The sequence below is a fragment of the Peptostreptococcus anaerobius VPI 4330 = DSM 2949 genome (assembly GCF_000381525.1).
GTDB classification, from domain to species: Bacteria; Bacillota; Clostridia; order Peptostreptococcales; family Peptostreptococcaceae; genus Peptostreptococcus; species Peptostreptococcus anaerobius.
Map to the genome: position 1 here is coordinate 1 of NZ_KB906612.1, position 57671 is coordinate 57671.

At 35.7% G+C, this 57671-nt stretch carries 55 protein-coding genes and 1 pseudogene (1 of these 56 running past the window's edge); 51 read left to right on the forward strand and 5 right to left on the reverse strand.

The features are described 5' to 3' along the window. Positions 1-272 (reverse strand): annotated as a pseudogene (locus F823_RS0103755) (helix-turn-helix domain-containing protein); the annotation flags it as partial. Between the two features lie 195 nt (positions 273-467). Between F823_RS0103755 and F823_RS0103760 the strand changes: the two are divergent. From F823_RS0103760 to dnaJ, 5 genes are all read left to right on the forward strand, one after another. Further along, a complete protein-coding gene (locus tag F823_RS0103760) occupies positions 468-1343 on the forward strand; it encodes a YitT family protein (protein WP_002844508.1) in 876 nt (291 codons plus the stop codon). 291 nt (positions 1344-1634) lie between these two features. Beyond that, on the forward strand, positions 1635-2651 hold the full coding sequence (hrcA, locus tag F823_RS0103765) for a heat-inducible transcriptional repressor HrcA (RefSeq protein WP_002845531.1): 1017 nt from the start codon (positions 1635-1637) through the stop codon (positions 2649-2651). A 22-nt stretch (positions 2652-2673) separates the two neighbouring features. Next, on the forward strand, positions 2674-3309 hold the full coding sequence (gene grpE / locus F823_RS0103770) for a nucleotide exchange factor GrpE (RefSeq protein ID WP_002845530.1): 636 nt from the start codon (positions 2674-2676) through the stop codon (positions 3307-3309). A gap of 77 nt (positions 3310-3386) precedes the next feature. Next, complete coding sequence (gene dnaK / locus F823_RS0103775; RefSeq protein ID WP_002844504.1) at positions 3387-5225, forward strand: molecular chaperone DnaK; 1839 nt, start codon at positions 3387-3389, stop codon at positions 5223-5225. 164 nt (positions 5226-5389) lie between these two features. Further along, positions 5390-6544, forward strand: a complete 1155-nt coding sequence (gene dnaJ, locus F823_RS0103780; RefSeq protein ID WP_002845529.1) for a molecular chaperone DnaJ — start codon at positions 5390-5392, stop codon at positions 6542-6544. A gap of 98 nt (positions 6545-6642) precedes the next feature. Here dnaJ and F823_RS0103785 read toward each other — a convergent pair whose 3' ends face one another. Continuing rightward, positions 6643-7800, reverse strand: coding sequence for an acyltransferase (locus tag F823_RS0103785; RefSeq protein WP_019595396.1), 1158 nt, complete (start codon positions 7798-7800; stop codon positions 6643-6645). Positions 7801-8044: 244 nt separating this feature from the next. Here F823_RS0103785 and F823_RS0103790 point away from each other — a divergent pair, with 244 nt between their 5' ends. From F823_RS0103790 to F823_RS0103830, 9 genes are all read left to right on the forward strand, one after another. After that, positions 8045-8872, forward strand: coding sequence for an exodeoxyribonuclease III (locus tag F823_RS0103790; protein WP_002845526.1), 828 nt, complete (start codon positions 8045-8047; stop codon positions 8870-8872). 10 nt (positions 8873-8882) lie between these two features. Next, positions 8883-9827, forward strand: coding sequence for a 50S ribosomal protein L11 methyltransferase (gene prmA, locus F823_RS0103795; protein ID WP_002845525.1), 945 nt, complete (start codon positions 8883-8885; stop codon positions 9825-9827). A 41-nt stretch (positions 9828-9868) separates the two neighbouring features. Further along, positions 9869-10645, forward strand: a complete 777-nt coding sequence (locus F823_RS0103800) for an RsmE family RNA methyltransferase (protein ID WP_002845524.1) — start codon at positions 9869-9871, stop codon at positions 10643-10645. Positions 10646-10647: 2 nt separating this feature from the next. Next, on the forward strand, positions 10648-11976 hold the full coding sequence (gene mtaB, locus F823_RS0103805; RefSeq protein WP_002845523.1) for a tRNA (N(6)-L-threonylcarbamoyladenosine(37)-C(2))-methylthiotransferase MtaB: 1329 nt from the start codon (positions 10648-10650) through the stop codon (positions 11974-11976). Positions 11977-12060: 84 nt separating this feature from the next. Beyond that, complete coding sequence (locus F823_RS0103810; protein WP_002845522.1) at positions 12061-13239, forward strand: RNA-guided endonuclease InsQ/TnpB family protein; 1179 nt, start codon at positions 12061-12063, stop codon at positions 13237-13239. Between the two features lie 176 nt (positions 13240-13415). Then, entirely contained in the window at positions 13416-13736 is a 321-nt protein-coding gene (locus F823_RS0103815; RefSeq protein WP_002844513.1) for a putative heavy metal-binding protein, read from the forward strand. 32 nt (positions 13737-13768) lie between these two features. After that, positions 13769-14113, forward strand: coding sequence for a histidine triad nucleotide-binding protein (locus tag F823_RS0103820; RefSeq protein WP_002844485.1), 345 nt, complete (start codon positions 13769-13771; stop codon positions 14111-14113). 122 nt (positions 14114-14235) lie between these two features. Then, positions 14236-14415: a 30S ribosomal protein S21 gene (gene rpsU / locus F823_RS0103825; protein WP_002844447.1), complete on the forward strand. Its 180-nt coding sequence runs from the start codon at positions 14236-14238 to the stop codon at positions 14413-14415. Between the two features lie 23 nt (positions 14416-14438). Next, on the forward strand, positions 14439-14879 hold the full coding sequence (locus F823_RS0103830; protein WP_002845519.1) for a GatB/YqeY domain-containing protein: 441 nt from the start codon (positions 14439-14441) through the stop codon (positions 14877-14879). A gap of 120 nt (positions 14880-14999) precedes the next feature. Here F823_RS0103830 and F823_RS0103835 read toward each other — a convergent pair whose 3' ends face one another. Together F823_RS0103835 and F823_RS11145 are read right to left on the reverse strand one after the other, a co-directional pair. Next, complete coding sequence (locus F823_RS0103835) at positions 15000-15395, reverse strand: type II toxin-antitoxin system death-on-curing family toxin (RefSeq protein ID WP_002844417.1); 396 nt, start codon at positions 15393-15395, stop codon at positions 15000-15002. A gap of 1 nt (position 15396) precedes the next feature. After that, positions 15397-15543 carry a hypothetical protein gene (locus tag F823_RS11145; RefSeq protein WP_002844434.1) on the reverse strand — a complete coding sequence of 49 codons (147 nt, stop codon included), beginning with the start codon at positions 15541-15543 and terminating at the stop codon, positions 15397-15399. A 573-nt stretch (positions 15544-16116) separates the two neighbouring features. On the opposite strand from F823_RS11145, the gene F823_RS0103850 reads away from it, so the two are divergent. The 34 genes from F823_RS0103850 to F823_RS0104015 all read left to right on the forward strand — a co-directional run bounded on the left by F823_RS0103850 (position 16117) and on the right by F823_RS0104015 (position 52669). Beyond that, complete coding sequence (locus tag F823_RS0103850) at positions 16117-16410, forward strand: hypothetical protein (RefSeq protein ID WP_002844459.1); 294 nt, start codon at positions 16117-16119, stop codon at positions 16408-16410. Then, complete coding sequence (locus F823_RS0103855; RefSeq protein ID WP_002845515.1) at positions 16410-16646, forward strand: hypothetical protein; 237 nt, start codon at positions 16410-16412, stop codon at positions 16644-16646. The genes F823_RS0103850 and F823_RS0103855 overlap by 1 nt, the downstream gene beginning before the upstream one ends. Positions 16647-16874: 228 nt before the next feature. Further along, complete coding sequence (locus F823_RS0103860) at positions 16875-17159, forward strand: hypothetical protein (protein ID WP_002845514.1); 285 nt, start codon at positions 16875-16877, stop codon at positions 17157-17159. 158 nt (positions 17160-17317) lie between these two features. Beyond that, positions 17318-17881 carry a TetR/AcrR family transcriptional regulator gene (locus F823_RS0103865; protein ID WP_002844552.1) on the forward strand — a complete coding sequence of 188 codons (564 nt, stop codon included), beginning with the start codon at positions 17318-17320 and terminating at the stop codon, positions 17879-17881. Continuing rightward, the gene (locus F823_RS0103870) at positions 17878-18957 is read left to right on the forward strand and encodes a DUF2871 domain-containing protein (RefSeq protein ID WP_019595397.1); all 1080 of its coding nucleotides are present in this window, start codon (positions 17878-17880) and stop codon (positions 18955-18957) included. The genes F823_RS0103865 and F823_RS0103870 overlap by 4 nt, the downstream gene beginning before the upstream one ends. Positions 18958-19181: 224 nt before the next feature. Beyond that, positions 19182-19610, forward strand: a complete 429-nt coding sequence (locus F823_RS0103875; RefSeq protein WP_002844408.1) for a GntR family transcriptional regulator — start codon at positions 19182-19184, stop codon at positions 19608-19610. A gap of 37 nt (positions 19611-19647) precedes the next feature. Continuing rightward, positions 19648-20367, forward strand: coding sequence for an ABC transporter ATP-binding protein (locus F823_RS0103880; RefSeq protein ID WP_002845512.1), 720 nt, complete (start codon positions 19648-19650; stop codon positions 20365-20367). Continuing rightward, positions 20360-21163 carry a hypothetical protein gene (locus F823_RS0103885; protein ID WP_019595398.1) on the forward strand — a complete coding sequence of 268 codons (804 nt, stop codon included), beginning with the start codon at positions 20360-20362 and terminating at the stop codon, positions 21161-21163. The genes F823_RS0103880 and F823_RS0103885 overlap by 8 nt, the downstream gene beginning before the upstream one ends. 12 nt (positions 21164-21175) lie before the next feature. Beyond that, on the forward strand, positions 21176-22063 hold the full coding sequence (locus F823_RS0103890) for a hypothetical protein (protein WP_002845509.1): 888 nt from the start codon (positions 21176-21178) through the stop codon (positions 22061-22063). Beyond that, on the forward strand, positions 22056-23420 hold the full coding sequence (locus F823_RS0103895) for a hypothetical protein (RefSeq protein WP_002845508.1): 1365 nt from the start codon (positions 22056-22058) through the stop codon (positions 23418-23420). Before F823_RS0103890 ends, F823_RS0103895 begins: the two co-directional genes overlap by 8 nt. Before the next feature lie 153 nt (positions 23421-23573). Further along, positions 23574-24719 (forward strand): SLAC1 family transporter, encoded by a 1146-nt coding sequence (locus F823_RS0103900; protein WP_002845507.1) that lies wholly within the window; start codon positions 23574-23576, stop codon positions 24717-24719. A 123-nt stretch (positions 24720-24842) separates the two neighbouring features. Then, positions 24843-25394 carry a ribosome hibernation-promoting factor, HPF/YfiA family gene (hpf, locus tag F823_RS0103905; protein WP_002845506.1) on the forward strand — a complete coding sequence of 184 codons (552 nt, stop codon included), beginning with the start codon at positions 24843-24845 and terminating at the stop codon, positions 25392-25394. Between the two features lie 149 nt (positions 25395-25543). Then, positions 25544-26554, forward strand: a complete 1011-nt coding sequence (locus F823_RS0103910; RefSeq protein WP_002844410.1) for a PhoH family protein — start codon at positions 25544-25546, stop codon at positions 26552-26554. Positions 26555-26560: 6 nt separating this feature from the next. Further along, a complete protein-coding gene (ybeY, locus tag F823_RS0103915) occupies positions 26561-27037 on the forward strand; it encodes an rRNA maturation RNase YbeY (protein ID WP_002844469.1) in 477 nt (158 codons plus the stop codon). Beyond that, complete coding sequence (locus F823_RS0103920) at positions 27027-27776, forward strand: diacylglycerol kinase (RefSeq protein ID WP_019595399.1); 750 nt, start codon at positions 27027-27029, stop codon at positions 27774-27776. The genes ybeY and F823_RS0103920 overlap by 11 nt, the downstream gene beginning before the upstream one ends. Positions 27777-27890: 114 nt before the next feature. Beyond that, complete coding sequence (gene era, locus F823_RS0103925; protein ID WP_002845501.1) at positions 27891-28790, forward strand: GTPase Era; 900 nt, start codon at positions 27891-27893, stop codon at positions 28788-28790. 28 nt (positions 28791-28818) lie between these two features. Continuing rightward, positions 28819-30198 carry a magnesium transporter gene (gene mgtE, locus F823_RS0103930; protein WP_002844495.1) on the forward strand — a complete coding sequence of 460 codons (1380 nt, stop codon included), beginning with the start codon at positions 28819-28821 and terminating at the stop codon, positions 30196-30198. Between the two features lie 101 nt (positions 30199-30299). Beyond that, complete coding sequence (gene recO / locus F823_RS0103935) at positions 30300-31046, forward strand: DNA repair protein RecO (RefSeq protein ID WP_002844451.1); 747 nt, start codon at positions 30300-30302, stop codon at positions 31044-31046. A gap of 11 nt (positions 31047-31057) precedes the next feature. Further along, the gene (locus F823_RS0103940; protein WP_019595400.1) at positions 31058-31663 is read left to right on the forward strand and encodes a DUF4342 domain-containing protein; all 606 of its coding nucleotides are present in this window, start codon (positions 31058-31060) and stop codon (positions 31661-31663) included. A gap of 103 nt (positions 31664-31766) precedes the next feature. Continuing rightward, a complete protein-coding gene (gene glyQ, locus F823_RS0103945) occupies positions 31767-32651 on the forward strand; it encodes a glycine--tRNA ligase subunit alpha (RefSeq protein ID WP_002844456.1) in 885 nt (294 codons plus the stop codon). Continuing rightward, positions 32644-34707 carry a glycine--tRNA ligase subunit beta gene (gene glyS, locus F823_RS0103950; protein WP_019595401.1) on the forward strand — a complete coding sequence of 688 codons (2064 nt, stop codon included), beginning with the start codon at positions 32644-32646 and terminating at the stop codon, positions 34705-34707. The genes glyQ and glyS overlap by 8 nt, the downstream gene beginning before the upstream one ends. Positions 34708-34995: 288 nt before the next feature. Next, a complete protein-coding gene (gene ccpN / locus F823_RS0103955) occupies positions 34996-35628 on the forward strand; it encodes a transcriptional regulator CcpN (RefSeq protein ID WP_002845494.1) in 633 nt (210 codons plus the stop codon). 13 nt (positions 35629-35641) lie between these two features. Next, positions 35642-36481: a pyruvate, water dikinase regulatory protein gene (locus F823_RS0103960; protein WP_002844464.1), complete on the forward strand. Its 840-nt coding sequence runs from the start codon at positions 35642-35644 to the stop codon at positions 36479-36481. Positions 36482-36498: 17 nt separating this feature from the next. Beyond that, positions 36499-39144, forward strand: coding sequence for a pyruvate, phosphate dikinase (gene ppdK, locus F823_RS0103965; protein ID WP_002845493.1), 2646 nt, complete (start codon positions 36499-36501; stop codon positions 39142-39144). Between the two features lie 322 nt (positions 39145-39466). Beyond that, entirely contained in the window at positions 39467-39946 is a 480-nt protein-coding gene (locus F823_RS0103970; protein WP_002845492.1) for a GtrA family protein, read from the forward strand. 140 nt (positions 39947-40086) lie between these two features. Then, positions 40087-40557, forward strand: a complete 471-nt coding sequence (locus F823_RS0103975) for a COG2426 family protein (protein WP_019595402.1) — start codon at positions 40087-40089, stop codon at positions 40555-40557. 94 nt (positions 40558-40651) lie between these two features. Further along, positions 40652-41575, forward strand: a complete 924-nt coding sequence (locus F823_RS0103980) for a nucleotidyltransferase family protein (protein WP_019595403.1) — start codon at positions 40652-40654, stop codon at positions 41573-41575. 231 nt (positions 41576-41806) lie between these two features. Continuing rightward, a complete protein-coding gene (locus tag F823_RS0103985; protein WP_002845489.1) occupies positions 41807-43060 on the forward strand; it encodes a M16 family metallopeptidase in 1254 nt (417 codons plus the stop codon). Beyond that, positions 43060-45489: an FtsK/SpoIIIE family DNA translocase gene (locus tag F823_RS0103990; RefSeq protein ID WP_002845488.1), complete on the forward strand. Its 2430-nt coding sequence runs from the start codon at positions 43060-43062 to the stop codon at positions 45487-45489. The genes F823_RS0103985 and F823_RS0103990 overlap by 1 nt, the downstream gene beginning before the upstream one ends. A 39-nt stretch (positions 45490-45528) precedes the next feature. Next, positions 45529-46878, forward strand: a complete 1350-nt coding sequence (gene rimO, locus F823_RS0103995; RefSeq protein WP_019595404.1) for a 30S ribosomal protein S12 methylthiotransferase RimO — start codon at positions 45529-45531, stop codon at positions 46876-46878. A 12-nt stretch (positions 46879-46890) separates the two neighbouring features. Beyond that, a complete protein-coding gene (gene pgsA / locus F823_RS0104000; RefSeq protein ID WP_019595405.1) occupies positions 46891-47430 on the forward strand; it encodes a CDP-diacylglycerol--glycerol-3-phosphate 3-phosphatidyltransferase in 540 nt (179 codons plus the stop codon). Positions 47431-47720: 290 nt separating this feature from the next. Then, positions 47721-48776 carry a recombinase RecA gene (gene recA, locus F823_RS0104005; protein WP_019595406.1) on the forward strand — a complete coding sequence of 352 codons (1056 nt, stop codon included), beginning with the start codon at positions 47721-47723 and terminating at the stop codon, positions 48774-48776. 356 nt (positions 48777-49132) lie between these two features. Then, positions 49133-50680, forward strand: a complete 1548-nt coding sequence (gene rny, locus F823_RS0104010) for a ribonuclease Y (RefSeq protein WP_002845482.1) — start codon at positions 49133-49135, stop codon at positions 50678-50680. Between the two features lie 207 nt (positions 50681-50887). Then, positions 50888-52669 (forward strand): UvrD-helicase domain-containing protein, encoded by a 1782-nt coding sequence (locus F823_RS0104015; RefSeq protein ID WP_002844440.1) that lies wholly within the window; start codon positions 50888-50890, stop codon positions 52667-52669. A gap of 134 nt (positions 52670-52803) precedes the next feature. Here F823_RS0104015 and F823_RS0104020 read toward each other — a convergent pair whose 3' ends face one another. Further along, positions 52804-54651 carry a DUF4091 domain-containing protein gene (locus F823_RS0104020; protein WP_002845481.1) on the reverse strand — a complete coding sequence of 616 codons (1848 nt, stop codon included), beginning with the start codon at positions 54649-54651 and terminating at the stop codon, positions 52804-52806. Between the two features lie 218 nt (positions 54652-54869). Here F823_RS0104020 and F823_RS0104025 point away from each other — a divergent pair, with 218 nt between their 5' ends. The 3 genes from F823_RS0104025 to F823_RS0104035 all read left to right on the forward strand — a co-directional run. Then, entirely contained in the window at positions 54870-56099 is a 1230-nt protein-coding gene (locus F823_RS0104025; RefSeq protein ID WP_019595407.1) for an ABC transporter substrate-binding protein, read from the forward strand. Positions 56100-56182: 83 nt separating this feature from the next. Next, positions 56183-57067, forward strand: coding sequence for a carbohydrate ABC transporter permease (locus F823_RS0104030; RefSeq protein WP_002844413.1), 885 nt, complete (start codon positions 56183-56185; stop codon positions 57065-57067). Next, a protein-coding gene (locus tag F823_RS0104035; RefSeq protein ID WP_002844502.1) for a carbohydrate ABC transporter permease crosses the window boundary here: on the forward strand, positions 57068-57671 show its 5' portion. It continues 311 nt past the right edge of the window; only the first 604 of its 915 coding nucleotides appear in the window; the start codon lies at positions 57068-57070; the stop codon falls past the right edge of the window.

The window sequence follows — 57671 nt, forward strand, 5'->3', positions numbered from 1 at the left end:
ATATTTGTATTTATTCCAGATTTAAGTGCTGTTTCTTCGTAAGAATTTCCTGCTAATACTTTTGATACAAGCTTAAACTTTTCTTCTGCACTCCACTTTTTATTCTGTTCATTGTGTTTAAGGATTTCTTCTCCATGAAAATCTACAAGTTTGCTCCAATATCTAATTTTGTCTCTAAACGTACGAGGTTTAACACCTTCTGGTGTTTCCATCCACTTTCCTTGTTTGTATAGTTCTACGCATTCTTTTTTGAATTCATAACTATATCGCATAAAAATACCCTCCTTACTGGTTTGTCCAGTAAAGAGGGTACATATCAGAAATCCCGAGTTCTTTTTTCATGTTGTATATATTGTTCTAAATAGAATGCTCTAAAATAGGAGATATATAAAAAATAAGGAGGCGTATTTAAATAGCTCTTATAAATATGATATAATAATATAGAGATTCAGAAAAGGGGAATGCTTATGGATAAGATTGATTTAAAAAACTTTATATATTTAACTATAGCCGGTATTGTAAATGCCTTTGGGGTGACTATATTTTTGGCACCAGTAAAATTATACGACAGTGGTATATCAGGAACATCTATGCTCTTGTCACAGATGACACCACCCTATATGAGTCTGTCATTTTTCCTGATTCTGCTAAATATACCCCTATTCATGTTCGGTCTTAAAAAACAGGGTAGGGAATTTACAGTTTATGCAGTATATGCTGTCATGGTCTACTCTATAGCAGCCTGGTATATAACGGAGGTGTCACCTATTGATGTGAGTGTAGTATCTCCTCTAGCCGGTTCAGACCTATTATTATGCGCCTTGTTTGGAGGTATGATATCTGGTACCGGTAGCGGTATTGCCCTCAGGTATGGTGGAGCTATGGATGGCATCGAAGTAATGGCTGTTATATTTTCCAAGAAGTTAGGAGTTACGGTAGGTATTTTTGTTATGGTATACAATGTGATACTCTATGTAGTATGTGGTCTTATACTGAGTAGTTGGGTACTTCCATTATACTCAATAGTTACCTATATGGCAGCCCTAAAGACCATAGACTTTATAGTTGACGGTATAGATAGGTCAAAGTCACTTATGATAGTAACTCAAAAGGCCGACGTAATCTGTGAACAATTGTCTTTGGAATTTGAAGAGGGGATTACTATTATGGATGGTAAGGGCTACTACTCAGATGCAAGAAAATCCATAATATACATTGTACTAAACAGGTTCCAGATTATAAAAGCAAAAAACATTGTACACAATCTTGATCCCAATGCATTTATAACAATCAGTGAGATAGCGGATGTTTTTACAAATAACCATGCTAGCTTGGATAATTAAATACCAGCAATATATAATACAATTAAATTTGGACTAGTCAATAGGCTAGTTCATTTTTTTGTATAGTTGTTTATTTATTTTGATCTTATTTTCAGATGGGCTAGTCGAAAAATAAAAACTTTTTTCAAAAAAGGTATTTACAAATTGACTCAAACATGATATAACATAGTTAAGAAGTTTTTAGCACTCTTCGATAGTGAGTGATAATAACAAGAAAAAACATCATGTAAGTTAAGATAGGGACGGGCTAAATTTTTGAACCGTCGTTAATATAGTAAATGGGGTGGTAGTATGGATCTAAGCGACAGACAATTAAATATTTTAAAAGCCATAGTGAAAGACTACATCGAGACAGCAGAAGCTGTTGGTTCGAGGACTATATCTAAAAAATATAGTTTGGGTGTATCGGCAGCGACTATCAGAAATGAGATGTCAGACCTAGAAGATATGGGATATCTAGTTCAGCCTCATACTTCTTCTGGTAGGATACCTACTCAGAAGGGATATATGTTGTATGTTGATTCTTTGATGGGGTCAACTGAGCTGGAGGACCATGAAAAAGAAATTCTAAGAGGATGTATTCAAGGCAACTTTAAGAATATGGACAGCCTGCTTGGTGAATTGTCCAAGATCCTTTCTAGGTTGACGAATTATACAACTATAGCAGTGTATGATGATGAGAGACTAAAACATACTATAAAGTACATACAGTTAGTTAATTTGTCTCCTGAGAAGATACTTCTTATAGTAGTAGCAGATGATGGTGAGATAAAATCCCAAGAGTTTAATACCTTGGTTGATCTACCTCAATCAAAATTGAATGTAATATCCAATAGCCTTTCTAATAAATTGGAAGGTAAGAGAATTACAGAACTAGATGACGATATGATATCCTATATAAAATATGAGATAGGTGAGTACTCAGAGATAGTAGATGATTTAATCAATCTTCTTAATTCTAGTATGGATAACAGGGGATACAAGATTAAGTTAAATGGTACAACAAACATATTTAACTATCCTGAGTTCAATGATATGGTCAGGGCCAAGTCATTCCTTAATATGTTGGAAGAAAAAGATGAGGTCGCTAGAATAATTGATACTAAGGGTATCCAAAAGGATAATCTTAATATAGTAATAGGCAATTCACAAGATGATATGAGTAAGGATTTGAGTATTATTACAGCAACTTATAATGTACAGGACAACCTGCAGGGCAAGATATCTTTTATCGGTCCTACTAGGATGGACTATTCAAAAATATACTCTATATTAAATTATATGAGTTTGTTGCTGGATGGTAATTGATAAAACTTAGAGGGGTGTAGATGTGGAAAACAAGAACAAGGAAGAATTGAAGAACAAAGAAGAATTGAAAAATAAAGAAGAAATGAGTCAAGAAGAAAGTATTGAAACTGAAGAAACAGTGACAGTAGATAGTGATCAAATAAGTGTGGAAGAAGGTGCTCAAGACCAGGAAGAGGAAAATCTTGAAGAAGAACAAGATGACATGGAACCTGCTTTTAAGATTAAATCACTAGAGAACAAATTGGCTGAAAAGGAGGATGCCCTAAAGAGATTAAATGCAGAATATGCAAATTTTAGGAGAAGGACATCTGAAGAAAAGGACACAATTGCCTTATATGCCAATGAAAAAGTAATGAATGAACTATTGCCAGTTCTAGACAACTTTGAAAGAGCTCTTAATGCTGTTGAAGATAAGGAAGACAGCCTATATAAGGGAGTAGATATGATAAGGCTTCAGATAGTTGAAGCTCTAAAAAAATCTGGTCTTGAAAAGATAGATGCTCAGGTTGGTGTAGATTTTGACCCGAATTTACATATGGCAGTTATGCAGGAAGAAAGTCCTGACCATGAGGCGGGCAAGATTTTGATGGAATTACAGCCGGGTTACAAGCTAGGCAAAAAAGTCATCAGGGCTAGCATGGTAAAGGTTTCATGCTAGGATAAAGTAGACAAAAATAATAAAAATAAAAAACAATATTTAAAAGGTAAAATAAGATAATATTTGGAGGTAATAAAATGAGTAAAGTAATAGGAATAGATTTAGGTACAACAAATTCATGTGTTGCAGTATTAGAGGGTGGAGAACCTACAATAATACCAAACAACGAAGGTATGAGAACAACTCCATCAGTTGTAGCTTTCACTAAGGATGGAGAAAGAATAGTTGGTGAACCAGCAAAGAGACAGGCTGTAACAAATGCAGACAGAACTATATCATCAATAAAGACTCACATGGGTACTGACTACAAGGTTAATATAGATTCAAAGAGCTACACTCCACAGGAAATATCAGCTGTAATCCTACAGAAGTTAAAGGCAGATGCAGAGAGCTACCTAGGTGAAAAGGTAACTGAAGCTGTAATTACAGTTCCAGCCTACTTTACAGATGCCCAGAGACAGGCTACAAAGGATGCTGGTAAGATAGCTGGTCTTGATGTTAAGAGAATTATAAATGAGCCAACAGCAGCATCACTAGCTTACGGTCTTGACAAGATTGAAGAGGAAAAGAAGATACTTGTATTCGACTTAGGTGGTGGTACATTCGACGTATCTATCCTTGAAATAGGTGATGGTACATTTGAAGTACTTGCAACTGCTGGTAACAACAGACTAGGTGGAGACGACTTTGACCAGATTATAGTTGACTACCTAGCAGAAGAATTCAAGAAGGCTGAAGGAGTAGACCTAAGAAATGACAATATGGCCCTTCAGAGATTAAAAGAAGCTGCAGAAAAGGCTAAGAAGGAACTATCTTCTACAATGTCTTCTAACATCAACCTACCATTCATAACTGCTACAGCAGAGGGTCCAAAGCATATGAACCTTGACCTTACAAGAGCAAAGTTCAACGAACTTACAGCTAAGTTAGTTGCTGATACTATGGGACCAACTGAACAGGCTATCAAGGATGCTGGTATATCAGTTTCTGAAATAGACGATGTCCTACTAGTTGGTGGTTCAACAAGAATACCAGCAGTACAGGAAGCAGTACAGAAGTTCATAGGCAAGGAACCACACAAGGGTATCAACCCAGACGAGTGTGTTGCTGCAGGTGCAGCAGTACAGGCAGGTGTCCTAACAGGTGAAGTTAACGACATACTTCTACTAGACGTAACTCCACTTTCACTAGGTATTGAAACTCTAGGTAATGTATTTACAAAGATTATAGAAAGAAATACTACAATACCAACTAAGAAGTCACAGGTATTCTCTACAGCAGCTGACAACCAGACAGCAGTTGACATCCATGTACTACAGGGTGAAAGAGCTATGTCATATGACAACACTACTCTTGGTAGATTCCAGCTTACAAATATACCACCAGCAAAGAGAGGAGTACCTCAGATAGAAGTAACTTTCGATATAGATGCCAACGGTATAGTAAACGTAACAGCTAAGGACCTAGGAACTGGTAAGGAACAGAAGATAACAATAACTTCTAACACTAATATGTCAGAAGAAGAAATAGAAAAGAAGGTAAGAGAAGCAGAAGCAAACGCAGAAGCAGATAAGAAAAAGAAGGAAAAGATAGAAGCTGTAAACCACGCTGAATCTTTAGCATATCAGACAGAGCAGACTCTTGCTGAACTTGGTGAAAATATCAAGGCTGACGAAAAATCAGAAATAGAATCTCTAGTAGCCAAGGTAAGAGAAGTTAAGGATAAGGAAGAATCTACAGTTGAAGAAATAAATGCAGCAGTTGAAGAGTTGTTGGCTAAGTTCCAGAAGATATCTCAGGACCTATATGCACAGGCTCAGGCAGCACAGCAGGCAGGTGCAGACCAGCAGGCAGGTGATCAGCCAAAGGACGATAATGTTGTAGATGCTGACTTTACAGAAGTTGATGACAAATAATTAGTAGGATAGTGTAAGTGTCTAATAACTAGTAGACTTTATAAAAAATATATCCTATAATTGTATAGGTAGAAATAAGACAATGGCTTGTGGATAACCGCAAGCTATTGTTGTTAAATAAGGGGAGGCAGGTGTAAGTTTTGGCAAATAAAGATTATTATGAGATGCTTGGGGTGTCTAAAACTGCTGATGAGAAAGAAATCAAAAAAGCATATAGAAAACTTGCGATGAAGTACCATCCTGATAAGAATCCAGGTGATAAAGAGGCCGAAGAGAAATTTAAAGAAATAAATGAAGCCTACGAAGTACTTTCAGATGCAGACAAGAGAAAGATATACGACCAATACGGAGCAGATGCAGTAAATGGCCAAGGTGGCTTTGGAGGCGCTGGTGGCTTTGGCGGATTCGGTGGAGGTGCCGGTGGCTTTGAAGATATTTTCGATATGTTCGGAGATGTTTTTGGAGGATCAGGTGGCTTTGGTGGATTCGGTGGCGGATATACTAGACGTGGTCCGCTAAGAGGAGCCGACATCAGACAGAATATTACAATTGATTTTATGGAAGCTGCATTTGGAAAGAAAATATCTGTAAAAATAAATAGAAATGAAGAGTGTGACGAGTGTCATGGTAGTGGATGTAAACCAGGAACTTCTAAGAAGACTTGTCCGACTTGTGGTGGATCAGGTACTATAAGAGATATCAAACAGACTATGTTTGGTAATATAGCTACTCAAAGAGAGTGTCCAGACTGCCATGGTACAGGAGAGAAAATAGAAACTCCATGTTCTAAGTGTAAGGGCAAGGGCTACACAAGAAAGACTAAGACGATAGAAGTTGATATACCTGCAGGTATAGATGATGGTCAGATTATAAGAGTATCTGGTCAAGGTGAATATGGTGAAAAGGGAGCTCCAAGGGGTGACCTACTTGTAGTAATAAATGTCAGACCACATGATGTATTTATAAGAGATGGTTATGATGTTTATATTACTATACCAGTATCAATTGTACAGGCTACACTTGGTGATGATATACAGGTACCAACAGTTGATGGAGATGTCAAGTATACAGTTCCAGCAGGTACTCAGCCAGGTACAGTCTTTAGGCTAAAATCTAAGGGTATACAGCACGTAAATTCATCAAGAAGGGGTGACCAGTACGTCAAGGTCGATGTACAGATACCAAAGAAGGTAACAGACAAGCAAGCAGATTTATTGAGACAGTTTGCTGGTGATTCTAAGGATGGGGTTGCAATCAATAATCCAAAGGGAAATAAGAAGACATTTGGACAAAAGGTTGAAGACTTCTTCACTAAATAAAAGCATAAATATAATCCTAACAAATATCCTCTTATAGCTAGAAAGTTTAACTCTAGCCTATATCTTTGAGGATAGGTGTTAGGATTTTTCTTGTAATATTAAAAACCGACTAGTTTTTTTAGTAGGGGTATCTTGCTGAGGATAAAGGTAATAATCCAACTTACTATCATCAATACATAAACATAAACCAATACGGCCATAAGTTTATCTAGTCCAAGAGATATCATATAGTTTAAAAAGTCCGTGAATATTTCCTGGTCCTTTACTATCATATGAAGTAGGTAGATTCCAAAAGTGCATGAACCCAAAGACCTTATATACTTAGACAAGAGTCTAGGTATTTTTCTATTTTCTAATAAAAGTTTGCCAGTGATATATACACATATCATATTTATAACCAAGAAAGAATAGTGGTAGGCCTCTATATCAAATGTTTTTGTATCCATTGCCCTCAAGTATGTTACATATGAGGCTATTGAAATACAGCCTATATTGACAATCCAAAGTATAATAGGAGTCAATAACCTATGTTTAATTTCAAGTTTCTTGTGTATATAATAGCCTAGGCAAGGGTAGATCACTACGTTTGTACAAATCCAACCTATACTGAAGTCACTGCTTAGTCTAAAGGCCTCATTATTTACAAAAAACTGTGTAATAGGTACAAGAGCATTCATAAGCAAGCAAATAGCAACCATATAGTAGTAGTGTTTGTCTTCTAGGTGTTTGACAAGCGACTGCAGAAATGGCAGACCTATCAGGTAGGCTATAAATGCATACATATACCACAAGTGTGTACGGACATCACCCGAATAAAGTTTCAAAATGAAGTCATTTATCCAACCCTTTTCCAGGATTAGCTTGTTGCCATTTGCCTTGTAGATAAGTTCTAGGTAATATATCAATGATATAATTATAAGTATAAGTGAAAATTTGAGGATTTTTTTTCTCCATAATCTTCCAAGGGGCTCCGGATCTTTTCCAAGTGCCAGGGCACCCGAGATAGCAAAGAATACAGGAACTGAAAACTTACAGAAAATGGCAACACCAAGGCTTATCCAGAACTGTAAGGATGCTGGTTGGTATGTTGAAAATAAGTTAAATCCATTTGTGCCTGTGTGGTTGAAGATAACGAAGAAAATAGCAAACCCTCTCAAAAACTCCAAATACAAAATCTTATTTTTGCTGTATTTTTTATCTTGTTTCCTAAGGATACTCTGAGTTGACTTTTGTGAGTCTGTTGAAATATTATGCATTTCTAAATCCTTTCTAATTAATTTGTTGAATTAAATATATTCTACTTTATATTATAGCATTTTAATTAGTAAATAAAAGAGTAATTGTCAAAAAAATTGAAAATTCTAATAGAAAGCATCTATTTAAAAGGAATTTATAAGAGACTTAGATATATTAAAGTTGAAAATCTTGGGTATAAAATATATAATTGACTTAGGATATACTGTTGAATAATAAAACGTAAATGGAGGTTGTAATAAACAAATGAGATTAATTTCTTGGAACATAGATTCATTAAATGCTGCACTTACAAGTGATTCAGCTAGGGCACTCTTATCTAGAGAGGTGCTAAAGACTATAATAGACCTAGATCCGGACATAATAGGTCTTCAGGAGACTAAGTTATCTGTTAAGGGGCTTACAAAAAAGCATATAGAGATTATTGAGGAGATGCTACCAGACTATGAGTACGTCTACAGGTCTTCAGTAGAACCGGCTAGAAAGGGATATGCTGGTACTATGTTCCTGTATAAGAAGGGGATGAATGTCAAGGTGAGTTATCCTGAAATAGGGGCACCTACAACTATGGACTTTGAAGGAAGGATAATAACGCTTGAACTTGATGATTGTTATGTGACTCAGGTATATACACCTAATGCTGGAGATGGACTTAGGAGACTTGAGGAAAGACAGGTTTGGGACTGTAAATATATGGTATACCTAAAGACACTGGATGAAGATAAGCCAGTTCTTGCTTGTGGTGACTACAATGTTGCCCACAATGAGATAGACCTTGCCAATCCAGCCAGCAACCATATGTCACCTGGATTTACAGATGAAGAAAGGGCTGGATTTACCAACCTGCTTGGGGCCGGATTTGTAGATACATTCCGTCATAAGAATGGAATGGTAGAAGGGGCCTATTCTTGGTGGGCTCAGAGGGTCAAGACTAGCAAGATAAACAATACAGGCTGGAGAATTGACTACTGGCTAGTGAGTGAAAGAGTGGCAGACAGGGTTGAATCATCAATAATGGTGGACTCTGGACCTAGACAGGACCATACTCCAATTCTTATGGATATCAATTTATAGGAGGTAAGATATGAGCGATATTTGGATAGAGGTAACAATTAGTACTACTACTGAGGCTGTTGAGGCTATTACAAACATACTGTTTGAAAATGGTGCCCAGGGTGCTATGATAGATGACCCTAAGGACTTTTACCAGCAAAAGGCCCATGACTATGATTGGGACTATGCTGAAAGGGAGCTTTTCAGGGAAGATGAAGATGTAGTGTACATCAAGACATATATATCAGATGAAAAAAATGTCCTTAAATTTATAGAAGACACAAGGCTGAGAATTCAGGAGCTAGGCGACTGCGGTCTGGATGTTGGTGAGGGAACTGTAACTACTGGTCAAGTCAAGGAAGAGGACTGGGCTAATAATTGGAAGAAATATTACAAGCCTACCCTTATTGGAGACAGGATAGTTATAAAGCCTGAATGGGAAGATTATGAAGTCAAAAATCAGGAAATAGTCGTTGAACTAAACCCAGGTATGGCATTTGGTACAGGCAACCATGAAACAACAAGTATGTGTATAGAAAATCTTGAAAAATATGTCAAGGAAGACTCAGTCGTATTCGATATAGGTTGTGGAAGTGGTATTCTTGGTATATGTGCGGCCAAACTAGGAGCAAAGGAAGTAATCGGCATAGACATAGATGAGGTTGCTGTAAAGGTAGCTAAAGAGAATATCGACAAAAACTATGTAGGATCAAATATGACAGCTATCAAGGGCAACCTAGCTGATGATATAGACCCATCAAAAAAGGCTGATGTCGTTGTTGCTAATATAATGGCTGATATAGTGATGTTCCTTACAAAGGATGTCAGGTCATTCCTTAAGGATAGTGGTAAGTTTATATCTTCTGGAATCATACTTGACAAGGTTGACGAGGTTGTTGCTTGTCTAGAAGAAAATGGATTTAAGGATATTCAGGTAAATAAAAAGGGCGAATGGTCTTGTATAGTAGCTAGCTAATTTGAGATGGTAGATAATAAACTTTTCAGTTAGGAGATAGTATGGATAGGTTTTTTGTAGATAGGGAAAATATTGACACACAAGCTAGGAACCTAGTCATATTGGGTGATGATGTAAAGCATATATCCAAGGTGCTAAGGTATAGTGTTGGCGATGAACTAGAAGTGTGTGATGGTCAAAACAAGGAGTATATCTGTAGGATTGATTCTATGGATAAGACTGAGATAGGATTGTCGATAATTGAAGAAAAAGATGTAGATAGGGAGAGCCCTATAAGGATCAAGTTATACCAAGGCCTTCCAAAGTCTACAAAAATGGAGATAATACTACAGAAATTGACTGAGTGTGGTGTAGCTGAAATTATACTTGTAAATACTGCTAGGTCTGTTGTGAATATAGATGATAAAAAATCAGAAAAGAAGCTGGACAGGTGGCAGAGGATAGTATACGAAGCAGCCAAACAGTCAAAGAGGGGTATAATACCAGACTTAAAGGGTATATATTCATTTAAAGAGGCCCTTGGGGATATGGAGATCAACGACATAAATATAATGCCCTATGAAGAGGAAGGTTCTTTGGGTATCAAAGAGCTGTTAAGGTCTGAGGGCATACAGCAAATAATAAAAGAAAACAAGTCAGCAACTATAGGTATTTTTATAGGGCCAGAGGGTGGATTTACTGAAGATGAAAATGCCAAGGTAAAAGAAGCAGGAGGATACTCAGTAAAGATGGGGCCTAGGATATTTAGGACAGAGACAGCCTCAATAGTTGCGACTAGTATATGCCTATATGAATTAGGCGATATAGGAGGAATGTAAGTTTGAAAAAAGTAGCATTTTATACATTGGGATGCAAGGTCAACCAGTATGAAACTGAGGCCATGCTTGAGATGTTTGAAAAAAAGGGCTATACCAATGTAGGAAGTGAAGAGTATGCAGATGTATACGTAATAAATACTTGTACAGTAACGCATATGTCTGATAGAAAGTCTAGACAGTATATAAGAAGGGTCAAAAAGAAGAACCCAAAATCAATAATAGCGGTTGTTGGATGCTACTCACAGGTATCTCCAGAAGAGATACTTGAGATTGAAGATGTAAATCTTGTCATGGGTACAAACGACAGGCGTACCATAGTCGATAGGATAGAAGAGTTGGATTCAAACTCTAAGCTTAGTACAGTTGATGATATCATGAAGGTTAGAGAGTTCGAGTCTATTGAAATAAGCCAGAACAACGGCAAGACAAGGGCCTTTATCAAGATTCAGGATGGGTGTGATAGGTACTGTACCTACTGTATCATACCATATGCAAGGGGTAGGATAAGGTCAAGAAATATAGATGATATCAGAGAAGAGATCACTACACTTGCCAAGAATGGATATAAGGAAGTTGTATTGACAGGTATACACGTTGCATCCTATGGTAAGGACCTAAAGGAAGATATAGGTATACTAGACGTGATAAAGGCTGTAAATGATATCGACGGAATTGAGAGGATTAGACTAAGTTCAGTCGAGCCGGTATTATTTACTGATGAATTTATAGATGAGATATGCAAGATAGACAAGTTGGTACCTCATTTTCACCTTTCTCTTCAGAGTGGGACAGATTCAACCTTAAAGAGGATGAACAGGAGGTATACAGCAGCAGAATACAAGCGCACAGTAGACACTCTAAGAGACAGAATTAAAGATGTGATGCTGACTACTGATGTTATTGTAGGATTCCCTGGAGAGACTAATGAGGACTTCTCAGAGACCCTAAGGTTCCTTAAGGAGATCAAGCTGATGCATATGCACGTATTTAAGTACTCACCTAGAAAGGGAACACCAGCAGCTAGCATGAAAGACCAGGTTGACCCACAGGCCAAGCAGTTTAGAAGTGATGCCTTACTCAACCTATCTAAGAAGAATTTCAAGGAAAATACTGAGAAATATATAGGCAGACCTCTTAATGTATTATTTGAGGAAGTAGACAAGGAAGGTTACTATGAGGGCCTATCAGACAACTATATCAGGATCAAGGTTAAATCTGATAAGGATATAAGGGGTCAAATACTAGAGGCCAAGATAGTCGATATAAGGGATGATTATTGTATAGGTGAATATTATAATAGGAGGTATGTAACTGTTAAGAATAAATTATAAAAAATTATAAAGTATATATCGACTTTTATAGCTTTTAATGATAGAAGAAAGCATAAACACTATAAGGAGGTTTAATTATGAGTAATGATAAAGTCAATAAAAGTAAGATTGAATCTAAATAATAAACAACGCACTAAGTTGTTCCAGTATGCTGGATGTGCAAGATTTGCTTACAATTGGGCTATTGCAAGAGAACAAGATAACTATAATCAAGGAAATAAATTCTTGTCGGATAGTGAATTACGAAAAGAATTTACACAGTTAAAGAAACTACAAGAATATAAATGGCTAAATGAAGTAAGCAATAATGTAACAAAACAAGCAATTAAAGATGCCTGTAATACCTACAAGAGATTTTTCAAAGGACAATGCAAATATCCTAAGTTTAAGAGTAAGAAACACTCTACCCCATCTTTTTATCAAGATAATATTAAGATTCAGTTTACGGATACTCATGTAAAGGTTGAAAAGTTTTCAATGAGTAAAAAACAGAATAAGCAAAAATTGAATTGGATTAAACTTTGTGAAAAGGGAAGAATACCAACTGATTGTAAATATGTGAATCCACGTTTTACCTATGACGGGCTATATTGGTATGTGTCAGTTGGAATTGAAGTGGAAGATGCTACTACTATTCCATTAAATGATGGTATCGGAATTGATTTAGGTATCAAAGATTTAGCAGTTTGTTCTGATAAAAATACTTATAAAAATATAAATAAAACACAAAGAGTAAAGAAGTTAGAAAAAAGAAAACGCAGGTTACAGCGTTGTATATCTAGAAGATATGAGAAAAATAAGAAAGGAGTAAGTTACTGCAAAACAAGTAACATTATAAAAAGAGAAAAAGAACTTTTAAAGGTAGCAAAACGATTAACAAATATTCGTCAAAACCACATACATCAAGCAACATCTGAAATCGTAAAGCGAAAACCAAGTTTTATCTGTATGGAAGATTTGAATGTAAGTGGAATGATGAAGAACAAATATTTATCCAAAGCAGTTTGGCAACAAGGGCTTTATGAATTTAGAAGACAGATTAAATATAAGTCTGAACTTAATAACATACCAGTAATTATTGCTGATAGGCTTTTTCCAAGTTCTAAATTATGTAGTTGTTGTGGAAATATTAAAAAAGATTTAAAACTGTCAGATAGAATCTATAAATGCCAATGTGGAAACATCATAGATAGAGATTTTCAAGCAAGTTTAAATCTAAAAATATATGGAGAAAATGTTTTAAAGCAACAATCTGTATCATAACACCTTCAAGTTATTACAGATATGTACCGAGCGTTAATCGGGAATTTACGTCTATGGAGAGTACAAGAACTTGTGAGTAGTATCTGGATTTGTTCAGTATGAAAGCATGCTCGATGAAGTAGGAATGAAACATAAAAGTTTATAACTTTTTATAAGTTTTCAGTAACGGTAATGATATGATAGTTACTACGACAGGAAATATAGAAGGCAGAGAAATTGACCAGTATAAGGGCATTGTATTTGGAGAAGTGATATCAGGTGTTAACTTTTTGCTAGATATAGGAGCAGGCCTTAGAAATATCTTTGGAGGACGCAGCCAGGGCTATGAGGGCAAGCTAAAAGAAGCTAGGGAAGAAGCCATAGCAGAGATGGAGCAAAGGGCGGCAAGTATAGGTGCTCACGCTGTAATCGGTATGAAGATGGACTATGAAATACTAGGTGCAGACAATGGTATGTTGATGGTGACATGTTCAGGTACTGCAGTTACACTTAGATAGTAATTAATAATAAATATATGGAGATGATAAATATGGATTGTATTTTTTGTAAACTAGCTAATGGAGAAATACCTACAAACATGGTATATGAAGATGATAGGGTGGCGGCTTTTAGGGATATGGCACCAGTTACACCACAGCATATATTAGTGGTACCAAAGGCCCACTATGCCAGTCTTGAAGACATTCCAATGGATGAGATGGATATAATTGCAGATATTCATAGGGCGATAAGAAAGATTGCAGACCAAGAAGGATTTGCCAAGGATGGTTATAGGATAATAAATAACTGTGGCAAGGATGGCGGCCAGGAAGTGCCTCATATCCACTACCACCTACTAGCAGGCAAGCCACTTACAAGACTAGTGACAGATTAATTAAGAGATTTAATTAATAAATATACTCAAAAAGTCTTGAAAAAATAAAGGCTTTAGATTATAATATTATGGTGCAAGTCTATATGACATGCAAATCGCTAAATTGTAGGGAGGTGAAACAGATGTCAGAAGTAAGAGTAAGAGAAAATGAATCATTAGATAGTGCGCTTAGAAGATTTAAGAGACAGTGTGCTATGTCTGGCATAATGTCAGAAGTAAGAAAAAGAGAACACTATGACAAGCCAAGTGTTAAGCGTAAGAAAAAAGCAGAAGCTGCTAGAAGAAAAAACGCTAAAAGATAGTTTTTAAGAAGAGGTGAAGGGGGATGTCCCTTAAAGAAAAGTTACAAGAAGACCTAAAGTCTTCAATGAAAAACAAGGACACAATCAGAAAGTCAGTTATAACATTAGTTAGAGCTGCGATCAAGCAAATCGAAGTCGACCAGAGAGTAGAATTGGATGACGTTGCTGTTATGGATATTATATCCAAGCAATTGAAGCAGAGAAATGATTCTCTAGCAGAATTTGAAAAGGCTGGAAGAGAAGATTTGATTGAAGAAACAAAATCTGAAATACAAGTTTTGAAAGAATACCTACCTCAACAATTAAGCGAAGAAGAACTTGAAAAAATTGTAATCGAGACTATAGCTGAAGTTGGTGCTACATCAATGAAGGATATGGGCAAGATTATGGCTATCATAAAGCCTAAAACTGCCGGACGTGCAGATGGAAGAAAAATAAACGAACTTGTTAAGAAGAATTTGTAAAATAGGATACCCTAAGAGTGTTGAATACCAATGCTCTTAGGGTATTTTTGTGTCAATCCAATGATTTCTCCAAACTTTTAATCATAGTAAATTACCTACCTTAAAATATATAAAATTTAATTATAGGATAACTTTTTTAGATACTATATCTCTCAATATAACTCTTAAACCACCTTTACTTATGCTTCCTTCTGCAATAGATACAACAACGTCTTCCATAGCCACTATGAAGTCATCAACTACTGAATCGTAACCATTAATATTAAGGAATAAGACTCCACAGGCTATAGAGCTTCTTTTGTTGGCGTCATTGAAGGCATGATTCATAACCAGACTAAAAACTATATGTGTCAACTTGTCTATCATAGTAGGGTAGTAGTCGTCATTCTTAACATGTTCAACAATGCTACTTATTAACCCAGCATTGTTTATACCTGAAAACCCACCTGTTTTTTGTAAGATGATGTCATGCGTAGTCATAATATCATCAAATGTAAGATATTTTATTTCATTCATTTTACTTATCCTTTAGTCTCTTAAATACTTCTATATGCTTGTCAATTTGGTTCTCTAGTTTTTTGTAATTTTCTTGCTTGTCATATGTGGTTTGTTTCGCATTGTTTTCTGATGCGTTTATTTTGATATTTCTATTTGTGTATTCCATAATTTACCTCCTAAACATTACCATTTATGTTGTCATATTCTGTCTTTACTAGGATTATATCACCATCTTTATACATTGACTACATACTGTCACCAGTAACTAGGGTAGCCATGTCATGCGGGTGTAGGTCAATCCTATCTGTATAATATATGCAACTGGGAAAAAAATCAATATATATTTATGAAAAACAAAAATAAATGGGGAAAAAATTCAATATGGGGGCTTTTAATGGAATTTAATTCCATTAAAAGAACAAACAACCCAGCGAGTTAAGAGAAAGAGAGGTTTATATAAAATCAGATATGGAGTTAACACAACTTTTCAAATAAAGCAGTAAAGTTCCCGGAAAGCTTGAGGACTTTCAGAATATAAAGTATAATGAACCTAGAAGTAAGAGGGTATTTTCTAGATGATTTCAAGTAGGTGATACAATGGATAATCAAAAATAGTGTATAAGATACTGGCTGGCATTGAAGCATCTATGGATAGTCATGTATTTGATGCAGGGCATAAAACAAACATAAAGATTATAGTGGCTAATAGAAATAAACCGAGAAAGGATTGGAACGAAATATGATCAATCAACTCATAAATTTTATAGAAAAGTATTTAAATAATGAACCTGTAGATACTCCAGAAGGCTATGAAGATATTCACGTAGATAAAGAACAGACCGAGGGAAACTATTACTTTTATTATTTCTTAGAGGATTTTATAGGTTCTGAAAAAGGCGAATTAACCACAGAAGTTGATGACATTGTAGAACATATATTTGATATAGCCATAGAAATGGAACCAATGTTGGATACTACAGATATGGATATTAGGCTTAGTATGTACTATGAAAGATTAAAAGAGATGGTATAATGGATAACCTTAAAATAGTGTACAAGATACAGGTTGGAATTGAAGCATCTATGGATAGTCCTGTATTTGATGGTACATTCCTAGAAGCTTTAAAAATCAGTGAAGAAAGAAGAAATAGGATACTTCAATCAATGATTGATAATATGAACGCAAAATCCTTTTTCTACAAGAAAGGAGTAACTGATATTGATGCAGTTTATGTTGACTCAGATATAGAATTGACACAGTTTTTTTAAAAAAGCACTTTAACAGAGGTTTGGGGGCTTTTTTAGTCCAGTAGAAAAAGCTTGGAAAAATAGACACAGCGATAAGAGAAAGTTTGAAAAGTACAAAAACGCAGGTGTACAAGTACCAAAATCATTTGATAAGTATCAGAAAATGAAGCATAATGATGACAATGGATATTGGAGAGTAAACAACCAGTATAGGAGTTTTAATACTATTTAAGAAAGGATGGATTGAATATGATTAAAGAGCTAATGAATTTAATAAAATCATATCTTGATGGTGATACAGTTACAATTCCTGAAGGGTATCAAAATATCACAAGAGAGTACAACTTCTATCACTTCTTAGAAGATTACTTGTTTGATAATTGGGAAGATATTGCTACAGATGAGACATATGATATAGTTGATGAACTTCCCGAGTTATGTGCAGAAACTGAGCCGTATACTGATACTACAGATATGGATATTAGGCTTAGAGAATACTATGACAGATTAAAAGAAATAACACCATTTATATAAGCACTTAAACAGAGGTTGGGGTGCTTTTTTAGTGCAGAAATTGACCTAGACAAGTCGTTAAAAGGTCTATTTTTAATGCTAAATTCGACCTATTGACAAAAATGACACTATGTCATATACTATAGTGACACGATGTCACTTTTGAAAGGGGGATATTTATGCCAAAGGAGACTTTTTATAATCTCAACGAAGACAAGAAGACTTTAATAGAGAAAGCTCTGATTAAGGAGTTTGAATCTAATCCTCTTTGTGAGGCTACTGTAAAAAATATAGTTGAAGACTTAAATATATCCAGAGGTAGTTTCTACCAGTATTTCTACAGTCTAGAGGAGAGTTATTTTTATATATTGGACAAGTTTACTGGAGAGGTTCATTCCTTATTTTTAAACTTGTTAGAAAAAAACAAGGGCAACATAAATAAGACTCTTGAAGACTATGGAAGAGAGCTTGCTGATGAGATATTTAAGGGTGAATACTATTATATATACAGGAATAAGTTTTTGTATTGGAATATGAGTCTCGACAGGGATTGGAAGCAGTATGTAGCTAGCAACTCTAAGGCTTGTGAGGGAAACTATGGCGAGAGTGAACAAGTCCACTACCTGGGGGCCCTGGTACATTCGCTGATGCAGAGATTGTTTTTGGAAGAGTGGTCAAAAGAAGAGTTTGTGGACCACTATAGCTTGTATGTTAAATGGATAATAGGAGGTATTGGACGATGATGAGTTTAATGGAATCAATTTTTGATATAGGTTACTTGAGTCTTGTAATAGGCTTGGGTGTTAGGATACTTTTAGAGAGAAAGGAAGGAGCTAAGAATTTTGGAATAATGGCTATTTTATTGGGGCTTGGTGATGCCTTTCATCTGATTCCTAGGCTTGTCAGTCACCTGAGTTTAGGTGGATTTGAAAAAAATATAGCTGCCCTTTCTTGGGGTGAATTTGTTACTAGTATAACTATGACTATTTTTTATATAATGTTTTATAGGTATTATGTAGGCATAGCAGGTGATAAAAGCAAAAGAAAGTCCATGCTTATATATGGCCTTGCAATTGTGAGGATAGGTCTTGTCTTGATGCCACAGAATCTATGGGGCAGCCAAGGTGACTATACGTTTGCTATTATAAGAAATATACCATTTTTAATAATGGGTATCTTGATAATAGGGTGGACTTACAAGTACAGACATATTGATGGTCTAAAAAATGCAAGTATTTTTATCTTCTTGAGCTTTTTGTTTTATATTCCTGTAGTTGTAGGAGCTAGATTTATACCGATTTTAGGCGCACTTATGATACCCAAAACTATAATGTATGTTCTAATTGTAATGGTAGGCTATAGGTATTTTGTGGACGAGTTTGAACAGGAGAATATATTTAAGCTAGCTATTAGTTTTTTGATTATGGGTCTTATAAGTGGTGTATTTTACAGGGAGTTTGTCAAGTACTACAAGTGGCAGGGGCTTACAAGTCTTAGTTTTATTCATGTACACCTATTGACTCTCGGATTTATGATGCTAGTCTTGGTATATATGCTTGTAAAAATTCTTAGAATAGACATCATAAAGCTAAAAAGACCTATCAAGCTATATCTATCTGGTCTGGTTCTTACAATTGTCTGTATGCTTGTAAAGGGAATCTATGAGATAACCTCAGCAGGTGCTGACCTATTCCCAAGAGCTGCCCTTTCTGGAATATCTGGTCTAGGACATATGATCATAGGTATTGGTATGGTCTGGCTTCTTATAAGTCTAATACCTGAAAAAAATTTACAAAAAACACCAGAAAATAAAATATAGTAAATAAAATGTAGTAAATAAAATGTAGTAAATAAAATGTAGTAATTAAAAGGTTGTTGATAGAGTAGTTTATATCAACAACCTTTTTTAGTATTGACCTTATAGTGTACTAGTGCTATAATACACCTAAGATGTACTACTAGTATAGTACACTTACCAAAATAGACTAGGATACAATATTTTTATTAAACATTGGTAAATATAAGGAAAGGAGCGTGGTTTAATTGCCTATTAAAGGATTTGTCTTTAATAACAATACGCCAATATACCTACAAATAAGTAAGTATTACCAGGCCAAGGTTTTTATTGGAGAGATAGAGCCGGGTGATGTGATACCTTCTAGAAGAGAATTGGCAGGTAGCTTTGGTGTTAATCTAAATACCGTACAAAAGGCATATGCCTATATGGAAGAGATAGGTCTCATATGCACTGAGAAAAACAAGCAGTCTACAATTACACTTGATTTGGACTTGATCAATAGACTTAAGACCGAATACCTAAAAGAGCCCTTGATGGACTTTATATACAGCATGAAGTCTGTAAATATAGACAAAAAGACGGTTTTGAAGCTTGTAGGTGAGTACTATGACCTAGTTGAAGAAGATGTCAAGGCTGACGAGGAAGATGATGAATATGAGGATGGGGATAGATAACCCAGTTTATAAAATGAGTATTTAGGAGGAAGGACTAATGATAAAGGTTCAAAATTTGACTAAAAAATATAAGACTAATGTTAAGGTGGGCAAGTCGTCTACAAGCTATGCTCTTGACAATGTCAGTCTAACTATAAAAGAAGGCAAGATCACTGCCATACTAGGTACTAATGGTTCAGGCAAGACTACCTTGTTGAAGTCTCTGATGGGATTTGTAAGACCTACATCTGGCAAGGTCTCTATTGACGATGAAAAGATAAGCCACAAAAGCTATGAGAAGATGATATTTATACCTGATTGTCCAACCCACTTTCCGGGATTTTCAATTAAGGAGATGATAGACTTTTACAAGGATTTTTATCCTACTTGGAACTCAGAAAAAGAAAGGGAAATGCTAGATTTCTTTGGGCTAGACATAAACCAGAATATAGACTCTCTATCCAAGGGTAATATTGCCAAGGTAAAGCTTGTCTTGGGATTTTGTCTAGATATGAAGTATATCATAATGGACGAGCCCTTTAATGGAATTGACATATTTAAGAGGGAAGAATTTGTATCTGTTATGGCTAGGTTTATGGAAGAAGACCAGGCTATAATCCTTTCAACACATGAGATTGATGAGATAGAAAAAATAGTTGATTATGTGTTTATACTCAGTGATGGCAAGCTAGTATCAGAGTTTGATGCTGAAGAGATGAGGTCATTGGAGGGTAAATCTATAATTGAAAAAATAAGAGAGGTGTCATTGAATGACTAAATTGCTAAAGTTATTGAAGTTGGAATTCAAGAATAACATGATGTTATTTATTGGATTTAATATAACATCAGTTATAGTCCTAGTCCTATCCTGTATAATTAGCAATCTTTTATACTTGAGGGATATCAGACGGTCATACTTAGTGGGAGATGGCAACACTGTTTATGTGTATGACTCACTACAGCCCAGCCTTACAATGCTTGTTTTGGTATTTAGCCTAGTATTTGTCATAATATATACGGCAACTAGTCTTACAAGAAAGCTGTCTAAGTCTGATGGTAGTGTCTACAGTATTATGCAGTTGCCTGTCAAAATTTACAATCATATACAGGCGACATATATATCTTCATTGGTATTTGCCTTATTTAATAGCCTAATATCAATGATTATATTGGTCGTGTATTCAAGGTATTTGAGAGGCGAAATGATAGATATAGTTAGAACAGTGCCCCTATTCCAAAGTAGGATACCATCTGTGAAGGAGATACTTAACAAATTTATAGACGGAAATCCGTTTTTTACAATTAATCCAAGTATGGTGGTCCTTGTAGCCCTAAAATGGATTCTCTTGATAAGTGTTGTGATTGCTATTGTACTACTTGTCAAATCATCTAAGAATACACCTATTTACATTACTGCCTTGATTATATTTTTATCATTTTACAGTGCTAATGTAATAGAGTTTGTAGGATGGGGTAGTGGAAAAATAGATACTACATATATTGTCAAGCTAATTGTTTCAACCATTGGATTTATTGTAGCCAACCATATTTTGATTAGAAGAATAGAGTACTAAGGGGGGACATCTATGAACGATATACTAAAACTTTACTACTACGGTTTAAAGATTAATAAAAAGAAGTTTATGCTTATAGGTGGTCTGATATGTGTATGGATAATCCTATCTATAAGTGTATCCATGTTTTCAGTAAGTTCTATAGGCAAGGTTAGCTTTGTAGGATCATTTTTCAAGGATTTTTACCAGGCTAAACCACTGCCTATGGCTAGTATGGATAGATTTAACAAGATTATATCTTCATCCATACTACTGAGGAACACTGCTAGTTTTGTTATGTATAGTTTTATAGGCTTCGTAACTCTGCTATCTGTGCTGATGTCATTTTTACTAGTTACGGATGATTACAAGAGGAAAAATTCGAGCTACTTAATAATGGCCAACCTACCTACAAAAATATATAGGGTCAAGATATCTAAGATACTAGTGGGATGGTCAATATACATTTTTTGCATCGTGGGATTCTCACTTGCAGCCTTGTTGATGGATGCAATTTGGAAGCTATACTTGGGAGATATGTATATGATGAGTGCCTGGTCTTTGTTGGGTGATGATTCATTTTTGCTGACTAGTTCATATTCAGCTATAATAATATCCCTAGTCGTTGTATTGCCATCAGTAATGGGCATACAGGCCCTTACAAGTATATTCTTTGTGTCCAATGATAGGGGCAAGGTACTAAAGAAGATTATATGTGTAGTTTTACTGATGATAAATGGCATAGGTGTATTTGTATTTGTGGTTTCTTATATGTTTAATTACAACATATTTAACAGCTATAGTGAGCTAAGTGTAGTTACATGGTTTGCCATGGCAATTTACATAGTGAGCTTGACCCTTACTTATGTAGATTGCAGATTAAGTCAAAAAAGAACTAGGGGAGGTGTGATAAATGGATAAATCTAGTATAAAGGGAGGCCTAATTCTTGGTCTACTAATCCTACTAAGCCTAGGTCTTGCAGCAGGTTTTCATACTATGAAGCTTGGTTCTAGCAGGGTAGAGACTATTCAAGGTGACAAGGGTGAACTTGAGAAAATGAATCTAATAAGTACAGAAATGGACTTGGAAGACTTGAATATTAGACACGACATGGATAAGAAGGATATAGAAGGCATAAAATCCAATATAAAAAATATCCCTGCTTATATCTTAAAAGATGGTAGGCCTGAAAAAATCACCTTGAAATATAACAAGAATGACAATATAAAGGCAATAGATAAGAAAGATAATAGATACTCCTTATTAAATGAACTTACATATGATCATACTGCCTATGTTGTAGACCATAAAAATTCACATGGTATTTATCTAAATTACAGTATCGAAGGTGTTGGCAAGAAGATAAGATTAAATGAGAAAGATTTGATAGGATACACTGGAAATGATCGTATAGAGGTAAAGAGGCTAGAAAAATACAAGGGTAAGACCTATCTTGTCCTATCTTATTCAGTTAAAAATACTGATAAGGCTACTATGAAAAAGAATGATCTAATAGAAAAGCTTGTATTTGCTGAGATTGTAGGTGATGGCATACAAGTACTAAATAGGCTGGATATATTATCTGATTCTGAAAATGCTAATAGTATGAGGGTTATAGCTGCATTTGACAAGATATTGATATTCTCCTATAGGGACTATCCTTCCAAAGACTTGAAAAATGAGATGATATCCCTAGACTTGGCAAGTAAGAAGCTTGCTAGGGAGGATATTAGCAGTAAAAAAGACTCTAAGGGCATATATATCAATCCAGATATTTATGATTCATATATCAAATACGACAAAAATAATGGTATCCTCTACCTAATATCAAGGGAAAACAATCAAAAGCCTTTCCATATAAGGTCATACAAGATGAAAGAAGATAAACTCATAGATGTAGATGATAGGACAATAAATCTAGATGACTATTTAACTCAGGTACAGTTACCTACTAAGGATGATAAAATGAGTCAAATGGGTAGTATAAACAGGGTTAATATTATGATGAAAGGTAAAAAAGTTATAATAATAAAGTATAATAACTTTAATATATATCAATGGAAGGGAAAAGGGGTAGAAAAAACAATTAAAAATGAAGATGGAACAGAGATACCCGAGGATAGGGATAATTTAGAATTTAATAATTCTAGTATATATAGTTCTACTCAAATATACATATACGATGTGGATAAAGATAAGATTACTTACTCAGGTGCCATAAAAGGACAGTTGGAGATTGATGCAAGGACGATATATATGTCAGAAAAAGAAAAATAATAAATTTCAAAAACTGTTTTATTAACTGCAAGATGTATCTGTAAATAGGTGTTTGTAAGGTCTGATAGGGAAGTTCTTTAGCTATAAAATGCTATTAATATGTCTAATTTTATGCTATAATTAAGTTTAGACGAAATATTAAGAGGTGATATAATGAAGGATTTCCTATCCAGACTTCCTCTACCGATTACCGTACTAGCCCTTGCTTGGGTTGTGCTTGGTAACTCGCTTCAAGGAGTTATACCATTTTTAAGTGATTTATGTATGGTTATTACAATTTTACTATTATTGCTTACATTGATGAAATTGATATTTATGCCTAAGACGAGTTTTAAATCCTTGTCAACACCGGTTGGTCTTTCAATGTTTTCGACATTTGCCCTATCCCTTATAATGATAGCGGTTTGGATGAAGGGCGTGTTTGACAAGGCCAATATATATTTTTGGGTGACAGGAGTAATATTAGAAGCAATTATACTAGTGATATTTATTGTAAAATATGTATTAAACTTCAAACTTAAATCAGTTTTTTCGACTTGGTACCTAGTTTTTGTGGGTATTGGTATGGCTTCCATCACAGGTAGCGATTTTGGTATGGAAGTATTTGGTAGAGCAATACTTAAATACATATTTGTGGCAGCAATTGTACTGACACCGTTTATAGTGTACAGATATATGAGGGTGAGTTTGACTAGTGCAGCCAAACCACTAATAGGTATTTTTGCATTCCCATTGGGGGTTATCATACCCTCATACATAGCCATGGGTCAAAATATATCTACTAGAAATCTATGGATTATGTGGATTTGTCTCCAAGTTATATTTATTGCAATTATGGTATATCTGGCATTTCATTTGTTTGATGGATATTATCCTAGTAATTCCGCCTATGGATTGGCAGCTGCTATTACATTATATGCAACTAGAGAGTTTGAATTGTACCTTATAGCAAGGAAGCTGTCTACAGGCTTTATTCAGTATTTGATGTATTTTGAGTTTGTTCTTGCCTTTGTAATCTGTGCTGTGATATCAGTTTCATATCTTATGAATACACTTGAAGATCCTGAAAAACATAGGCAGAAAGTGAAAGAGAATAAGGAAAAAGAACGTAAGAGGCTAAGAGAAAAAAGAAGAGCACATCAAAAAAGACTTAGAGAAATTGAGATATCTAAGGATAAAAAAGAGACAAGAAAAAATAAAGTATCTACAAGAAAAACTGATCAAGTGTCAAATACAGAAAAAGAGCCTAAAAAAAGTCTCCTAGTTGATATAGAAGACGCTGAGAGCTTGATTGATTAACTCACTTATACATCTATTTTAACACAAAAAGTAATTTAATTAAAGACTTTTAAATAAGTTTAAACTAGGGTATATTGTAATTAACAACAAAAAGTACTTAGGTACTTGGAAGGAGTGTTAATTATGAAAATACTAGTAACAGGAAAGAAAATTAGATTAACTGAAGGCATTAATGGTTATATTGATAAAAAATTTTCCAAGCTTGAAAAATTGCTTTCTGAAGACACTGAGTTAAGGGTAACGGTAAGTGCAAATAAAAAAGAAAAGCAAAAGGTAGAAGTAACACTAGATAACATCAACGGTCATATAGTAAGAGCTGAGGATGTCCAAGAAGACCTTTATTCAGCTATAGACGTTGTTTGTGACAAGTTAAATAGACAGATAGTAAAGTATAAGCATAAGTTTAAATCTAGAGCATCAGGTAATGAGACTATTAGATTTGAGAACTTCAATGAACTGCTTGAAGAAGAGATAGAAGCAGTTCCAGAGGATTCTGAACTTGTATTTGAAAGAAGAAAGAAGTTTGACATTAGACCTATGAGCCCTGAGGAAGCTGTTCTTCAGATGAACCTTCTAGGCCATGATTTCTTCTTATTTAAAGATCAGGATACTTTTGAAGTTTGCCTAGTATACAGAAGAGGTGACGGTGGTTACGGTCTGATAGAACAGGCATAGGAAGAGTATATTTTGAAACCTTAGAGGGTTTATATAGACTAGGGGTAGCCAAGTAATTAGTGGCTGCCTCTTTTTCTTATCTATAGATTAAAAAGTGTATACATATATGTTATAATTAAGATATTAATACTATGATTTGGAGTGAAGATATGATTATACAAAGGCAATTTTCGATTTTCGAACCCAATTTTGAAAAAGAGCTATTCGGGAATTTTGATGAAAATGTAAAATTAATAGAGAAAAACCTAAGTGTGGATATACTTCTTAGGGAAGGTAATATAGTTCTACTAGGTGAAGAAAAAAATGTGGAGACTGCTGAAAGACTCTTAAATTCTTTACATAAGATAGTGGAGTCTGGTAAAAGACTTGATAGGCAGACTGTACTCTATACTATGGACCTTTTGTTTGCAGATAGTGAGGACAGGGTCAAGGAACTTGAAGGAACTATAGTGATCACTAAAAAAGGGGCTCCAGTCCAGCCCAAAACCCTAGGACAAAAAGAGTATGTCAACATAATAGAAAACAACGATATAACTTTTGGTATCGGTCCGGCGGGAACTGGTAAGACATATCTGGCAGTAGCTATGGCTGTCAAGGCCTTTAAGGCTGACGAAGTATCGAGGATAGTACTTACAAGACCTGCTGTCGAGGCGGGTGAAACTCTTGGATTCTTGCCGGGAGACATGAAGGACAAGGTTGACCCATACCTTAGACCCCTTTATGATGCCCTATTTGATATGTTTGGACCAGACAGGTTCGCCAAGTACTTAGAGAGAGGTACTATAGAGGTTGCTCCTCTTGCATTTATGAGGGGTAGAACACTTGACAATGCCTTTATAATACTTGATGAGGCCCAAAACACTTCTCCAGAACAGATGAAGATGTTCTTGACTAGACTTGGATTTGGGTCAAAGGCGGTAGTGACAGGAGATATAACTCAGACAGACCTGCCACGCCACAAGGTGAGTGGCCTTATAACAGCCATCAAGATCCTGGATGGGGTAAAGGGTATCGGTTACAAGGAACTTACTGAAAAGGACGTAGTGAGACACGAGCTTGTTCAGAGGATAATAAAGGCGTATGCAAAATATGAGAAAAAGATGGAATTTAAGGAAAATGAAAAAAAGTACAAAGCAAGAAACAACAATAATAGGAGATAGATAAGTATGGAAATAATTTTCGATGATAGACAGACCTACAAAAAAATAGACGAAGATATTCTAGACAAGGTAGAGAGAGTTATGCTGGCAGTACTTGATTATGAGGATTACGATGACAATTATGAAGTCAGTCTTTCTTTTGTAGATAATGAGGAGATAAGAAATCTTAACAGAGAGTTTAGGAATATAGATAGGGTTACTGATGTCCTTTCTTTTCCAATGCTGTCTGATGATGAATTTGATATTGAATATGAAGTAGAGTCTCTAGGGGATATAGTTATCTCTATACAGAGGGCTGATGAACAGGCTGAGGAGTTCGACCATTCTTTGGAGAGGGAGATATGCTTTTTAGTGTGTCACAGTATGTTCCACCTACTTGGTTATGACCATATGGAGGAAGAGGAAGCCAAAGATATGCATAGAAGAGAAGAAGAAGTATTGAATGGTCTAGATATTACAAGGGATGAAGGATATGAGAAGTAAGAAAAATCAAATCGAAAAAAAACAGAAGAGAAAAAAGAATAAACAGAGTTTTGTAAAGTCTGTAAATGCCGCCATAGCAGGGATTCAATATACTTTTAAGAGTGAAAGAAATATGAAACTCCATTATTTGGCTTCCTTTATGGTCCTAATTGCGAGTTTGTTTTTCGACTTTTCAAAGATTGAGTTTATTGTCTTGTTGGGGGCTATAACTTTGGTTGTTATTGCGGAAATGGTGAATACTGCTGTTGAAAAGACTGTAGACATGGTGACATTAGAGTTTCATCCTCTCGCCAAGATAGCCAAGGATGTCGCAGCTGGAGGTGTTTTGGTATCTGCCATGTATGCAGTTGTAGTTGGCTATATATTATTTTATAATAAGCTAAATATGTTGACTGGTAATATAGCTCTTAGGATTAGGGAATCGGAGTTACATATTACAGTTATATGTATAGCTATTGTCCTAATCGCTGTAGTTGTTGTAAAGGCAGTAACTTTGACAGGAACTCCAGTCAGGGGTGGTATGCCAAGCGGCCATGCTGCACTAGCATTTGCACTAGCTACATCAATTACCTTGATTACTGAGAGGGTAGAGGCATCATCACTAGCATACCTTATGGCTCTATTGGTAGCTCAAAGTAGAATAGAGGGAAAGATACATACTTTTTGGGAGACCTTTGCTGGTGCCATACTAGGAACCTTGGTGGCAGTAGTAGTATTTCAGCTCGGACTATTTTATTAGTAGAGAAAATATGATATAATAGAGTTTGGATTATTGATAGTGTGGTTATTTGTGTAGAATTATAATAGTATAGTTCATGAAAATGCTGCACAATTGTAGGAATAGGAGAGATATATGACATATAAATCGGGATTTGTAAGTATAGTTGGTAGACCGAATGTTGGAAAGTCAACGCTTATGAATGATATGGTAGGAGAGAAAATCGCTATTATGAGTGACAAGCCTCAGACTACTAGAAATACTATCCAGGCTGTATATACAGATGAAGAGGCACAGATAGTATTTATGGATACTCCAGGTATCCACAAACCAAAGAACAAGCTAGGCGAAATGATGGTCAAATCTGCGTCAGATGCTTTCAAGAATGTAGACAGCATTATATTTGTTGTCGATGATTCTAGAACAATAGGCAAGGGTGACAGCATGATCATAGAAAACCTTAAAAAGACTAGTACGCCTGTATTTTTGGTTATAAACAAGATTGATAAGATAGACAATAAGGAAGACCTATTTGAGATGATAAGGATGTACGATGACCTAAATGTATTCAAAGAGATAATACCTACATCAGCCCTAAAGGGTTCAAATATAGACTCCTTGATAAAAGTAATAAAAAGAAATCTTAATGAGGGACCCAAGTACTTCCCAGACTACATGGTTACAGACCAGCCTGAAAGAGTGCTTGTGTCTGAACTTATAAGGGAAAAAGTCCTTCACTACACTAATGATGAAGTTCCACATGGTGTAGCCATTGAGATAGAAAAGATGAAAGAACGTAAAGGAAAAGACTTAATAGATATATCTGCTGTTATATACTGTGAGAGAAATTCACACAAGGGTATAATCATAGGCAAGCAGGGCAAAAAGCTTAAGGGTATAGGAAAATCAGCAAGGGAAGAAATAGAATTCTTACTTGGTACAAAGGTTAATCTCCAGATATGGGTAAAGGTAAAAGAAAACTGGAGAAACCTACCTAACTATATCAGCGATTTTGGATTAAAAGAAGAAATATAATATAATTATTGATAAAAAGGTGGTTGTAATGGACAAAAAGCAGGACTCGTCGCGAGAGTTGTTTAATGAAGTTAAAGAAATGATGGATGCTAATAAGCTGATCGATTTAAGAGAGATGTTGGAAGAATATCACACTATGGATATCTATGACATCCTACTTGAATTAGGAAACAATGATCAGGTTAAACTATTTGAAATATTGCCATTGGATACAGCAGCTGACATACTAGAAGAGTGTGAGGCGGACTTTTTCATAAAGATTGTATCTCAAATTGACAAAGAACACGCAAAGAGGGTTTTTGATGAGATGTCACTAGGTGATCTTTCAGATATTCTACGTGAGATGGATGATGACGAAAGAGAAAAGATACTTGATATTGTGAGCAAGGCAGATGAGTTAGAACTTAGGGAACTCCTTGCCTATGTAGATGAAACTTCAGGATCTACTATGAAGAAGGGCTACATAACAGTAAACAAGAACCTAAACGTATCTCAGGCTATCAGACATATAAGATCTGAATCAGTAGAAGCAGACTCAATATACTACATATACGTTGTCGATAATGAACAGAAACTGGTAGGTGTGCTTTCTTTAAGAGACCTATTTATTTCAAAGGATTCTTCTACTATGGAAGATATAATGGTAGAAAATGTAAAGTCAGTAAAGGATAATGAGGATAGGGAAGAAGCTGTTAAGATGGTATCCAAGTACAACCTAGTAGCAATACCAGTTGTTGACGAAGAGGGTGTACTAAAGGGGATAATAACAGTTGACGATATACTTGATGTTATGGAAGAAGAAGCCAGTGAGGATATGTACAAGTTTGCTGGTTCAAGTGAGCATGAAAGAGATGTCGCAGAAAATGAAAACTCAACCCTATTCGAGCAGGTTATCTCTTGTGTTAGGGGTAGACTTGGCTGGCTTGTAGTGACATTATTACTTTCTTTTGTGACTGCATATATATTTATGAAGTTCCAGGGACTTATGTCAACTAAGATGTACGAGTTGATATTCTTTGTTCCTATGATACTTACAATAGGTGGTAACGTGGCTACACAGTCTTCAGCTGTTACAGTTATCAACCTTATTGACAATGACAAGAAAGTGGATTTTCAGACTATAGCAAAAGAGCTTGTAAGTGCAACTATAAATGGACTAGTCCTTGTAGCTATTGCAAGTATAGTTTTATTATTGCTTGGTGGTGTCAAGATGTCTATACTGATAATAGCAGTAAGTATATTGATAAACGTCTTATTGGGTGCGGCTTTTGGAACATTGATGCCAATAGTAATAAACAAATTAGAAGCTGACCCATCAGTAGTCACTTCTCCAGTTATAACTGTAATAATGGATGTTATAGGAGTTTTAGTATACTTCTTAATAATCAGTGCCTTTATAGGTTTATAATTAGATTATATGTCGCATTAATTTCAATCTTGATAATTAGTGCGACTTTTATTTGTGAAAGATAATTTGACTTGACCTTATGAGAAAAGATAGGAGGAATAATGTCAGTAATAAATACTCAGGCAGTAGTTCTTAAAGCCCTAAAATTTAAAGAAAACGATATAATATTGACCCTCTTTACCAGAAACTATGGCAAGGTCAGTGCAATAGCAAGGGGGGCTCAAAAGCCTAAGAGCAAGCTGATCGCCACATCACAGGTATTTTCCTACAACAATTATGTCTTGAGAAAGCAAAACGATATGTATGTAGTATACCAGAGTGAGAGTATCAAGAGCTTCTATAATATAGCCACTGATTTTGATGCCTTTTCCTATGCATCTTTTATTATGAAACTTGTTGAAGGAGTACTAGTAGAGGGCCAGACCAATAACAGGTTATTTGTATTACTGGTCAGGACCCTGTTTTTGTATTCGGAAGGAGTTGATAACCCTAAGTTTATACTTGATGCCTTTATAGTCAAGTTTTTGGATTATACGGGTTTTAAGCCAAATGTAGATGCGTGCACTTCTTGTTCTTCTACAAACTATAGGAAGGCTGTATTTTCTATATCAGACGGCGGTATAGTATGTGATAAATGTATAAAAAAACAAGAAAATTACTTAAAAATTGACCAAACTACAATAAGACTTATGCAATATATTTTAAAAAATGATATAATAGATATAAATAAGGCTGAGGTTGCCAAGGTATTAGTTGATGAACTATTTTTCTTGTTGAAGAAGTACCTCATCAACTATTTTGAATACATCAATTTCAAGTCTATAGATATGTTGAAGAATTTAACTTAGGAGGTTACATTATGGCACAGATAACAATTGAAATGGTAGACCAGATTATGGAAAGGTTCCCATATGTTACATATAAGCAGGCTAAAGAGGCCCTTATAAAGACAGATGGAGATGTACTAGAAGCTATAATATTAATAGAAAATAGCGAAGAGGCCAGTGCCTTTGATGGATTTGAAAAGAAATTTACTGTAGAGACTGAGAAGGTGAGAGACCAGTTAGCAGATTTATTAAAGCAGGCTACTCTTGTGAGGGTTGTAGTTGAAAAAGATTCAAAGATTATGTTAAATATACCTCTTGGAATAGGTGTTGTTGGAGTTGCGGTTATGCCAATAGTTACTCTACTAGGCCTATCTGCAGCAATGCTTAGCAAGTATTCTGTTAAGATAGTAGATGCCAATTCAGGTCAGGAGGTAGACTTAGGAAATCTTACTCCTGAAAAAGTAGAGATTTTAAAGGAGATATTATTCAATTCTTTTAGCAGCATGAAGGACACAATCAAGCCTAAGCATGAATCTAATGAAGAGGAAGATACAGTAGATGATATAACAGACGAACTTATTAAAGAGTCTGAGAATAAGAATGAAGAAAATAATAAAAATGAAGAAAATAATAAGTAATTATATTAAAATGTATTTTTAAAATACTTGTAAAATACATCTAAAAAACGTATAATATAACTACACAAAAATAGCTAGTTATTTATACATAAGGAGGAATTATATGAATTTTCAAGAGATGATATTGACTTTGCAAAAATATTGGGCAAAGCAGGGATGTATAATGACTCAGCCTTATGATGTTGAAAAGGGTGCGGGTACTATGAATCCCAATACTTTTCTAAAGTCTCTAGGACCTGAGCCATGGAACGTATGTTATGTTGAGCCATCAAGAAGGCCGGCAGATGGTAGGTATGGAGAAAACCCTAATAGACTATACCAGCACCACCAGTTCCAGGTAATACTAAAACCATCACCAGACGATATTCAGGATCTATATCTTGACTCACTAAGAGAGATAGGTATCAATCCAGATGAGCATGACATTAGATTTGTCGAGGATAACTGGGAAGCTGCTACAGTAGGAGCATGGGGCCTAGGATGGGAAGTATGGTTAGATGGTATGGAAATAACTCAGTTTACATATTTCCAGCAGGTAGGTAATATAGAGTGTGAGCTAGAGACTGGAGAAATTACATATGGTCTTGAAAGAATAGCAATGTATATCCAGGATGTTGATAGCGTTTATGACCTACAGTGGAATGATAATATAAAATATGGAGATGTCTTTAAAAGACAAGAATATGAAAACACTAGGTATGCATTTGATGATTGTAATGCAGATATGTTATTTAAGGTATTTGATATGTTTGAAGAAGAGGCAGTTAGACTTGCTGATATAGGACTTGTAATACCATGCTATGACTATGTACTTAAGTGTTCTCATATATTTAATACTTTGGAAGCTAGAGGAGCTATCGGTGTTAGCCAGAGAGCAGCATTTATAGGTAAGATAAGGTCTCTTGCCAAGATAGTTGCAGAGAGCTATGTTAAGCAGAGAGAAGAGTTAGGTTATCCTCTAATGAAGGCAGGTGAAGACAATGAATAATTATTTACTATATGAAATAGGTGTTGAAGAAATGCCATCAAGATTTGTCCAGTCTACACTTGACCAGTTAGTTAGTGGCTTAAAGTCAAGACTAGAGGAAAAGAGAGTGGCCTTTGAAGATATAGACACTTTTGCAACACCAAGAAGACTTATCCTAGTTGTAAAGGGTCTAGCAGATAGACAGGCAGACCTAGAAGAAGAAGTAAAGGGACCAGCCAAAAAGATTTCTATAGCAGAGGATGGTAGTTTTACAAAGGCAGCCCAAGGATTTATGAGGGGTAAGGGCCTAAGTGAGTCTGATGTATACTTTAAGGACTTAAATGGTACTGAGTATATATTTGCTACAATAAGAGAAGAAGGTAAAGATACTGATGAGGTTCTTATGGAAGTACTTCCTGAGATAGTAAAATCAGTAGTATTCCCTAAGTCAATGCGTTGGGGTGGCAAGAATATGAGATTTGTCAGACCTATAAGATGGTTGGTTGCCCTACACAATGACAAGGTTGTGCCAGTTGACCTTGAGGGAATAATAGCATCTAATGTTACAGTTGGTCATAGGTTCCTAGGTGCCAAGTCTATAGAGGTATCATCTATAGAAGATTACTTCAAGAAACTTGAAGAAAACTTTGTAGTATACGATCAGGACCTTAGAAAAGACATGATAAGAAAGCAGATAGACCAAGTTGCAGCTTCAATAGGTGGCAAGGTCGAGATGGATGAAGAACTACTAGATGAAGTTACTTATATAGTAGAGTATCCAACTGCATTTTATGGAGAATTTGACAAGTCATATACTGAACTACCAAAGGAAGTAGTAAAAACTCCTATGAAGGCCCACCAGAGATATTTCCCAGTGGTTGGAGAGGACTCAAATCTTCTGCCATACTTTATAGCTGTTAGAAATGGTAATGACTATAAGATAGAAAATGTTAAGGCTGGTAATGAAAAAGTACTTGAGGCTAGACTTGCAGATGCTAAATTCTTCTTCAATGAAGACAGACAGCATGATCTAGAATACTACAGGAACAAGCTAAATACAGTAGTATTCCAGGAAAAGCTTGGAACTCTACTTGACAAGTCTGAGAGAATATACAATATAGCCAAGGTATACGGAAAGGAAGTTGATGTAAATATAGAAGACCTAGAGTCAGCTGCCTACTATGCCAAGGCGGACCTTGTAACTAACATGGTATTTGAATTTGATGAATTACAGGGTTACATGGGTATGCAGTACTCAAGGCTAGAAGGAAAGAACGACACAGTTTCAAAGGCTATATACGAACACTATATGCCAAGATTTAACGGTGATACAGTACCTTCAACTATGGAGGGGGCTATACTTTCTATAATAGACAAGATGGATACTATAGCAGGATTCTTTGCAATAGGCATACAGCCAACTGGTTCAGCCGATCCATTTGCCCTTAGAAGACAGTGCATAGGTATACTTACAATACTTCTAGAAAAGAATATTGAAATAGACGTAGCTAGACTAGCTTCAATATCTCTTGACCAGTATTCAAGTGTAGAATTTGACAAGGATTCAGTAATTGATAACATAATAGAATTCTTCAATGAAAGAACTAAGAACATGTTCAAGGATATGGGTATCAGGTATGACGTTGTCGAGGCTGTCCTTGCAAGTGATGAAAAGAATATATCTGACCTATATGTAAGAGCTGAGGCTATGAACAAGTGGATAGACAGGGATTCTTTGACTGATATGCTTGTAGCCTTCAATAGAGTATCTAATCTGGCAGAGGGAGCTGAAACTGATAAGATAGATCAAGCCTTATTGTTAGAAGACGTTGAAAAAGAACTTTATGATAACTTCAAGGATGTAGATTCAAAGATTAGTGACCTAATGGACCAGAAGGAGTACACAAAGTCTCTTGATGCGTTCGCTAGTCTAAAACCAGCGGTTGACAATTTCTTTGACAATGTAATGGTAATGTCAGACAACCCAAAACTTAGAACTAATAGACTTGCCCTATTAAAGAATATCAGCGATTCAATGCTAAAGGTTTGTGACCTTACTAAGATAGTTTATAAATAGCATACAAATAGTATGTAATATATATGGCAAATTCTATATTCATTAGAGATATAGAAAAAAACACATGTGAATATTTGAAGATGACTTATAGTTACATGTAGATAAAATCCTTATAAATGGCCTGGTTGACTAGTTTGACCAGGCTGTTTATATATGATGCATATTTATTTAATAGTATGTATTATTTTTTTGATAAACCTATTGATTAATCATAAATAACATATTATAATATACTATATAAGAAATAAGGATATATTGTATATACTAATACGGAGATTTTGAGAGAAGGTGCTTCATATAAAACTTAATGAGAGACAATTAAAAATAATCGACATAGTAAAGCAATATGAGCCGATAACGGGTGAAAAGATTGCTGAGAGGCTAAATGTCACAAGAGCTACCTTGAGATCAGATCTAGTGGTATTGACGATGACAAATATACTGGATGCTAGACCAAAGGTTGGCTACTTTTATGTTGGTGAAGGCGACTTCAACAATGAAAAAAATAGGATGAAGGATGTCAAGGTTTCAGATGTGATGGGGGTACCTATGATAGCCCATCAAGGTGATTCAGTCTATGATGTGATAGTTAATCTTTTCATAGAAGATGCTGGTGGCGTATTCATCTTGGATGAGTCTGACAACTTATGTGGAGTTGTATCTAGAAAAGACCTACTTAAGGCCACTATTGGTGGTGGAGATGTCAACAAGATGCCAATAGGAATGATAATGACGAGAATGCCAAATGTGGCGATAATAGAGGAAAATCAATCAATCAGTGATGCGGCGGCATTGCTAGTAAAGAGGGAAGTAGATAGTCTACCTGTTGTTAGATTCAATGAAATGAGAAACAAGATGACGGTTGTGGGCAAGGTATCAAAGACACTCATTACTAGGTTATTCGTCGAATTAACAGAATAAAAGTGAGGTAAATATGGATAATACTATAGATATATATATTGTTTCAGATTCTTTGGGGGAAACTGCAAAAACAGTTGCAAAGGCTTGTATATACCAGTTTCCAAACCACGAGAATTGGAATATAAGGAGACACCCATACATAAACAACAAGAATCTTCTTATGGACGTTTTGGAGAAGGCCAAAGAAGTAAATGCACTTGTAATGTACAGTATGGTAAATCAGGAACTAGTTGATTACGCAAAATCATACTGTGAGGACAACAACATATCATATATAGATTTGCTATCAAGTGTAATTGGTCAGATGGCAGAAAAGGCTGGAATAGAGCCTATAAGAGAGCCAGGCGTTATAAGAAAGATGGATAAGTCGTATTTTGATAGGATTGAGGCAATTGAATTTGCTGTTAAATATGATGATGGTAAGGATCCTAGAGGTGTCCTAAAGGCAGATGTTGTATTAGTTGGTATATCTAGAACATCAAAGACGCCACTGTCAATGTATCTTGCCAACAAGCAGCTAAAAGTTGCCAATGTGCCTTTAGTGCCAGAGGTTCCAATACCAAAGGAACTTATGGAAGTTGAGACTAAGAGGATAATAGGTCTTACAAATTCACCAGATACCCTAAACAGGATCAGGATGGAAAGGTTAAGGGCTTTAGGACTTTCAGGGGCAGCCAACTATGCTAAACTTGAGAGAATACTTGAGGAACTTGACTATTCAGAAGAGATAATGAAGACTTTAAAGTGTCCAGTTATCAATGTTTCAAACAAGGCTATAGAAGAGACAGCAGGGATAATAATAGACATATTAAAAGAAAATGGTGTAGCCGTTGAAAAAGACTACTCAATATAAAAATTAGGAGGAATCTAATGAGTACAAAATTTGTTTACAGTTTTGATGAAGGTAATAAGGATATGAGAGGCCTGCTAGGTGGTAAGGGTGCCAACCTAGCAGAAATGACTAATATTGGTCTTCCAGTACCTCAGGGATTTACAATAACTACAGAAGCTTGTAATGACTATTATGAAAACGATTTAAAAATCAGACAAGAAGTAATAGACCAGGTAGAAGACAAACTAGCTCAGCTTGAAAGAGAACAAGGCAAGAAGCTAGGAAGTGACAACAATCCATTGTTGGTATCAGTAAGATCTGGTGCAGTTTTCTCAATGCCAGGTATGATGGATACAATACTTAACCTTGGTCTTAACGATACAAGTGTAAAGGGTCTAATAGATTCTACAAAGAACGAAAGATTCTCATATGATTCATATAGAAGATTTATACAGATGTTCTCAGACGTTGCTATGGAAGTTCCAAAGTATAAGTTTGAAAACGTTCTAGACAAGATGAAGGAAGCTAAAGGATATAGTTCAGACCTTGATCTTACAACTGATGACCTAAAGGTTATAGTAGAAGAATTCAAGAAGATATATAAGGATGAAATAGGAGAAGACTTCCCACAGGATCCTAAGAAGCAGTTGATGCTTGCTATAGAGGCAGTATTTAGATCTTGGAACAACCCAAGAGCTATAGTATATAGAAAATTAAACGATATACCAGGAAACCTTGGTACAGCTGTAAATATCCAGTCAATGGTATTCGGTAATATGGGTATGTCATCAGGTACAGGTGTTGCCTTTACTAGAAACCCATCAACAGGAGAAAATAGACTATTTGGTGAATACTTGATAAATGCCCAGGGTGAAGACGTTGTTGCAGGTATAAGAACACCTCAGTCAATAGATACACTTAAGGAAGAAATGCCTGAAATGTATGATCAGTTTGTAAATATTACACAGAAATTAGAGGCTCATTACAAGGATATGCAGGATATAGAATTTACAATAGAAAACGGTAAGCTATATATCCTACAGACTAGAAATGGTAAGAGAACAGCTAAGGCTGCTATAAATGTAGTAGTTGACCTAGTAAACGCTGGTACAATAGACAAGGAAGAGGCTATAATGAGAATTGAGCCAAATCAGTTAGACCAGTTATTACACCCAACATTTGATCCAAAGGCCCTAAAGTCTGCAGAATTACTTGCTAAGGGTCTTCCAGCATCTCCAGGTGCTGCAACAGGTAAGGTATACTTCCATGCAGATGATGCAGTTCTTCATGCCAAGGAAGGTGAAAAGGTTCTACTAGTTAGACAGGAGACTTCTCCAGAAGATATAGAAGGTATGGTAAGTGCTGAAGGTATACTTACAGCAAGAGGTGGTATGACTTCTCATGCTGCAGTTGTTGCTAGAGGTATGGGTAAGTGCTGTGTAGCAGGTTGTGGTGAATTAAGAGTTGATGAAGCAGCTAGAGAAATCAGATGTGGAGACAGGATAATAAAGGAAGGTCAGTACCTTTCAATAGATGGTTCTTCAGGTTGTGTATACCTAGGTTCAGTTGAAATGACTAGTGTAGAACTAGTTGGTAACTTCGAAGTATTTATGAACTGGGTAGACGAAATAAGAGATATGATGGTTAGGACAAATGCCGACAACCCAAGAGATGCTAAGAAGGCTATAGAGTTCGGTGCAGAGGGTATAGGTCTTTGTAGAACTGAGCATATGTTCTTTGAAGAAGATAGAATACCAGCTGTTAGAGAAATGATAATAGCTGAAAATGTAGAAGATAGGGTAAAGGCACTAGATAAGTTACTTCCATTCCAGAGAGAAGACTTCCACGGAATCTTCAAGGCAATGGATGGCAAGCCATGTAACATCAGACTATTGGACCCACCACTACATGAATTCCTACCTCATGATGATGCATCAATAGAGGAACTTGCAAAGCAGATGGGAATTAGACCAAGTGATCTTAAGAAGAGAGTTGTTGACTTAGATGAATTCAACCCAATGCTAGGACACAGAGGTTGTAGACTTGCTGTTACATATCCAGAAATATGTATAATGCAGGCAAGGGCTATAGCTCAGGGTGCAGTACTTGCTACTAAGGACGGACACAAGGTAACACCTGAAATAATGGTTCCACTTGTTGGTCATGTAAATGAATTAAAGATGCTTAGACCACTAATAGAAGAAGCTGTAAACGAAGAGTTTGAAAAGGCTGGAGTAAAGGTAGACTACACAGTAGGTACAATGATAGAAATACCAAGAGCTTGTGTAACTGCTGATGAAATAGCAGAGGTTGCTGACTTCTTCTCATTCGGTACAAACGACCTTACTCAGATGGGATTCGGTTATTCAAGAGACGACGCTGGTAAGTTCCTTGGAGAATATGTAGACAAGGGAATACTTGAAAAAGACCCATTCCAGGTACTAGAACAAAAGGGTATAGGGAGACTAGTTCAGATGGCTGCAGAGCTTGGTAGAGGCGTTAAGCCAAACCTAAAGCTAGGAATCTGTGGAGAACACGGTGGAGAACCATCTTCAGTAGAATTCTGCTACAATACAGGTCTAGACTATGTATCTTGCTCACCATTCAGAGTGCCAATCGCAAGACTAGCTGCTGCTCAGGCAACTGTTAAGAAGAGAAAGGGCGACTCACATAGAGACAAATAAAATCATATAAAATTATATAAACCATAAGTAATCAACCCCTATTGACTGGTATTGACCAAGATTTAGGGGTTGATATTTTTTAGTGGGGTCAAAAAGTAGGCTTTTAATACCTATGCGCTCAAAAAATCATGGGTCATATGGTTACCTGTTGATTTACTTAGGTATTTATTCTTGCAAATATTTGCTTATTTGTATATAATGTTAGAAGCAATGTGAGAAATATGAATATTTTGTGTGGATTTAATATAAGGTTAGAAGCAGTGTAAGAAATATAAATATTTTGTGTGTTTTAAATATATGATATAATTTGGGGGCTACTATAATGATAATTGAGTACTATAAAAGATATAAAAGTGTTATTTCATATTTATTTTTTGGTGTATTGACTACTATTGTAAATATTGTAACATATAACCTACTCTACTACAAGTTTGGTGTCACTAATGTGGTGTCAAATATAGTAGCATGGGTGCTGGCAGTTTTATTTGCCTATATTACAAATAAATTATATGTGTTTAACAGCAAGTCATGGGAGATAGACTACTTGCTTAGGGAGATACCCTTGTTTTTCTCTGCTAGGCTCCTAACAGGCATCATTGATACAGCTATTATGTATATGGCTGTTGACTTGATGAATCAGGAGGCCTTTGTATGGAAGTTGCTTACAAATGTAATTGTTGTGGTTCTCAATTACCTTGCTAGTAAGTTTATAATCTTTAAAGATAGAGATAAAGAAAAAGATAAAGATAAAGATATAGATAAAGATATAGATAAAGATATAGATATAGATACCAATTCATAATAAGCGTATAACTAAACAATAGCATCACTATAATTAGGATTACAAATACTTGATTTTATATGTAAACGATTGAATTGAAACTTATAGAAGAGTATGGTATAATAAACAGATGTAAATATTTTAATTGGGGGTATGTGGATATGATGGACCTTATTGTTACTTTGAAAAAAGAATTGATAGTCTTTTTTGTATCTATGTTACCCATAATAGAACTAAAGGGAGCCATACCCATTGGTCTGTCTTTAGGTTTGAGTGCTAGGACATCTATAATTTTTTCTGTCTTGGGGAGTTGCATACCATGTCCATTTATATTGTATGGCATAAATAGGGTCTTGTTTCAGCTTGAGAGCATAAGGCCTCTTAAGTTGAGGATTTTGAATATGAAGTCCAAGGTCTTGAGAAGAGGCAAGTATGTCAATAGAATAGGTAGGATAGGCCTGTTTTTATTTGTTGCAATTCCACTTCCTGGAACGGGTGTATGGAGTGGTAGTCTTTTGGCTGTCTTGCTTGGTTTTAGACCCAAGAATGTATTGCCATATATTATAGTTGGCAATATTGTGGCAGGCTTTATTATAGCTACAGTTAGCTATGGTGTTGTTAGCATATTGTAAAGTAGAAATATATAGTTTACCAAGTGCATTTGTGTGCTTGAGTTGATTTTTTATTTTAATTCAAATAATAAATAAGTATAGTAGGGAGAATATAATGAGAACTTCGTTAGTAATAATGGCTGCTGGCATAGGGTCAAGATATGGTGCTAGTATAAAGCAGTTGGAATCAGTAGGCAAGTCTGGTGAGATAATCATGGACTATTCAGTACATGATGCTATAAATGCTGGATTTAATAAGATTATTTTTATAATTCGTGAAGATATCAAGGAAGACTTTATGGAGGTAATAGGTAATAGGATTGAAAAAATCTGCAGCAAAAATAATGTGGAGGTAGCCTATGCCTACCAAGATTTAAACGATCTACCTGAGGGGGTAAGCTTGCCTGATGGACGTAAAAAGCCATGGGGAACAGGTCAAGCGGTCTTATCCTGTAGAGATATCATAAATGAGCCTTTTGCAGTTATAAACGCAGATGATTATTATGGAAAGGAATCATTTGTAAATATACATGAATTTTTGATTTCAAACTCATCTAAAGAGAAGAGTTATTGTATGTCTGGATTTATCCTTAAAAACACTCTTAGTGAAAACGGTGGTGTTACAAGGGGCATATGTTCAGTAGATGAAAATGACTACCTTACTGATGTTGAAGAAACTTACAATATAGTAAAGACAAAAGAAGGTGCTGAGACAGAAGGTAGAAAAATAGATGTCAACTCATATGTATCTATGAATATGTGGGGATTTACTCCTGAGTATATAGATATACTTGAGGATGGTTTTAAGGAGTTTTTCGACAAGCTAGCTGAGGACAAAGCCTTGTCAGCAGAATACCTTATACCAATACATATAGGTGGCCTACTTGAAGATGGTAAAATATCTGTTAAGCTACTAGAAACTCATGACAAGTGGTTTGGAATAACTTATAGAGAGGACCTTGATGCAGTTATAAAATCATTTGACGAGCTGATTGAAGAGGGAGTTTATTCTAAAGACCTATTTGAGGATATGAGATAAGAATAAATTGTGAATAGTTTTATATAGTATAAGTGAGCCTTATAGGTTTTTCTGTTAGATAACAGATGTCTATTAAAAGGCTCTTTTCTTGTTTAGGCATGTATTTGAAAGCTAAAGTTAAGACGGTGGGGGTAATATATAATAGGTACAAGTAAATATAAAACATTTATAGCCATATAAGAAAAAATTACCTATTTCTATGTTATAATGAAAGGTAAATGATAAAAAGAGGTGAATATTATAAAAGAAAAAATATTAAAAAATGGAGTTAGAATTGTCGCTGAAGAGATACCATATGTCAAGTCTGTATCTCTAGGCGTTTGGATAAATGTAGGTTCTAGGATGGAATCAGAAGACAATAGGGGAATAGCCCACTTTATAGAGCATATGCTTTTCAAGGGGACTAAGACTAGGTCTGCCAAGAAGATATCTAATGACATTGACTACTACGGTGGCAACATCAATGCCTTTACGACACATGACCATACTTGCTATCATGTCAAGATGCCATACAACCATATAGACAGGGGCATAGAGGTCTTGGCTGACATACTAAAGAATTCCGTCTTTGATGAAAATGAGATAGAAAAAGAAAAGTCTGTTATAAGAGAAGAACTAAAAATGTATGAAGATTCTCCTGAGGACTATGTATATGAAGAACTTCTTAAAAGGGTTCATTCAAATAAGGGCATAGGCAGGAATGTACTGGGAACTCTTGAATCTATACAGGATATCAACAGAGAAAAGATAATTGACTTCTTTGATAGCCACTATGTTGCTAACAATTCTGTTATAGTTGCAAGTGGCAACTTTGATTTTGATGATCTAGTTGATAAGATAGAAGACAACTTTTCTTCTTGGAAGTCCTATGATGTATCTACTATTCAAGAGGGACAGGACTTTTTACCTATTGCCTTTGTTGAGGACAGGGAGGACGAGCAAGCCAATATAGCCATAGTATTTGAGTGTCCAGATGATAGGGTGGACAAGGATTTTTATGGGGTCAAACTTCTAGGTAATATATTGGGCAACTCACCTAGTTCAAGGCTCTTCCAGCATATAAGGGAAGAAAAGGGCCTATCCTATAGTATATATTCTTCAGATAGTTTCTATAGAAATTATGCTGAATTTGGAATCTATGCTAGTATGGCTATTGATAATTTAAAAGAAGTGTATAGGCTTGTCAAAAAGGAGATAGCAGACCTTGTAGACAATTATATTACAAGAGACGAACTCCTATTTGCCAAGGAGCAGTACAAGGGCAGTGTCTTGATGAATATTGAGGATACTGAGGACAGGATGCTCTTGATAGGAGAGTATGAAATAGAAGGCAAAAAACTCAAGTCAACTGAAGAGATAAGTCAGATAGTGGACGATATAGATATTGACTACATGAAGGATCTAATAGATAGGATATTTAGTAAACCTATGGCAATTGGAGTCACAGGAAAGGGAGTTAAGGCTATTATGAAAGGGGTGTTATAGTGGCTAAGAATTCAAAGGGGAGACCAAAAAGACCTCCTCAGTCAAAACAGAGTAGAAAAAGAAGGAGTCCTGTTAAGGGAAGGCAGAGAGAATATAACCCAGAATATCACAATTTGATTATTATATTTTTAGGTCTATTTATAGGATATGGACTAATGTCATCATCAGGAGCTCTTCTGCCTAGAATAATACAGCTGATATTTAAGGGATTATTTGGTGGACTTGCTATCCTTGTGCCACTTGTCCTAGTACTAGCAGGTATAACAGGATTTATCCGCAATAACGAAAAAATAAATAGGATTAGAAGAACCAAGATGAAGTATATAATACCTATATTCTTGATACTTTATTATGGTTTGATCAACTATGCTCAGTCACCTTCATCTAGTCCACTAAGGATGGATGAAATACAGGATATAATAAAGATGGGTGTTTCAAGAGAGGGTATGGGACTTATACCTTCATTTGTGACTTATTACTTGACACATCTACTTGGACTTGTGGGTGCATGGCTTATAGTAGTGTTTGCTACGATTATATGCATACTACAGGTTATGGACATATCTATAGCAGATATGATAGAGCTTGCCCAGAATCCTTCTAATGGCAGGGCAAATATATTGTCAAAGCTAAAGGTGTTCAATAAAAACAAGACAAATGTAGATGGAATTGAGGAAACGACTGTTATCAGTAAGACAGGTATATTCTCAAAGATAAAGGACAAGTTTAAAAAGAATGACCAAGATAGTCCTGAAGAAGAGGATGATACAGATAAGACTATAAAAATAGTTGGTTTCAACAAGGCAGAGGACGACTATCTTGAAATACTAGAAGGAACTCAGAGCCTATCAGACCTTGAAGTCCTTCAGAAGCTACAGCAGGGTGACCTAGAGGGTATAGATGGTATCACACCGAACTTAAATGATATTGGTCCTAAGAGTAAGTTGATGGGTGGTCCCGGTCAGATAGTCGAACCAGAAAAAGAAGATTTATTTGAAGAAGAAAACGAGCATATAAAATATGCAAACTATAAGATGCCACCTGTTTCACTCCTTAATAAGGTTGTGAACAAGTCTGACAAGAGGTCAAAGCAAAAGGTACTAGAAAATGCAAGAAGACTAGAGCAGACTCTTAGGGACTTTGGTGTTGAGGCATCTATCAACCAGGTTACGGTTGGACCTACTATCACTAGGTACGAAATACAGCCAAGACCGGGTGTTAAGGTGAGTAAGATAGTCAACCTTACAGATGATATAGCCCTATCTCTTGCAGCCAAGTCTATAAGAATGGAAGCCCCAATACCGGGTAAAAATGCCATAGGTATAGAGGTTCCAAACGAGGAGTCTCAGATGGTAGGCATAAGAGAAATCATAGAGAGCAAGGAGTTCAATGGATACCCTTCTAAGCTGGCCATGGGACTAGGCAAGGACGTTGCAGGCAGGATTATAATTGGTGATATAGCCAAGATGCCACACCTACTAATAGCAGGTTCTACTGGTTCAGGTAAGTCTGTATGTGTAAATACCTTGATCACTAGTTTGGTATACAAGGCCAAGCCAGACGAGGTCAAATTGATATTGATAGACCCTAAGGTTGTCGAGCTATCCAACTATAACGGAATACCTCACCTCTTGATACCAGTTGTAACAGACCCTAAAAAGGCTGCCAATGCTCTTACTTGGGCTGTTACTGAGATGAATAGAAGGTATAAGCTCTTTGCAGAGACTCAGGTAAAGGATATAAAGAGTTACAACGAAAAGACGGATAATCCACTTCCTAGAATAGTAATAATAATAGACGAGTTGGCTGACCTTATGATGGTATCTGCCAATGATGTAGAAGACTGTATACACAGGCTTGCCCAGATGGCAAGAGCTGCTGGTATGCACCTTATAGTGGCTACTCAAAGACCTTCTGTAGACGTTATAACAGGTGTGATCAAGGCCAACATACCATCTAGAATAGCATTTGCAGTATCGTCCCAGACGGACTCTAGGACTATAATAGATATGGGTGGAGCCGAAAAACTACTTGGTAAGGGAGATATGTTATTCTATCCTCTTGGAGCAGCCAAGCCAGTCAGACTACAGGGGGCATTTATATCAGAGGCCGAGTCAGACAAGATTATAGAACATATCAAAAATGAGGTTGGAGAGCATACCTATGCAGATGATATAGAAGAGAAGATATCAAATGTAAACACTGATGAAGTATCTTCAGCTGACGAGTTATTGGTCGAGTGTATCGAGTTTGTGGTAGCCAATGGGCAGGCATCTGCATCAATGCTACAGAGAAAGTTCAAGATAGGATTTAACAGGGCTGCAAGGCTCATAGACGATATGGAAGAAAGAGGAATAGTTGGTCCTAGTGAGGGCAGTAAACCTAGAAAGGTCCTTATTTCCAAGCAAGACCTAGAGGGTTTGTTATAGAAAATTAAATTAGAATTAGAGTAAATTGGAGGAATAGATTTGAAAATAGCCTTAGAATCATTAGGATGTTCAAAAAATTTAGTAGATGCGGAGATTATGTTGGGGCTCTTGAACAAGAAGGGCCACCAACTTGTTTCAAGTCCTGAAGGGGCTGATGTAGTTATTGTAAATACTTGTGGATTTATAGAGTCTGCCAAGCAGGAGTCTATAGATTCTATAGTAGAATATGCAGACCTTAAGAACGAGGGTAGTCTAAAGTATCTTTTGGTGTCAGGATGTCTTGCCCAGAGGTATCCAGATGAATTAAAGGAAGAAATACCAGAAATAGATGCTATAGTTGGTACAGGAAGCTACCAAAATATCACAACTGTTGTAGACAACTTGATGACTAGAGATGGTATAGTTGAGATTGGAGATATCAACTTTAGCTTTAATGAAGATCTACCTAGGTATATATCTACACCTGACCACCTAGCCTACCTTAAAATAGGAGAAGGATGCGACAATAATTGTACCTACTGTATAATTCCTAAGTTGAGGGGTAAATATAGGAGTAGGAAGCTAGAAGATCTTTTGGCTGAAGCAGAGGGTCTTTTAGAAAGAGGCGTCAAGGAATTGGTTGTGATAGCCCAGGACACTAGTGTATACGGAAGAGACAGATACGGAAGGGTCATGTTGGCAGAATTACTTGAAAGATTAGCCAAGATGGGCTTTAAGTGGATAAGGGTCATGTATTCTTATCCAGAGGGAATAACGGAAGAAATAGTTGATGTAATAGCTAAATATGACAACCTATGTAGCTATTTTGATATTCCAATGCAGCATGCCAGTGACAGAATCCTAAAGCTGATGAACAGGCATACCAGCAACCAAGAGCTAAGGAGCAAGGTTGAAATGATAAGGTCAAAGATACCAGATGCGACTATAAGGACTACCTTTATAGTAGGTTTTCCTGGTGAGACTGATGAAGACTTTGAGACCCTGCTAGACTTTGTAGAGGATATGGGACTTGACAGGATGGGGGCCTTCACTTATTCAAGAGAAGAAGATACACCGGCTGACAGGCTTCCTGACCATATAGACGAAGATACCAAAAAAGAACGTCTTGAGAGACTGATGATGGTCCAGCAGTCAGTATCTGAAATTATTAATCAGAAAAAGATAGGAAATACCTACGAAGTATTGATAGAAGACCAGATTGACGATACACTATATATAGGTAGAACAAAATATGATGCCGAAGAGATAGACAGCGTCATATATGTTGAAACAAAAAGAGATCTTTCAAGAGGAGACATGGTAGATGTCTTGGTCGAATCAGCTTATGAGTATGACCTTAAAGGCCACCTTGTAGATGAAGTACCAACTATGAAAAAGATAAATATTTAAGGAGGTATTATTATGAACTTACCAAACAAACTCACAGTACTTAGGATATGCATGGTACCATTATTTGTACTATGTATGTACTTGCCTATATCAAGCAAGTATATAATAGCTATGATTATATTTGCCCTTGCATCTATAACAGATATGCTTGATGGAAAGATAGCAAGAGCTAGAAATTTAGTCACAGATTTTGGTAAATTTATGGATCCACTTGCAGACAAGCTACTGGTTATAGCGGCCCTTACTTCAATGATAGAAGTCAATCTAGTTCCAGCATGGATAGTTATAATAATAGTTGCAAGAGAGTTGGCAGTGAGTATTATGAGGGCAATTGCAGCTGCAGAAGGCAAGGTAATAGCTGCTGGATCAAGTGGTAAATTAAAGACAGTAACACAGATGTTTGCGATAATATTCCTATTACTAGGGGCTCATATGGGACCTGGTGTTTTCAAGACTATAGGTGGAGTACTGATATATATAGCTGCCATACTTACTTTGTATTCAGGATATGAATATTTCTATGCAAATAGAAAACTATTTTCTGATATGTAATAGATATAAGAATTGTTCAATAGGCATAATAAAGTATATTAAATATCACATATCACATATTTACAATGCGTAATATCTTAATAATATGTGTTAGACGTGATCATCAATAAGAAGTAATGGCTTGGAAAAATATTAAAGTAGTTTACTTTTAAGTAGTTTTGCCTATATAGATGTAGATAGACTAGCTAGTATATAAAAGTATTCTAAGAGAACATTTGTTCTTGACACTTTGTATCTATTAATTTATAATAAATATATAAGAACAAATGTTTGTATGGAGAGGAAACGAAATGACAATAGACAAGAATAAAATGGATGCCCTTAATGAGGCACTTGGTAAAATTGAAAAAGAGCACGGAAAAGGATCAATAATGAAGCTTGGTGAGACTTCTTCACTAGAGATAGACTCTATACCTACAGGGTCTATAGGTCTCGATGTAGCCCTAGGAGTAGGTGGCTTACCAAGAGGAAGAATAATAGAAGTATATGGACCAGAGTCTTCAGGTAAGACTACTGTAGCCCTTCACTGTATAGCAGAGGCTCAGAAGAGAGATGGTATAGCAGCATTTATAGATGCAGAACACGCACTTGACCCAGTATATGCAAGGGCTCTTGGAGTGGATATAGACAACCTAGTCATATCTCAGCCAGATACAGGAGAACAGGCCCTAGATATAGCAGAGTCCCTTATAAGATCAGGAGCTGTAGATATACTAGTAATAGACTCAGTAGCTGCCCTAGTACCTAAGGCAGAAATAGAAGGTGACATGGGAGATTCTCACGTAGGTCTACAGGCTAGACTTATGTCACAGGCACTTAGAAAATTGACTGGATCTATAAAGAAGTCAAACTGTGTTGTTATATTTATCAACCAGTTGAGAGAAAAAGTAGGGGTTATGTTCGGTAATCCAGAGACAACAACAGGTGGTAGAGCCCTTAAGTTCTTCTCATCAGTAAGACTAGAGGTCAGAAGAATAGAAACTATCAAGCAGGGTGACAAGATGATAGGATCTAGGACAAGGGTCAAGGTTGTAAAGAACAAGGTTGCCCCACCATTCAAGCAGGTAGAGTTTGACATTATGTACGGTACAGGAATATCAAAGATGGGCGACCTACTAGAAGTAGCAACAGGTATAGATGTTGTCAAAAAATCAGGTGCATGGTACAGTTACAAGGATAGCAAGATAGGCCAGGGTAGAGAGAATTCAAAGGCATTCTTGGAAGAAAATGAAGATATAGCAAATGAAATAGAGGCAAAGGTAAGAGAATACTACGGCCTTGACTTTGACAGTGAGAACATATCAATTGAAGAGGCTAAGATGGGTGAGGAACAACTTACTTTCTAGCAAGATAAATTGGAAATTAATTACTAGTCATAAATTTTAAAATTAATCCGTAGATGGTATATTGATATCAAATGTTAGATACTTGTTCTAGCTTTGGATGTCTAGCTGTCTACGGATTTTTGTATAATTTTAAGTAAAAAAAAACAAATATTTACAATTAATTGACATTATTGATAAAAGATTATAAAATAGGATATAGGGATAAATGTTATAGTAGATGTTTTGCTCATGATGGGCTAGATATCAAATAGGTATTATATCCATTATGGTGGTGTCTTTTAGACAAGAAACCATTGAACTCAAATGTAATAATAGAACAAGATTTTGAACCTTGAAAACAGAATAAGAAAAAGGAGGTGGACATAATAATAGTATATATTATAGGAACTGCCGCTATAGCAGTTATAATAGGATTACTGATTGGTTATGTTATCAGAAAAAACATCTCTGAAGCTAAGATTGGACAGGCCGAAACACTGGCTAAGGAAATTGTCGAAAAGGCTAACAGAGACTCTGAGACTGTTAAAAAAGAGAAACTTCTTGAAGCTAAAGAAGAGATTCATAGATTACGTACTGAGGGTGAAAGAGAAAACAAAGAAAGAAGAAACGAAGTACAGAAATATGAAAAGAGAGTTCTACAGAAAGAGGAGACTCTTGATAGGAAAATGCAATCTTTAGAACAGAAGGAAGTAAATCTTACAAGAAAAGTTGAAGATGTAAAGAAAAAGGAAGACGAAGTTGAGCAAATTAGGGAGCAGCAGGTACAGAAGCTTGAAAGTATCTCAGGATTTACAACTGAAGAGGCAAAAGAAATAATCCTTTCAAATGCAGAGAGAGATGTAAGAAGAGAAATGTCATTGATGATTAAGGAAAAGGAGTACAAGGCTAAGGAAGAAGCTGAAAAGAGAGCTAGAGAAATAATTGGCTATGCTATTCAGAAATGTTCTGCAGACCACGTTGCTGAGACTACTGTATCAGTAGTTAACCTACCTAACGATGAAATGAAGGGTAGAATCATAGGACGTGAAGGAAGAAATATCAGGGCCCTAGAAACTTTGACAGGTATAGATTTAATAATCGATGATACTCCAGAAGCAGTGATATTATCAGGCTTTGACCCATTAAGAAGAGAAGTTGCAAGGATAGCCCTTGAAAACTTAATCTCAGATGGTAGAATACATCCAGCCAGAATAGAAGAAATGGTTGAAAAGGGTAAGAAAGAAGTTCAGAGTATTATCAAGGAAGCTGGAGAACAGGCAATGTTTGATACAGGAGTACATGGGCTACATCCTGAACTCGTAAAACTGTTGGGTAGACTAAAATACAGAACAAGTTACGGACAGAATGTCTTAAAGCACTCTATCGAAGTTTCAATATTGGCTGGTATCATGGCAGAGGAAATTGGAGCAGATCCAAAGCTTGCCAAGAGAGCAGGTTTGGTACATGATATAGGTAAGGCAGTTGACCATGAAATAGAAGGTACACACATTGAGATTGGTATGGACTTGTTGAAGAAGTACAAAGAATCTAAGGAAGTCATCCATGCAATGAGTACTCACCACGGTGACTATGAACCACAGACTGTTGAGGCTGTACTTGTAACAGCAGCAGATGCTGTATCAGCTGCAAGACCAGGAGCAAGACGTGAAACTCTTGAATCATATATCAAGAGACTTGAAAAGTTAGAAGAAATCACTAACTCTTATGAGGGTGTTGAAAAATCATTTGCTATTCAGGCTGGTAGAGAAGTAAGAATAATGGTTAAGCCAGAAGAAGTAAGTGACGAAGAAATGCACCTACTAGCAAGAGACATGACAAAGAGGATAGAAGAAGATCTAGACTATCCAGGTCAGATAAAAGTTAGTATCATTAGAGAGACTAGAGCGACTGACTATGCTAAATAATAATATTAAAAGAGTGCTTATGCACTCTTTTTTTATATACCAAAAGTTTTTTATAGACTGATAAATCTTTTAAGGTGAAATTAAAGTTAATGAATGATAAACTATTATATGGATAAATATGATTTGTATATAAACTATTATATGGATAAATATGATTTGTATATAAACTAGTAAGATGGTATAATAATCCTAATAGGAGGTGGTTGAGTGAGCAATTTATTCTCAGATATAAAATCACACTTGGATGCTCTCAAACTTAAGGATTTTGAACTTGAAATATACAACAAGTTGGGTGATGATGCTTATATCATACCAAATCCGATACCATTTAAGGGTATTAATATTGATATGCTGTACAAAAAAAATAATAGGATATTATTTATAAAATTCATGGATACTACTGAGGACTTGTTTTCATTTCTTGATGAAGAGATTCTAGAGGTCATGAACGAGGAACACAAGCTGATGGCCTCAAAGATGACCAAGCTATACCCAGAGATTTCCTACAATTTTGTCTATGTTATGCCTTATATAGAGGAGATAGTTGATACTTATAGCCTAGGTGAATTTGTAGACAATAGCATTATTTGTGGAAATGAGGCCCAAGAACTTATCGGTGACTTGGCTAAACTCGACTCCTTGCTTGGGCAAGAAAATAGTGATGTTGCACTAGGTATATTTTTGTACAATATTTGTTCAGAATATTTTGTACTCACAAAGGGCAATAGCTACAACAAACACATCAAAAAGATTACATTCTCAGGGCTAAACCTAGGATACAAAATGGTAATGATGGATGACAAGCAGATCGAGTGCGTAAATTCTGCTGATTATGGAAACCATGTTATACTTGGAGGGGCTGGAACCGGCAAAACTAGTATTATGCTAGCTAGACTGATAAAGCTATCTAAGATATATCCCCACCACAAGTTTTTGTTTCTGACATTTACAAAACAACAGTACAACAGGTGTCTAGAGCTACTTAGTCTGATGAGGGTAGATATGTCAAATATAGAACTCCATACTTTTAGCTCCTTTGTATTCAAGGTTGCCAAGGCCAATGACCTAGTTATAGACTACAATACACTAAAAAAGAACTACGATAAGGCCTTTACTAATGTTATGAAACAGGTACAAAACTCTGTGAAAAACAAGAAGATGTTCAAGGGTATATTCGTCAGTGAGGGAGAGAACTTCAATGAAGATGAAATACTTTTGATGCACGAGTTTTTATATAGCAAGAAATATATATTCAATATATCTATATGTAAGGCCTATAATATAAATAATAACCTAAATATATACAAGTGTCGTGCCAAGGCTATTGAGTATGAGGATGAGTTGGAACTTAAAAACAACTACCTACAGTCAAACAAGATAGTGGACTATATAAATGATTATTGCGACAGGTCAAACAAGCTATTGAGAAAGGTCAGGGCCAATATCGCAATAGATATGTTCAAGAAGACTAGGGCAATGTACAAGTCTAGTGAGTCTGTGAATATAGTCAAGATTGATGATTTAGATGAGCAGATAAAATCCGTAATATGGGAGATCAACCACCTAGTCAATGATAAGGGCTACAGACCAGAAGATATTGCAGTAGTCTATCCTTTCAATAAGAAGAGGCTTAAAAATGGCAAGGTTATATATTTTCAGTATATGCTAAGAAAGTCATTAGAAGAGGCTGGTATTGCCTATACAATGGCAGATGATACCATAACACTAGTAAGTCCCAAAAATGGTGTTACAGTATCAAACATATACTCTATAAAGTCCTTGTCATACAAGGCTGTTATAATATGTGAGTTGGAGATGCTATACAACCACAGTATCAGCAAAGATGAGCAAGACTACCTAGTAAATGATTTTGCAGGAGACTTAAATAAGGTATATGTTGCTATGACTAGGGCAGAAGAGTACTTGTGCTTGATAATGTCCTATACTAGTGAGAGTAGCGATATTATAAAATTACTGACAGAGACTTAAATATATTATAATTAAACAGCATCTTAGCTATTTACTTTAGTCTAGGATGCTGTTTAAATTTGTTGGTTTATTTTTTTTATGATCTTTCTATTTACTTCTACGCTTTTTCTATACTTTTTTCTATTTATTTATTTCTATACTTTTTCTATATATTCCTTGATATAGCTATTTCTAATAGACCTATATTTATTGTAGTCTGGATAGTCATCTAGGACTATGTCTCCATTTATTGGACTATCAGCTAGGTTAGTATCGCATGATTTTTTACCTATGTTGATTTTTATGCCAAAGTCATTCCTTATTCTATCATATAAATTAGGTATCTTGCCTTCTAATTTCTTGAATATATTGAAGTCCTGCACTCCATATAGGGTGTTTTTTTCCCTAAGTGATGATAGGGGACTCTTGTCCTTGTTTGGATAGACATATAGCATATCCCCAGCTGGCCATTTATTTGGCTTGTATCTTATATTAGAAATTGGGTCTTCAACATAGAGCCCATATGCCCACCTGAGCATACCCTTCATATTCCAGATATAAGTATAAAAGCCAGTCAACATTGACTCAATTAGGGGACTCTTAATGAATATATTAAAAGTCTGAGGGAAACAACAAGAGTACCAAGTCATTTTGTGGGAGTTTTCTCCAATTTTACCAGTAATTTGTCCATCCTTACAGTAACTAGCTAGGTTAAACACATTTATAGAAAAAGATTCAAGGTCCTTGTCATAGTTTTCAATAAATTCAGTGCTGTGTAGAGCATACTTGTATTTTATAGGATGGTGAGTTGAACTTTCCAAGAAGCTAGAGTATAAATTAAACTTGTCTATATTGCCTGGCTCATCACCGATTACATAAGTTATATCTATTAGACCGAGCTCATTTAAGTGGTCAAACAAATTAGATATATAGTCTGATAGGGTATCCTTGTCTCTTATATAATCATATACACCCCTGTCAATATCATAATACCTAATCCTTATAGGGTCTGGATAGCCTTGGATTGGTGAACCGAAATCATAACCATGCCAGTTGCCAAGTATACCAAATATATTTATTTCCTTATCTATTCCTAACTTCATGCACAAATCTATATACCTGTCGAGTTTTGTATAGTCAAACTTATAAATTCCGTCCTCTTTTGTAACGTCTATTATATTGTATTCATAGAGCCTTGAAGGATTCTTATCTACAGCAAAACACATTTGACCAGCCCAAGGAAAGTCAGATACTATTAGGTCTATTACCTTTTGACCTAGTCTTTTCATGCCCCTTAGGTATTTTTCTATAAGTTCAAAGTGTTCATCACTATAATATTCAAGATCCGCTTGTCTAGCCCATGACGAAGGATGCTGCCATAGATCCATATAGAAATAATCGTCATCATCTTCTAGACTAAAATCTAGGACATTGATATTAAATCGTGAGCTATCAACAATTTCTTCTGAATCGTACCCATCAGACCTATAGAGATTAATGTCAAGATAAAGGTCCTTTGAATTTTTGTATTCAGTATTGTATTCAGTATATATATTAGATGATGAGTTTAAATGTTCAACAGATACATATACAAGGACCTGAGATTTGGAGCAGAGCATACTTTTTTTATCTAGGAGTATATCTGCTTTTTCAATATTGTCATCATCTACAACAAATCCTACGAAATTGGTACTAATATTTAGACTTGGAGATGATGATTTTACAGCCAACCTGTAATTTTTATCCAAACCCCACCAACCAAGATCTTTTGATGAATTTATATTCACTTGTGATTGCTCTTCAAGGTCTAAAAGAATAAAGAAACCAACTTCTTCGTTTGATATTACTTCAAGTCCGTATTTTGGTTCAAGACTGTATAGGTCATCTAGCCTTGTATCTGCAATATTTGTTATTGTGTTATTGCCACAAGCTCTATTGTTGATACAAATTAAGCCTGATTTATCCGACTTACTAAAATTAGTAATTGAATTATAGAATCTCATAAGTACCCCCCTTTTTTATAAAACACATTAATAATAGCATATAAAACAATCAATAGCAAGAATCGATTAGATAATTAATTGGTATATATTTTATATATAAGTAAACACCTAAATATAGAAAAAAACAATCATACATAAACTAGTTTAATATAACAAACATATATATAAATATTTGAAATAGTGGTATAATTGATATAATTAATTATGGGAGGTAAGATATGAAAGGATTATTTGCAAAAAGTTTGGCAGTTACTATGGCTATGTCTATGGTCTTAACTGGTTGTGGCAAGTCTGATGATAAGAAAGCGGACAGCAAAGAAGCAACTACGTTAAAAATGTTAGTACCTGGTTATGATGGAGGTTACCTAAAGAAGGAACTAGACACAGGTATAGCAGGATTTGAAAAGGCAAATCCAAATACTAAGATAGAAATAGTATCTGTTGGATGGGAAGAACTAAACTCAAAGGTTGTACAGATGTATCAGTCAAAGGAAGCTCCGGACATCATGCTTGTAGGTACTAGAACATTACAGCAGCTTGGAGAAATGGGAGCAGTAGAAGACCTATCTAAGTATATGAATGATGATTTCAAGGCTAAGAGAGTAGAAAATGTACTAAATACAGCAAACTTCTCAGGTAAGCAGTATGGTATACCAATGGCATTTTCATCAAGAGCCATATACTATAGAACTGACCTAGTTAAAAAGGCACCAACAACTTGGGATGAATTACTGGCTACTGCTAAGCAGGTTCACGCTGACAATCCTAAGGTATATGGTTTTGCTATACCTACAGATATGGAAAGTGGTACAGATGAAATATTGAACTTTATATACCAGAACGAAGGTAGAATGGTAAATGAAAAGGGTGAATTTACTCTAAATGATTCAAAGAATGTTGCAACTCTTGAATACCTAAAGAAGTTCAATGCTGATGGCGTAATACCGGATCCAGTATCTATGAAGAGAAATGACCAGTCTAAACTATTCAAAAATGGTAACTTGGCTATGTTCATATCAGGTCCATGGGAAAAAGAAACAATGGACTCAGGCAAGGAAAAAGCTCCATATGCAGTAGCTCCACTTCCAAAGGGTGCAGTCGCAGCTGAGACACTAGTTACTGACTCATATGTTATATCTTCACTAAGCAAGAATAAGGAAACAGCATGGAAGTTTGTAGAGTTTATGGGACAGCCTGAATACCAGAGACCAGTATCAGAAGCATTTGGATGGTTCCCAATACTTAAGGACGAAGAAAATGACGCTCGTTTCAAGGATGACTTTATGAAGCCATTTGCAGCATCAATACCAAATGGTGTTGCTGAGCCACACGTTCCAAACTGGGATGATTTCAACAAGAGTTTTATAACAGCAGTTCAGAAGACTATAACAGGTAAGATGGCTGCTAAGGATGCACTTGATGCAGCTCAGGCTGAATTAGCTAAATAAGCAATATAAAACTAGCAAAATAATAAGAAAAATACTAGCCTGATTAGTTTACTAGTCGGGCTTTTATTATACGAGGAGGTAGTATGGAAAGTAAAAAAATAAATAAAATGATGCCATACATACTAATTGGTCCTGTGCTATTGATAATGCTGGCTCTTTATGTATACCCAATAGGTCTAGTATTTTTGGAGTCAGTTTCAAAGACATCTATCTTGACTGGACAAATGGATTTTGTAGGTCTTGATAACTTTAAGGCAGTACTAGGTGACAAGCTATTCAAGGACACTATGCTATTGACTCTTAAGTACACTATTATAACTGTTATTATAAAAATGGTGCTAGGATTTTTCATGGCTATGTTTTTGAACAGTGATATGTATTTTACCAAGACACTCAGGTTCTTATCCTTGCTACCTTGGGCTATACAACAGGTCAGTGTAGCAATAGTATGGAAGTGGATTTTGGACGGCAACTACGGATACTTGAACTATTATTTGATCAAGTTTGGAATTATAGAACACAATATAGTATGGTTATCAGATCCTGACATAGCATTTATATGTGCAGCATTTGTAGATGCATGGCTGGGTGTATCCCTTGTGTCAATGATATTCTTGTCAGGTCTTACATCAATAGATAGGTCATTATATGAGAGTGCCAAGATAGATGGCGCCAATATATTCCATAGGTTTAAATTTATAACATTAGAAGAGATGAAAAAGCTGATTCTTGTGACAGGTCTTTTGGTTACTATATGGACCTTCAACTCATTCAATGTGATATTTGTACTGACAGGTGGTGGCCCAATGAGGTCTACAGAGACCATAGTGATCAGGATATACCAAGAAGCATTTTCTAGGTTTGACCTAGGTGCTAGTTCAGCCCTATCAGTAATAGTATTTACATTTTTGCTTATGATAACATTTATCTATATTAGACTCATAAGTAAAATGGACAAGGAGGCCTAAATGAAACATATAAAAGATAAGAGCTTGAAAACTAAAAATATAGGATACAATAGTTTTAAAAAGGGTTCAAGCTTTAACTACAAGAAGAGGTCTGATTGGTACAAGCTTATAAGGACACTTGTATATTTTGTCTTTGTAGCTCTACTCATATCTCCTATATTCATAATGCTAAATACATCCCTAAAGACCTACAATGATGTGACTGTATGGCCACCTACTTGGTTTGGTGGTCAATTACAGTGGTCAAACTACTATGACATACTAGCAGGGGACAAGTCTATAGTAAGACCCCTTATAAACAGCCTTATAGTATCAATAGTACCAGCAATAGTGTGTGTAATACTGGGGACTTTTGCAGCCTATGGTGCCAATAGGTATAGGTTCAAATTCAAGAATTATTTTTTGATGATAATTGTAGTGACACAGATGTTTGCTGCAGTGGTGCTTGCCAACCCAATGAGTATTATATTTAGGGATATGGGAATCTTAAATACCCACCTGTCACTTATAATCGCCAACACTGCTGTGAGTCTACCTATGACAGTATGGTTGATGTATTCATATATATCGTCTATACCAATAGATCTAGAAGAGGCAGCATGGA

Coding starts and splice junctions, on each gene's coding strand:
- F823_RS0103855 (WP_002845515.1), top strand. CDS start 16,410: ATGGATAACCTTAAAATAGTGTACAAGATACAGGTTGGAATTGAAGCA.
- F823_RS0103790 (WP_002845526.1), top strand. CDS start 8,045: ATGAGATTAATTTCTTGGAACATAGATTCATTAAATGCTGCACTTACA.
- hpf (WP_002845506.1), top strand. CDS start 24,843: ATGAAAATACTAGTAACAGGAAAGAAAATTAGATTAACTGAAGGCATT.
- F823_RS0103860 (WP_002845514.1), top strand. CDS start 16,875: ATGATTAAAGAGCTAATGAATTTAATAAAATCATATCTTGATGGTGAT.
- prmA (WP_002845525.1), top strand. CDS start 8,883: ATGAGCGATATTTGGATAGAGGTAACAATTAGTACTACTACTGAGGCT.
- F823_RS0103835 (WP_002844417.1), bottom strand. CDS start 15,395: ATGAATGAAATAAAATATCTTACATTTGATGATATTATGACTACGCAT.
- F823_RS0103910 (WP_002844410.1), top strand. CDS start 25,544: ATGATTATACAAAGGCAATTTTCGATTTTCGAACCCAATTTTGAAAAA.
- F823_RS0103940 (WP_019595400.1), top strand. CDS start 31,058: ATGGCACAGATAACAATTGAAATGGTAGACCAGATTATGGAAAGGTTC.
- F823_RS0104020 (WP_002845481.1), bottom strand. CDS start 54,651: ATGAGATTCTATAATTCAATTACTAATTTTAGTAAGTCGGATAAATCA.
- era (WP_002845501.1), top strand. CDS start 27,891: ATGACATATAAATCGGGATTTGTAAGTATAGTTGGTAGACCGAATGTT.
- F823_RS0103820 (WP_002844485.1), top strand. CDS start 13,769: ATGGATTGTATTTTTTGTAAACTAGCTAATGGAGAAATACCTACAAAC.
- F823_RS0103880 (WP_002845512.1), top strand. CDS start 19,648: ATGATAAAGGTTCAAAATTTGACTAAAAAATATAAGACTAATGTTAAG.
- F823_RS0103810 (WP_002845522.1), top strand. CDS start 12,061: ATGATAAAGTCAATAAAAGTAAGATTGAATCTAAATAATAAACAACGC.
- F823_RS0103970 (WP_002845492.1), top strand. CDS start 39,467: ATGATAATTGAGTACTATAAAAGATATAAAAGTGTTATTTCATATTTA.
- glyQ (WP_002844456.1), top strand. CDS start 31,767: ATGAATTTTCAAGAGATGATATTGACTTTGCAAAAATATTGGGCAAAG.
- F823_RS0103870 (WP_019595397.1), top strand. CDS start 17,878: ATGATGAGTTTAATGGAATCAATTTTTGATATAGGTTACTTGAGTCTT.
- mgtE (WP_002844495.1), top strand. CDS start 28,819: ATGGACAAAAAGCAGGACTCGTCGCGAGAGTTGTTTAATGAAGTTAAA.
- F823_RS0103980 (WP_019595403.1), top strand. CDS start 40,652: ATGAGAACTTCGTTAGTAATAATGGCTGCTGGCATAGGGTCAAGATAT.
- F823_RS0103785 (WP_019595396.1), bottom strand. CDS start 7,800: ATGCATAATATTTCAACAGACTCACAAAAGTCAACTCAGAGTATCCTT.
- F823_RS0103800 (WP_002845524.1), top strand. CDS start 9,869: ATGGATAGGTTTTTTGTAGATAGGGAAAATATTGACACACAAGCTAGG.
- F823_RS0103885 (WP_019595398.1), top strand. CDS start 20,360: ATGACTAAATTGCTAAAGTTATTGAAGTTGGAATTCAAGAATAACATG.
- F823_RS0103960 (WP_002844464.1), top strand. CDS start 35,642: ATGGATAATACTATAGATATATATATTGTTTCAGATTCTTTGGGGGAA.
- hrcA (WP_002845531.1), top strand. CDS start 1,635: ATGGATCTAAGCGACAGACAATTAAATATTTTAAAAGCCATAGTGAAA.
- dnaK (WP_002844504.1), top strand. CDS start 3,387: ATGAGTAAAGTAATAGGAATAGATTTAGGTACAACAAATTCATGTGTT.
- F823_RS0103900 (WP_002845507.1), top strand. CDS start 23,574: ATGAAGGATTTCCTATCCAGACTTCCTCTACCGATTACCGTACTAGCC.
- F823_RS0103895 (WP_002845508.1), top strand. CDS start 22,056: ATGGATAAATCTAGTATAAAGGGAGGCCTAATTCTTGGTCTACTAATC.
- ppdK (WP_002845493.1), top strand. CDS start 36,499: ATGAGTACAAAATTTGTTTACAGTTTTGATGAAGGTAATAAGGATATG.
- F823_RS0103975 (WP_019595402.1), top strand. CDS start 40,087: ATGATGGACCTTATTGTTACTTTGAAAAAAGAATTGATAGTCTTTTTT.
- pgsA (WP_019595405.1), top strand. CDS start 46,891: ATGAACTTACCAAACAAACTCACAGTACTTAGGATATGCATGGTACCA.
- dnaJ (WP_002845529.1), top strand. CDS start 5,390: ATGCTTGGGGTGTCTAAAACTGCTGATGAGAAAGAAATCAAAAAAGCA.
- recO (WP_002844451.1), top strand. CDS start 30,300: ATGTCAGTAATAAATACTCAGGCAGTAGTTCTTAAAGCCCTAAAATTT.
- F823_RS0104030 (WP_002844413.1), top strand. CDS start 56,183: ATGGAAAGTAAAAAAATAAATAAAATGATGCCATACATACTAATTGGT.
- glyS (WP_019595401.1), top strand. CDS start 32,644: ATGAATAATTATTTACTATATGAAATAGGTGTTGAAGAAATGCCATCA.
- F823_RS11145 (WP_002844434.1), bottom strand. CDS start 15,543: ATGGAATACACAAATAGAAATATCAAAATAAACGCATCAGAAAACAAT.
- F823_RS0103865 (WP_002844552.1), top strand. CDS start 17,318: ATGCCAAAGGAGACTTTTTATAATCTCAACGAAGACAAGAAGACTTTA.
- F823_RS0103850 (WP_002844459.1), top strand. CDS start 16,117: ATGATCAATCAACTCATAAATTTTATAGAAAAGTATTTAAATAATGAA.
- F823_RS0103920 (WP_019595399.1), top strand. CDS start 27,027: ATGAGAAGTAAGAAAAATCAAATCGAAAAAAAACAGAAGAGAAAAAAG.
- F823_RS0104025 (WP_019595407.1), top strand. CDS start 54,870: ATGAAAGGATTATTTGCAAAAAGTTTGGCAGTTACTATGGCTATGTCT.
- ybeY (WP_002844469.1), top strand. CDS start 26,561: ATGGAAATAATTTTCGATGATAGACAGACCTACAAAAAAATAGACGAA.
- F823_RS0103760 (WP_002844508.1), top strand. CDS start 468: ATGGATAAGATTGATTTAAAAAACTTTATATATTTAACTATAGCCGGT.
- F823_RS0103815 (WP_002844513.1), top strand. CDS start 13,416: ATGATAGTTACTACGACAGGAAATATAGAAGGCAGAGAAATTGACCAG.
- F823_RS0103830 (WP_002845519.1), top strand. CDS start 14,439: ATGTCCCTTAAAGAAAAGTTACAAGAAGACCTAAAGTCTTCAATGAAA.
- recA (WP_019595406.1), top strand. CDS start 47,721: ATGACAATAGACAAGAATAAAATGGATGCCCTTAATGAGGCACTTGGT.
- F823_RS0103890 (WP_002845509.1), top strand. CDS start 21,176: ATGAACGATATACTAAAACTTTACTACTACGGTTTAAAGATTAATAAA.
- rpsU (WP_002844447.1), top strand. CDS start 14,236: ATGTCAGAAGTAAGAGTAAGAGAAAATGAATCATTAGATAGTGCGCTT.